General features: G+C 38.8%; 51 protein-coding genes and 3 pseudogenes (2 of these 54 cut by a window edge). 29 read left to right on the forward strand and 25 right to left on the reverse strand.

Annotated features, from left to right (window positions below):
• On the forward strand, positions 1-65 hold the 3' portion of the coding sequence (locus AB2N10_RS02825; RefSeq protein WP_369434277.1) for a response regulator. Its footprint begins 373 nt before the window's first position; the window shows 65 of its 438 coding nt (coding positions 374-438); the start codon falls outside the window, past its left edge; the stop codon is at positions 63-65.
• Positions 34-894: a diguanylate cyclase gene (locus AB2N10_RS02830; RefSeq protein WP_369434278.1), complete on the forward strand. Its 861-nt coding sequence runs from the start codon at positions 34-36 to the stop codon at positions 892-894. The genes AB2N10_RS02825 and AB2N10_RS02830 overlap by 32 nt, the downstream gene beginning before the upstream one ends.
• A 114-nt stretch (positions 895-1,008) precedes the next feature.
• Here AB2N10_RS02830 and AB2N10_RS02835 read toward each other — a convergent pair whose 3' ends face one another.
• The 6 genes and pseudogenes from AB2N10_RS02835 to AB2N10_RS02860 form a co-directional block, all read right to left on the reverse strand.
• A complete protein-coding gene (locus AB2N10_RS02835; RefSeq protein WP_354625040.1) occupies positions 1,009-1,833 on the reverse strand; it encodes a symmetrical bis(5'-nucleosyl)-tetraphosphatase in 825 nt (274 codons plus the stop codon).
• Positions 1,834-2,645, reverse strand: a pseudogene (rsmA, locus tag AB2N10_RS02840) (16S rRNA (adenine(1518)-N(6)/adenine(1519)-N(6))-dimethyltransferase RsmA). It lies immediately after the preceding gene.
• An 11-nt stretch (positions 2,646-2,656) separates the two neighbouring features.
• Positions 2,657-3,652 (reverse strand): 4-hydroxythreonine-4-phosphate dehydrogenase PdxA, encoded by a 996-nt coding sequence (gene pdxA / locus AB2N10_RS02845; RefSeq protein WP_354625042.1) that lies wholly within the window; start codon positions 3,650-3,652, stop codon positions 2,657-2,659.
• Positions 3,649-4,971: a peptidylprolyl isomerase SurA gene (gene surA / locus AB2N10_RS02850; RefSeq protein ID WP_369434279.1), complete on the reverse strand. Its 1,323-nt coding sequence runs from the start codon at positions 4,969-4,971 to the stop codon at positions 3,649-3,651. The genes pdxA and surA overlap by 4 nt, the downstream gene beginning before the upstream one ends.
• A gap of 10 nt (positions 4,972-4,981) precedes the next feature.
• The gene (gene lptD / locus AB2N10_RS02855; RefSeq protein ID WP_369434280.1) at positions 4,982-5,989 is read right to left on the reverse strand and encodes an LPS assembly protein LptD; all 1,008 of its coding nucleotides are present in this window, start codon (positions 5,987-5,989) and stop codon (positions 4,982-4,984) included.
• Entirely contained in the window at positions 5,968-7,131 is a 1,164-nt protein-coding gene (locus AB2N10_RS02860; protein WP_369434281.1) for an LPS-assembly protein LptD, read from the reverse strand. The genes lptD and AB2N10_RS02860 overlap by 22 nt, the downstream gene beginning before the upstream one ends.
• 397 nt (positions 7,132-7,528) lie before the next feature.
• Between AB2N10_RS02860 and djlA the strand changes: the two genes are divergently transcribed.
• From djlA to dapD, 3 genes and pseudogenes are all read left to right on the forward strand, one after another.
• Complete coding sequence (gene djlA, locus AB2N10_RS02865; protein WP_369434282.1) at positions 7,529-8,329, forward strand: co-chaperone DjlA; 801 nt, start codon at positions 7,529-7,531, stop codon at positions 8,327-8,329.
• A gap of 39 nt (positions 8,330-8,368) precedes the next feature.
• Positions 8,369-8,676: pseudogene (locus AB2N10_RS02870) on the forward strand (DUF2937 family protein).
• Positions 8,677-8,978: 302 nt separating this feature from the next.
• A complete protein-coding gene (gene dapD, locus AB2N10_RS02875) occupies positions 8,979-10,007 on the forward strand; it encodes a 2,3,4,5-tetrahydropyridine-2,6-dicarboxylate N-succinyltransferase (protein ID WP_369434283.1) in 1,029 nt (342 codons plus the stop codon).
• Positions 10,008-10,161: 154 nt separating this feature from the next.
• Here dapD and AB2N10_RS02880 read toward each other — a convergent pair whose 3' ends face one another.
• Positions 10,162-10,593: a DciA family protein gene (locus AB2N10_RS02880; protein ID WP_369434284.1), complete on the reverse strand. Its 432-nt coding sequence runs from the start codon at positions 10,591-10,593 to the stop codon at positions 10,162-10,164.
• Between the two features lie 101 nt (positions 10,594-10,694).
• Here AB2N10_RS02880 and AB2N10_RS02885 point away from each other — a divergent pair, with 101 nt between their 5' ends.
• The gene (locus AB2N10_RS02885) at positions 10,695-11,546 is read left to right on the forward strand and encodes a M23 family metallopeptidase (RefSeq protein ID WP_354625051.1); all 852 of its coding nucleotides are present in this window, start codon (positions 10,695-10,697) and stop codon (positions 11,544-11,546) included.
• Positions 11,547-11,605: 59 nt separating this feature from the next.
• Positions 11,606-14,332, forward strand: coding sequence for a preprotein translocase subunit SecA (gene secA / locus AB2N10_RS02890; protein ID WP_369434285.1), 2,727 nt, complete (start codon positions 11,606-11,608; stop codon positions 14,330-14,332).
• Between the two features lie 302 nt (positions 14,333-14,634).
• Here the strand turns inward: secA and AB2N10_RS02895 are convergent, their stop codons facing one another.
• Both AB2N10_RS02895 and suhB read right to left on the reverse strand, forming a co-directional pair.
• Entirely contained in the window at positions 14,635-18,651 is a 4,017-nt protein-coding gene (locus AB2N10_RS02895; RefSeq protein ID WP_354625052.1) for a PKD domain-containing protein, read from the reverse strand.
• A 531-nt stretch (positions 18,652-19,182) separates the two neighbouring features.
• Positions 19,183-19,971, reverse strand: coding sequence for an inositol-1-monophosphatase (suhB, locus tag AB2N10_RS02900; RefSeq protein WP_354625053.1), 789 nt, complete (start codon positions 19,969-19,971; stop codon positions 19,183-19,185).
• Between the two features lie 205 nt (positions 19,972-20,176).
• Here suhB and trmJ point away from each other — a divergent pair, with 205 nt between their 5' ends.
• The 12 genes from trmJ to AB2N10_RS02960 all read left to right on the forward strand — a co-directional run bounded on the left by trmJ (position 20,177) and on the right by AB2N10_RS02960 (position 30,464).
• Positions 20,177-20,917, forward strand: a complete 741-nt coding sequence (gene trmJ, locus AB2N10_RS02905; protein ID WP_369434286.1) for a tRNA (cytosine(32)/uridine(32)-2'-O)-methyltransferase TrmJ — start codon at positions 20,177-20,179, stop codon at positions 20,915-20,917.
• A gap of 129 nt (positions 20,918-21,046) precedes the next feature.
• Positions 21,047-21,523, forward strand: a complete 477-nt coding sequence (iscR, locus tag AB2N10_RS02910) for a Fe-S cluster assembly transcriptional regulator IscR (RefSeq protein WP_354625054.1) — start codon at positions 21,047-21,049, stop codon at positions 21,521-21,523.
• 26 nt (positions 21,524-21,549) lie between these two features.
• On the forward strand, positions 21,550-22,764 hold the full coding sequence (locus AB2N10_RS02915; RefSeq protein WP_354625055.1) for an IscS subfamily cysteine desulfurase: 1,215 nt from the start codon (positions 21,550-21,552) through the stop codon (positions 22,762-22,764).
• A gap of 39 nt (positions 22,765-22,803) precedes the next feature.
• Complete coding sequence (iscU, locus tag AB2N10_RS02920; protein WP_354625056.1) at positions 22,804-23,190, forward strand: Fe-S cluster assembly scaffold IscU; 387 nt, start codon at positions 22,804-22,806, stop codon at positions 23,188-23,190.
• Positions 23,191-23,279: 89 nt separating this feature from the next.
• Positions 23,280-23,603: an iron-sulfur cluster assembly protein IscA gene (gene iscA, locus AB2N10_RS02925; protein WP_354625057.1), complete on the forward strand. Its 324-nt coding sequence runs from the start codon at positions 23,280-23,282 to the stop codon at positions 23,601-23,603.
• Positions 23,604-23,691: 88 nt separating this feature from the next.
• Positions 23,692-24,201, forward strand: a complete 510-nt coding sequence (gene hscB / locus AB2N10_RS02930) for a co-chaperone HscB (protein ID WP_354625058.1) — start codon at positions 23,692-23,694, stop codon at positions 24,199-24,201.
• Between the two features lie 28 nt (positions 24,202-24,229).
• Entirely contained in the window at positions 24,230-26,083 is a 1,854-nt protein-coding gene (hscA, locus tag AB2N10_RS02935) for a Fe-S protein assembly chaperone HscA (protein ID WP_354625059.1), read from the forward strand.
• Between the two features lie 30 nt (positions 26,084-26,113).
• The gene (fdx, locus tag AB2N10_RS02940) at positions 26,114-26,452 is read left to right on the forward strand and encodes an ISC system 2Fe-2S type ferredoxin (protein ID WP_354625060.1); all 339 of its coding nucleotides are present in this window, start codon (positions 26,114-26,116) and stop codon (positions 26,450-26,452) included.
• 26 nt (positions 26,453-26,478) lie between these two features.
• Positions 26,479-26,676, forward strand: a complete 198-nt coding sequence (gene iscX / locus AB2N10_RS02945) for a Fe-S cluster assembly protein IscX (RefSeq protein ID WP_354625062.1) — start codon at positions 26,479-26,481, stop codon at positions 26,674-26,676.
• Positions 26,677-26,739: 63 nt separating this feature from the next.
• Positions 26,740-28,032, forward strand: a complete 1,293-nt coding sequence (pepB, locus tag AB2N10_RS02950; RefSeq protein ID WP_369434645.1) for an aminopeptidase PepB — start codon at positions 26,740-26,742, stop codon at positions 28,030-28,032.
• Between the two features lie 330 nt (positions 28,033-28,362).
• Positions 28,363-28,950: an AAA family ATPase gene (locus AB2N10_RS02955; RefSeq protein ID WP_354625064.1), complete on the forward strand. Its 588-nt coding sequence runs from the start codon at positions 28,363-28,365 to the stop codon at positions 28,948-28,950.
• Positions 28,951-29,198: 248 nt separating this feature from the next.
• The gene (locus tag AB2N10_RS02960; protein ID WP_369434287.1) at positions 29,199-30,464 is read left to right on the forward strand and encodes an MATE family efflux transporter; all 1,266 of its coding nucleotides are present in this window, start codon (positions 29,199-29,201) and stop codon (positions 30,462-30,464) included.
• A gap of 172 nt (positions 30,465-30,636) precedes the next feature.
• Here the strand turns inward: AB2N10_RS02960 and AB2N10_RS02965 are convergent, their stop codons facing one another.
• The 4 genes from AB2N10_RS02965 to AB2N10_RS02980 form a co-directional block, all read right to left on the reverse strand.
• Positions 30,637-31,557, reverse strand: a complete 921-nt coding sequence (locus tag AB2N10_RS02965) for an ABC transporter permease (protein ID WP_369434288.1) — start codon at positions 31,555-31,557, stop codon at positions 30,637-30,639.
• Between the two features lie 24 nt (positions 31,558-31,581).
• Positions 31,582-32,559 (reverse strand): ABC transporter permease, encoded by a 978-nt coding sequence (locus AB2N10_RS02970; protein WP_354625069.1) that lies wholly within the window; start codon positions 32,557-32,559, stop codon positions 31,582-31,584.
• Between the two features lie 130 nt (positions 32,560-32,689).
• Positions 32,690-34,093 (reverse strand): ABC transporter substrate-binding protein, encoded by a 1,404-nt coding sequence (locus AB2N10_RS02975; RefSeq protein ID WP_369434289.1) that lies wholly within the window; start codon positions 34,091-34,093, stop codon positions 32,690-32,692.
• 234 nt (positions 34,094-34,327) lie between these two features.
• Positions 34,328-36,043, reverse strand: coding sequence for a dipeptide ABC transporter ATP-binding protein (locus AB2N10_RS02980; RefSeq protein ID WP_369434290.1), 1,716 nt, complete (start codon positions 36,041-36,043; stop codon positions 34,328-34,330).
• 293 nt (positions 36,044-36,336) lie between these two features.
• Between AB2N10_RS02980 and AB2N10_RS02985 the strand changes: the two genes are divergently transcribed.
• Both AB2N10_RS02985 and AB2N10_RS02990 read left to right on the forward strand, forming a co-directional pair.
• Positions 36,337-36,522 carry a hypothetical protein gene (locus tag AB2N10_RS02985; RefSeq protein WP_369434291.1) on the forward strand — a complete coding sequence of 62 codons (186 nt, stop codon included), beginning with the start codon at positions 36,337-36,339 and terminating at the stop codon, positions 36,520-36,522.
• Positions 36,523-36,565: 43 nt separating this feature from the next.
• The gene (locus AB2N10_RS02990) at positions 36,566-36,964 is read left to right on the forward strand and encodes a PEP-CTERM sorting domain-containing protein (protein ID WP_369434292.1); all 399 of its coding nucleotides are present in this window, start codon (positions 36,566-36,568) and stop codon (positions 36,962-36,964) included.
• A 414-nt stretch (positions 36,965-37,378) separates the two neighbouring features.
• On the opposite strand, the gene AB2N10_RS02995 is transcribed toward AB2N10_RS02990, so the two are convergent.
• Positions 37,379-38,605, reverse strand: a complete 1,227-nt coding sequence (locus AB2N10_RS02995) for a MalM family protein (RefSeq protein ID WP_369434293.1) — start codon at positions 38,603-38,605, stop codon at positions 37,379-37,381.
• 250 nt (positions 38,606-38,855) lie between these two features.
• Between AB2N10_RS02995 and AB2N10_RS03000 the strand changes: the two genes are divergently transcribed.
• Together AB2N10_RS03000 and AB2N10_RS03005 are read left to right on the forward strand one after the other, a co-directional pair.
• On the forward strand, positions 38,856-39,623 hold the full coding sequence (locus AB2N10_RS03000; RefSeq protein WP_369434294.1) for a class II glutamine amidotransferase: 768 nt from the start codon (positions 38,856-38,858) through the stop codon (positions 39,621-39,623).
• A gap of 166 nt (positions 39,624-39,789) precedes the next feature.
• Positions 39,790-40,488, forward strand: a complete 699-nt coding sequence (locus tag AB2N10_RS03005; protein WP_369434295.1) for an OmpA family protein — start codon at positions 39,790-39,792, stop codon at positions 40,486-40,488.
• Positions 40,489-40,618: 130 nt separating this feature from the next.
• Here AB2N10_RS03005 and smrB read toward each other — a convergent pair whose 3' ends face one another.
• Positions 40,619-41,164 carry an endonuclease SmrB gene (gene smrB, locus AB2N10_RS03010; RefSeq protein WP_369434296.1) on the reverse strand — a complete coding sequence of 182 codons (546 nt, stop codon included), beginning with the start codon at positions 41,162-41,164 and terminating at the stop codon, positions 40,619-40,621.
• Between the two features lie 86 nt (positions 41,165-41,250).
• Here smrB and prmB point away from each other — a divergent pair, with 86 nt between their 5' ends.
• The 3 genes from prmB (at position 41,251) to AB2N10_RS03025 (ending at position 44,347) form a co-directional block, all read left to right on the forward strand.
• Complete coding sequence (prmB, locus tag AB2N10_RS03015; RefSeq protein ID WP_354625080.1) at positions 41,251-42,168, forward strand: 50S ribosomal protein L3 N(5)-glutamine methyltransferase; 918 nt, start codon at positions 41,251-41,253, stop codon at positions 42,166-42,168.
• Positions 42,169-42,204: 36 nt separating this feature from the next.
• Positions 42,205-43,293: a chorismate synthase gene (gene aroC / locus AB2N10_RS03020; protein ID WP_354625081.1), complete on the forward strand. Its 1,089-nt coding sequence runs from the start codon at positions 42,205-42,207 to the stop codon at positions 43,291-43,293.
• A 211-nt stretch (positions 43,294-43,504) separates the two neighbouring features.
• On the forward strand, positions 43,505-44,347 hold the full coding sequence (locus AB2N10_RS03025; RefSeq protein WP_369434297.1) for a Cfr10I/Bse634I family restriction endonuclease: 843 nt from the start codon (positions 43,505-43,507) through the stop codon (positions 44,345-44,347).
• Here AB2N10_RS03025 and AB2N10_RS03030 read toward each other — a convergent pair.
• From AB2N10_RS03030 to cynS, 8 genes are all read right to left on the reverse strand, one after another.
• A complete protein-coding gene (locus AB2N10_RS03030) occupies positions 44,337-45,461 on the reverse strand; it encodes a DNA cytosine methyltransferase (protein ID WP_354625083.1) in 1,125 nt (374 codons plus the stop codon). The two genes, AB2N10_RS03025 and AB2N10_RS03030, sit on opposite strands and share 11 nt — an antisense overlap.
• A 629-nt stretch (positions 45,462-46,090) precedes the next feature.
• Positions 46,091-46,384: a type II toxin-antitoxin system RelE/ParE family toxin gene (locus AB2N10_RS03035; RefSeq protein ID WP_354625084.1), complete on the reverse strand. Its 294-nt coding sequence runs from the start codon at positions 46,382-46,384 to the stop codon at positions 46,091-46,093.
• The gene (locus AB2N10_RS03040; RefSeq protein ID WP_354625085.1) at positions 46,384-46,623 is read right to left on the reverse strand and encodes a type II toxin-antitoxin system ParD family antitoxin; all 240 of its coding nucleotides are present in this window, start codon (positions 46,621-46,623) and stop codon (positions 46,384-46,386) included. Before AB2N10_RS03040 ends, AB2N10_RS03035 begins: the two co-directional genes overlap by 1 nt.
• Before the next feature lie 277 nt (positions 46,624-46,900).
• Positions 46,901-47,086: a DUF3545 family protein gene (locus tag AB2N10_RS03045; protein ID WP_354625086.1), complete on the reverse strand. Its 186-nt coding sequence runs from the start codon at positions 47,084-47,086 to the stop codon at positions 46,901-46,903.
• Positions 47,087-47,324: 238 nt separating this feature from the next.
• A complete protein-coding gene (locus AB2N10_RS03050) occupies positions 47,325-48,866 on the reverse strand; it encodes an AsmA-like C-terminal region-containing protein (RefSeq protein ID WP_369434298.1) in 1,542 nt (513 codons plus the stop codon).
• A 62-nt stretch (positions 48,867-48,928) separates the two neighbouring features.
• Entirely contained in the window at positions 48,929-49,246 is a 318-nt protein-coding gene (locus tag AB2N10_RS03055; RefSeq protein ID WP_369434299.1) for an AsmA family protein, read from the reverse strand.
• Positions 49,247-49,434: 188 nt separating this feature from the next.
• The gene (locus AB2N10_RS03060; protein ID WP_354625089.1) at positions 49,435-50,427 is read right to left on the reverse strand and encodes an ABC transporter substrate binding protein; all 993 of its coding nucleotides are present in this window, start codon (positions 50,425-50,427) and stop codon (positions 49,435-49,437) included.
• Between the two features lie 180 nt (positions 50,428-50,607).
• Entirely contained in the window at positions 50,608-51,042 is a 435-nt protein-coding gene (gene cynS, locus AB2N10_RS03065; protein ID WP_354625090.1) for a cyanase, read from the reverse strand.
• A 400-nt stretch (positions 51,043-51,442) separates the two neighbouring features.
• On the opposite strand from cynS, the gene AB2N10_RS03070 reads away from it, so the two are divergent.
• From AB2N10_RS03070 to recR, 3 genes are all read left to right on the forward strand, one after another.
• Entirely contained in the window at positions 51,443-52,255 is an 813-nt protein-coding gene (locus tag AB2N10_RS03070) for a formate/nitrite transporter family protein (protein WP_354625091.1), read from the forward strand.
• 139 nt (positions 52,256-52,394) lie between these two features.
• The gene (locus AB2N10_RS03075) at positions 52,395-54,104 is read left to right on the forward strand and encodes a bifunctional protein-serine/threonine kinase/phosphatase (RefSeq protein ID WP_354625092.1); all 1,710 of its coding nucleotides are present in this window, start codon (positions 52,395-52,397) and stop codon (positions 54,102-54,104) included.
• 100 nt (positions 54,105-54,204) lie between these two features.
• The gene (gene recR / locus AB2N10_RS03080; RefSeq protein ID WP_354625093.1) at positions 54,205-54,804 is read left to right on the forward strand and encodes a recombination mediator RecR; all 600 of its coding nucleotides are present in this window, start codon (positions 54,205-54,207) and stop codon (positions 54,802-54,804) included.
• On the opposite strand, the pseudogene AB2N10_RS03085 reads toward recR, so the two are convergent.
• Positions 54,794-57,059 (reverse strand): annotated as a pseudogene (locus AB2N10_RS03085) (YgiQ family radical SAM protein). The gene recR and the pseudogene AB2N10_RS03085 sit on opposite strands and share 11 nt — an antisense overlap.
• A 142-nt stretch (positions 57,060-57,201) precedes the next feature.
• Positions 57,202-57,671 carry the end of an exoribonuclease II gene (locus AB2N10_RS03090; protein ID WP_354625095.1) on the reverse strand. 1,501 nt of this gene lie beyond the right edge of the window, so 470 of the gene's 1,971 nt are visible here — the last part of the coding sequence; its start codon lies beyond the right edge, outside the window; it ends in the stop codon at positions 57,202-57,204.

A 57,671-nucleotide genomic window follows, 5' to 3' on the forward strand; every position in this document is an offset into this window, starting at 1 on the left:
TACGCAATCAAACTAAAACGATATTAATCGTTGATGACTCAAAGATCTGTTCGAGGCTATATTAAACATCTCCTATCTATTTATCAGTTTAATGTACTCGAAGCAGAGGATGGCGTTGAAGCGCTACACATATTGAAAGACAATCCTTCGATCAGCTTAGTGTTAACTGATTTCAATATGCCTAATATGGATGGCGTTGAGCTAACCAAACATATTCGCCAACTCTACAGTAGCCAAGATTTGGCAATTATAGGTATGTCAACATATGGTAATAACAAGCTTTCAGCCCATTTTTTAAAAATAGGTGGTAGTGACTTTATTAACAAACCTTTTTTAGAAGAAGAGTTCTTTTGTCGCATCAATCAAAATATGGAGCTACTTGAACATATTAGTGAATTACAGTACTTAGCTCGCTGTGATTATTTAACTGGATTATATAATCGTCGCTACTTTTTCGAGCAAAGTAAAGAGTATATCAAGCAGAAAAAAGATGGTAAAAGGGCTGCAGTTGCTATTTTAGATATCGATTTTTTTAAAAAAATAAATGATACCTACGGGCATGATGCTGGTGATCTAGTGCTAAAAAAATTAGGCGTGATACTCCGTAATGAATTTGCTGATGGTGATGTAGTTGCGCGTTATGGTGGTGAAGAGTTTTGCTTTTTATTGCCCGAACATTCTCCAGAGCAAGCATTGCAGCGTTTTGAAAATTTGCGTAAACAGATAGAAGATCAAGCGTTTATTTTATCTGATGGGCATTCATTGAAAGTGACTTCCAGTATAGGTGTTTATATTGGTAGGATAAATACGGTAGAAGATGCGCTAAATGTTGCCGATAAAGGACTCTATCGGGCTAAAGAAAATGGTCGTAATCAAGTTGTTTTAGGTCAGTAGTATTCCCATGCTACTTCTAGATGATAAAGTATTTGAGGTGACATGGGGATAGTTACAGCAATCAATGATCGCAATACTCAACTGCCCCATAAATAGGTTATCTAATTAAAGGTATTAGCTACTATAGACTGGGCAAGAGAGAGAAAATATTTTTTTATCTTGCCAGCGCAGCATGGTTAAACTATTCCCCCAAACACAGCCTGTATCTAAGCCATAAATTCCGGGTTTATTGGTTTTACCTAATAGCGCAGCCCAATGACCAAAAACGATTTCACAGCGTTTATCTAAAGTTTCTACCTCAAACCAAGGAACAAGTTGATTCTTATCCTCTATTTGTTGTGGGGCTAGTTTACAGCCAAAGTCTAAGGAGCCATCTGCAAAACAGTAGCGCATACGTGTAAATACATTAACTGCAAAACGTAAGCGGTCAATTCCCTGTAGATCCGGTGACCAGCTTTGTGGTTGATTACCATACATCTCTTTTAGAAATTGTGGGTAATGGTCACTACGTAATTGCTGCTCAACTTCCTGTGCCAGTTGTTCAGCTTCTGTGAGCGTCCATTGTGGTGAAATACCCGCGTGCACCATGATGAAGTTAAATTCAGGGTGACGAAGCAAGAGAGGCTGCATACGCAACCAATTTAGTAGTTCATTACGGTCATGCGCTTTTAATAATCCAGATAGTTTATCTTTCTTATTACTGCTATGAATGCCTTGATCAATTGCCAGTAAATGTAGGTCATGATTGCCTAATACCACCTTGGCACAAGGGCCAAGGTTTTTAATAAAACGTAATGTTTTTAATGACTTAGGTCCGCGAGCTATAATATCACCCGTTATCCAAAGCTCATCTTGTTTAGGTGAAAACTGAACCAGTTTAAGTAAAGACTTTAGTTCATCATAGCAACCTTGGATATCACCAATAATATAGGTGGCCATCTATTGCCCTGCTTTTAAATCATTAACATAATTAGCGATTTTTACATACTCTTCAACGCTAATATTTTCCGCACGTTTCGTTGCGTCAATACCTATCTCCTGCATCTGTTCACCGAGAGTATGTCGCGCAGGCAGTTGCGAATAGTTTTACGACGTTGATTAAAGGCCATAGAACAGACTTGATTGAGTGTTTTCATGCTATTAGCGATGAAAGGTGGTGTGTCGTAGGGCTCAAGACGCACTACTGCTGAATCAACTTTTGGGGCTGGTTTAAACGCTGTCGGTGGCACTTCAAGTACGGGAATAATACGGCAGTAATATTGAGCCATAACGGTTAGACGACCGTATGCCTTGCTATTTGGACCCGCACAAAGACGGTTAACCACTTCTTTTTGTAGCATAAAATGCATATCTTTTATTTTATTGGCATACTCAAAAAGATGAAACATTAATGGTGTTGATATGTTATAGGGTAGATTACCAAAGACGCGCAATTGTTTACCCTCTTGGGCAAGTTGGCCAAAATCGAATTGCATCGCATCTGCTTGGGTAATTTTTAATTTTTTGCTTAATATAGGGTGTTGTTCAAGTCTAATCGCCAGATCACGGTCGAGTTCGACCACATTTAAGCAGTTGACTTTAGCGGCAACAGGTTCGGTTAATGCGCCTAAACCGGGGCCAATTTCGACGATATTATCATCAGCCTGTGGGGCAATGGCTGCAACAATCGAATCAATAATATAATCATCATGTAAGAAGTTTTGCCCGAAACGTTTTCGCGCCGTATGCCCTAAATGGGTTTTGTCATTCATATTTATATGCCTTAACTTTTATCTTTTTGTTGACTGTGACTCATTGTGATTGCTTCATTGACCGCACACAAGAGGCTACCAGCATCAGCTTGGCCTGTTCCAGCAAGATCTAACGCTGTACCATGGTCGACAGATGTTCGAATAAACGGGAGTCCTAGGGTAATATTGACCGATTTGCCAAAGCCTTTATATTTTAAAACAGGTAAACCTTGATCATGATACATAGCCAAAACGGCATCAGCATCCTGCAGATATTTTTCTTGAAAAAGTGTATCTGCGGGTAAAGGTCCAACTAAATCTATATTTTTTCTGCGTAATTTATCCAATGTTGGAATGATGGTATCGATCTCTTCTCTACCCATGTGTCCACTTTCACCGGCGTGAGGATTTAATCCACAGACGTATATTCGTGGATTATCAATCCCATATTTTTGTTTTAATTCTGCATCTAAAATAGTAATTACTTCAGATAGACGTGTTTCGGTGATGGCATTAGGTACATCTTTCAATGGTAAGTGAGTGGTAACTAATGCGACTTTTAGCCCTGTAGTGGCAAGCATCATAACTACAAGATCCACATCAGCTTGCTCAGCAAAAAATTCGGTGTGGCCGCTAAAGGAGAAACCTGCATCATTGATGATTCCTTTATGAACAGGTGCAGTCACTACCGCGGAAAATTCACCTGATAAACAGCCTTGACTCGCAAATGTGAGTGTATCTAAAACAAATTGTCCATTTTCTACGTTAAGTTGACCGGGTAATGATCTTGCTGCTAAGCCTATATGGGCAACGGTCAATGTTCCTTGCTGTGATGCATATGCTGCTTGATTTGCGTCATAATCAATTAACTTAACATCTACATTAAGAGCCTTGGCACGGTCTATTAATAACGCTTTGTCAGTACAAATAACTAATTGTACTGGCCACGCTTGTTGAGCCAGTTGTAAAATTAAATCTGGGCCAATGCCGCTTGGCTCTCCTGCGGTAATGACGATACGATTAATCATTTTACAGCCTTAATCATATAATCTGGATCCATAATTTTTATATAAGCTTCTTCACGTAATTCATTGAGCCAAACGGCGGCTTCGGCAGGGAAGCGTTGTCTATATATAATTGAGTAGGCTTTTTGTTTGGTCGCTTGTTCTGTGGTGTCAGAATCTCGTCTATTCATTACTTCAAGAATATGCCAGCCATGCATTGTTTTAAAGGGTTGACTGATCTTGTCAATCGGTAGTGATAATGCTAAATCTCTAAACTCAGGAACATACATACTTGGATCAGACCAACCTAGATCTCCTCCTTTGATTGCTGACCCTGGATCCTGTGAATACTCTCTGGCTAATTGGGCAAAGCTTGCTTTACCATCAATAATTTCCTGACGGTATTGAGTTAACAGCTCCTTAGCTTTTTCATCACTGAGAATGATATTGGATTTAATTAAGATATGACGAGCATTAACCTCGGTGGTAATAACATTAGATGAACCTTTTTTATCGACAACTTCAATGATATGTAACCCCATATTACTGCGAATGGGGCCGATAATATTGCCTTTTTTGGTTTTAATATCATCAAAGGAATCAGCAAATAGAGTTGGAATTTCATTAATTGTTCGCCAGTCCCAATGTCCCCCTTCGAGCGCTCTCGGTCCCTGTGAATATTTCACCGCAAGGTTGGACATATCTTCGCCATTTTTAATGCGAGAGATCAACTCATTAGCTTGTTTGGTGAGCGTTTTTTCTTCCTCAACGGAAGCATTTGAGCTCATTCGTAGCATAATATGAACAAATTTAAATTGCGTATTTTTTTCTCCATGCTCGTTAAGTTTTTCAACCATTTGGTTTACTTCTTGATCTGAAATATTAATTCGACGGCGAACCTGCATTTGACGAACTTCATTGATCGTTAACTCTTGACGAACATCATCAACAAAAGCGCTATAACTTTCACCTTCCTTTTCGAGCTTTGCCTGTAATTGTGCGACTGTCAGCCCTTGTTCCTTTGTTATTTCTTGGATAGTTTGGTCAAGTTGAGCATCATTGATACGTAGGCCGATACGTTCGGCAATTTGCAGTTGCAAGCGATCATCAATCAGCTTATCTATAATTTGTTTTTGTAATTCTTGATCAGAGGGCATCGCGGCTTGTTCATTTTTATAATGCTTATGAACAGATAAGCGCATGCGTTTAACATCACTTTCTAAAATGACCTCTTGATTAACAATAGCTTCAATGCGATCGACTTGTACTTCCTTGGCTAAAACAGCAGGAATGGTTAATATTGAGCAAGATAATGCTAAAGCTAAATTTTTTATTATTTTCATTTTTTTTCCGTTATTGTAAGTAAAAAGGGCGACCATAATTGAACAGCCCATCACTAGTGTCGCTATCTCCTGCACCACCTAATCCCATTAACTCAAAAGTAAAACTAATCGTCTGTTCGGTTTCATAATCTTCACCAATAGTGTCTAAGCTCCCGTAGTAAGGTAGCATGTGGTTATCATAAGTTATTCCGAAAGCCCAACAACAAGATTGATATTTTATACCGACGATTTGTTCAAAAATATGATTATATTCAAAATCATAGTAATAGCTGGCAAAGGTACTCCATTGGCTGTTAATTGCCCAGTTTACCTTACTACCGAGTTGTTTAACGATACCTGCGACTTCATCAAAGCGGTCATCATTTTTAGGTTTGGCAATATAGCGGTAGTTTAGTTGTGCATAGGTATCGTACAGCCAACGTTTTTCAAACGTTGCATTGGCTTTATCAATGATATTGTCATCGGCATTCCAAACTACTCCGGAGTGGAAAAAATATTGGTCATCAAAGTTGATATCAAATTCACCAATAATAGATGAACGATTTGCAGTTTTTGATGATGATTTTTCTTCTGGCAATCTGGTCTTCGATGGATTGAAATAATAATTTTGCCCGATTGCAAAGCGCATTTTTTGCTCACCCTGTGGATTTAAAAAACTGCTCGACACCCCGACTGTGATTTGATTGGCATCAGCAATACGATCATAACCTGAATAGCGGTTATCGCGAAATAGTCCGTAATAATCGAGTTGCATTTTAGTTGAATCATAAATACCAATATTGTCTTGATTTTTATAAGGCACATATAAATATTGAATTTGTGGTACCAGTGTTTGTTTATATTGCCCACCAAAAGCACTAAAATAACGCTCAAAGTTGATTCCCGAGTTAACTTTAAAAGAGGGAATATAGCGATTGACATTATCATCTAGCTCATTATACCAAGTTTCTTTATTGCTCTGTGGTAAATCTTGGTTATAGAACGTAGCCATATACTTTAATTCTGTGTTGATAAACATTGAATTGTAATAAAGCGGTAAGGTGAGTGTCGGCTCGAGATGAACACGAGAGCCGGATAAACATCATCATCATTATGGTCAAATTTTGTCATTTCTGAATACCAATCAAATTGTAAATTTTGCCAATCGATCGGCTGATATGCGCTAAAAGCGAGTTTAGGCTCTACGATGTGCGGGGTGTCACCGTTTCCTAATATTTGAAATTTTCGCACCTCTAATTCGCTATTCCAGTTACTTTCGCGATAGCTTATTTTTCCTGTCTGTAATAATTGGTTATCACTCTGAGTCCCGTAATTGGTATTAATATCACTGAAGTAATAGTCGTCACTGACTTTGGTATAATCGGCGCTAAAATGCCAATTTTTAGCAAAATTACCAGCATGGTCAAAATGGTAAAGGTAGCGTGAATCATCACGGATCCTATCATTACTGAGGTTTTCTGCATGTAGTGTACCTGTACCAAAATCAAATAGGTAACGATATTCCGTCGCCAGTAGTGTACCGCGATCAGTCATATATGTCGGTGTAATTGTGGCATCCATGTTCGGTGCAATATTGATATATAAAGGTTGAGTAACAGTAAAGCCATTGGTTTCAGATATTTCATAATTGGGTAGCAATAATCCCGTTTTACGCTTATCTGATATGGGATAACTTATATAGGGAAAATAGAACACGGGAACATCTTTCACTCGTAGAACCGCATTATAGGCGGTGCCCATATCATTTTCATTATCAATATATAGAGTGCTTGTATCAAGTGCCCATGTATTGTCTTCTGGTGGGCAAGCACTGTAAGTTGAATTGTTAAATTCATAGAGATCTAACCCATTATCATAAATGCGCTCTGCTTTTCCTCGCCCTCCTTGACCGTGAAATTGATAATCAGCATTGTATAAAGTTGCTTGCTTCGTTTCTAATTGTGATTCAATCTTATCAGAGTAAAGTGTAACACCTCCATCGACATAGTTTACATCGCCCTCAGCAGTGATTGTATTTTCATTTTTTAGATAGGTTAATTTATCTGCGGCTAAAAACTTATCCCCCTGTGTTAGGGTCACTTCATCTTGGTATAAGTATTTATCGGAATAACCAAACGCTTGACGGGCGTTAATATTGACCGGTGTTTCTTGGCTAGACAAAGGGTTAGTATCTTTAATTATAGGGGAACCATGCGGTAACATTGAGCAAAGAAAACATTTTTGTCACGTGTACTCAAGTTTGTTTGGCTGATTGATTGATCGGTATTACTTGGCTGCTGGGCATATGCCAAAGATGCAGGTAGAAAAATAATCAGTAGAGGGAAAAGTTTTAACATTTACAACTCACAATAAGTAGCTTGGACGCTGAATACACAAAGCGAAAATATCTCAAAGATTGGGGGGCTATGATAGAGCAAACTTTATCTTGCTCCAATCTTTGTTCTCTATTAATAGGTTAAATTTCACTATTTTGCGTAAAAAATTAGCCAAATTGTTAATACTTAGTCAAAATAGCGATGATTTTTTTACTCTCTATCATTTATAAGGTTTTACCGTTATGCGTATTTGGGGAAAAATACTAGGTGGTTTTTTTGGTTTTATGTTCGGTGGTGTGGTTGGTATGCTACTGGGTATTTGGCTTGGCCATCGTTTTGATCGCGCTATGACCATGAATTTTAATATTCAAAATGGCTTATTTGCGAATATGGCTAGTAGCCAAGAGAGACAGAAAAATTTCTTTGACACGACTTTTTCCGTGATGGGGCATCTTGCAAAAGCGAAAGGTCAGGTCACTGAAACAGATATTCAAATTGCGACCGCGTACATGGATCAAATGCGGTTGCAGGGGGCGGCTCGTGCACAAGCTCAAAAGTCATTTGCAGCGGGTAAAGATTGTCATTTTCCGTTAAAAGAAAAATTAACTGAATTTGTGCAAATGGTTCGTGGTGATCGCAATGTTTTGCAGATGTTTTTGGGAATTCAAATACAGGCCGCTTATTCAGATGGTGAGTTTCACCACAAAGAGAAAGAAATTCTTTATATTATCGCCGAACATTTAGGTTTTTCTCATTTTGAACTAGACCGTTTATTACAGATGTTTGAAGGCCAACAGCATTTTCATAATACCCAGCAAAATCAAGGGGCGAGCGAAGAGGATTCCTATAAAGTGTTGGGGATTGAGAGTAGTGCAACAGATAAAGAGGTTAAGCGTGCTTATCGCAAGTTAATGAGTCAACATCACCCTGATAAGCTCGCATCGAAAGGTTTACCTGAAGAGATGATGACGATGGCAAAGGAGAAAACGCAAGATATTCAACGTGCCTATGAAACATTACGTAAAATTAGAGGATTTAAATAAGTGCTGATTCGCCTGATTAGATCCTATAGCCTGAAGCTAGTGTTTGTCTCTTCGCTGTTATTAGCGATACAACTACCTAATTTTCTTGCCCAGTATGAAACACGTTTAGATGCACACTTACTGGAAGCAGAAGGTCAATTAGTTAAATATCAAGCACTCGCAGATTTTTTTTTGCAGGTGATATCAATGCCTTAATTAAAAAGCATCAACAGAGTAGTGTTGCGTTATTTGAAGCAGAAGCTTCTATTGTTGAAGAATTGGTAGCGCGAGTCTCCTATTTAAAAAACCAACAAAACGCCTTACAAGGTTCGTTAGTTTCACGCTTGTTCACCTCCTTGGGGAAGTGAATCATCCGTTGTTTTTAGAAACAGAGGATAATTATCGCGCTGAAATTGCCTTAAATAAAGAGGCTATAACAGTAGGTATTGCCTTTGCACTATCTGTGACATTAACCATAGATTTGCTATTTATATTCCTTACTTCTCTAGTTAGGCGTAAAAGGTCTGTACACAAATTAAATTGATTTAATGAAATTTAACAATTAATTGTTTTGTTTTGCATTTATCCCTTTAAATCTGTGATCTGCTTCTTTATTATGGCAGTTATAACTATTTTGTCATATTTCGAATTTAAAAAATGGAGTTAATTCATGTCTACATTTGCACTTGCTTTTGGCAGCGCTACTAAAAATCGTGATCAGAAGATTATAGAAGCATTTTTTCCAAATCCTCTACTAAATCCAAGTGATGATCTTGTTGCCGTTATTGCTGCCCTAGTTGGCTATGATAATGGTAATAAAGAGTTTACTATAACGGCGCAATTAGCAGAGCAACTAGCGGCTGCTTTTAATGGTGTAAATGATACTAAAAATGCGGATTTTGCAATTGCGGCTGCAAAATCGGCACAGCCATTGATCTTGGTTATTCTTGAAACCGATCAAGCCCCCACTACCGTAGCTCAAGGTTATCTTAAATTACAATTGATTTCACATCGTCTGGTGAAACCTCATGGTATCGTTTTAGATGGCATTTTTGGCATATTGCACAATATTGCTTGGACAAACAAAGGTGCGATTGATCTACCTGAGTTAGCAGATCGTCAAATTGCTGCTCGTCTAAATGGAGAAGTTATTACCGTTGATTGTGTTGATAAATTCCCTAAAATGGTTGATTACATTGTACCGTCAGGTGTGCGTATTGCGGATACATCACGGGTTCGTTTAGGTGCACATGTTGGTGAGGGTACAACGGTAATGCATGAAGGTTTTATTAACTTTAATGCAGGTACAACCGGCGTAAGTATGGTTGAAGGGCGAATTTCGGCTGGCGTAATGGTTGGCGAAGGAAGTGATATTGGTGGTGGTGCTTCCATTATGGGTACGTTAAGTGGTGGTGGTAAAATGGTTATTTCGATTGGTGAAAATAGCCTGCTGGGTGCCAATGCCGGTTTAGGTATACCGCTTGGAAATCGCTGTACCATTGAATCTGGTTTATACGTGACAGCGGGCTCAAAAATTAAATTATTAGATAAAGAAGGGAAAGAAGCTGGATTTGCGAAAGCAAGAGAGCTCGCTAATAAGGATGACTTATTATTCCGTCGTAACTCAATGACTGGACAAATTGAATGTTTAGCTAATAAGAGTGCGGTAGAACTTAATAGTATGTTGCATTCAAATTAAATTGATTGAATGGTCGAAATATCTTTGTCAGGCGCTAGCGCTCTGTAGGGCAAGGAAAATAGCACCAATCAGCAATAATCTGCGTTGTTATAAAATCTCAATGTAAAATAAAAGGGGCTTTTTAGTCCCTTTTATTTATCTTGGCTATAGCTTGCTAGTGAGCGCAATGCAGCCTGTAGCTCAGGTTCGCATTATCAGCCATCGCTATAAATGATAGTGCCACATCGTGCGGCATTTTACTGGCGCGTTTAATGGGCCTGTGACGTTTTTTAGTGTTGTTTGTTACGCTCGTGGTCAGATTAGGGTTTACTTTTATTTTTATCTCAAGAAGACCGGGTATCTCCTGACGCATTACGCTAAGTAACTCACTGCGCATAAATTGTAAGCGAATTAACCACGTTGCGGTGGGGATTTCTATAAGCAAGCTCGCATTTTGTAAATAAGCTACTCGACAGCCTTCTATATTATGTTGTTTCAAATAGCTTTGTAGTAAACTATTGAGCTTCGTGATTAGGCTCGTGTCAGGCTTTAGGTTACTTTTTTGCAAAAGCAAAGAAATAGCTTTAGGTTGTCGGGTTCTATTCATTTAATTCATCAACAGTGATTTTAAGTATTATGAGTATAACGATTATCTATTCAAAGGAGGAAACAGATCACTCGTTTTCGTTTACAAAAAATAGAATTCTGGTGAGTTTTCTTCTTTTTGTCACCTTATTAATAGGATGTGCTTGGTTTATACAATCTTATTACCAAAGCCAATTAAATCAATTTAAATTAAGTGCAACAAATAATCGAGATGTTAGTAAAGATCAATATCTAGCGCTCATTGAAGCACAAAGTAATGAGAAGATTGGCGTATTAGCTGATAAAATAGCGAATGTAGAAGCACAAATTAATCGCTTAAATGCATTGGGGGAGCGTGTTATTGATAAATCGAATTTACCCAAAAAGGAATTTGATTTTGATACCTCTTTGCCTATTGGCGGCCCAAATATAGATCCAGTCGGGCAAAGTTCTCAGTTTGTTCCCCTGTTGGAATACATTGAAAATATTGAGCTACATCTCGAAAATCAACAAAAGCAGCTTGTACGTCTTGAAATCGCCTTAAACAATCTCAATCTCACTAAGCAACTGTATATTTCTGGCCGCCCAGTCAAAGGGAAAGGCTCATGGATATCTTCTCCCTTTGGTACTCGCAAAGATCCTTTTACCGGAAGAATGACTCGGCATAAAGGTGTTGATATTGCCGGGTATAGTGGTATGCCAATTATCGCCACCGCAGCGGGTGTTGTGACTGATTCTGGGAAAAAAAGTGGTTATGGGTTTATGGTTGAGATCCAGCACGGTAATGGCTTGGTAACACGTTATGCGCATGCTAAAAAGTTAAAGGTAAATATTGGGGATGTTGTTAAAAAAGGGGACATCATTGCGGTGATGGGGAGTACAGGACGTTCTACGGGGCCTCATGTGCATTATGAAGTATTAAGAAATGGGATGAGAATCAATCCAAATTATTATATACAAAGAACGACTGGTTGATATTTCTAACTTTGCAAAAATTTAATTTAAACTAATTTTTAAACTATGAGAAAAATAAAATGATCACACAGCTAATAACAAAAATAATAGGCAGTCGTAACGACCGTTATATCAAACAACTCCGTAAAATTGTTAATGAAATAAATAAAATTGAACCGGAAATACAATCATTATCGGATCAAGAACTAAAAGCTAAAACGGTTGAATTTCAAGAGCGTATTGCAGCCGGAGAGAGCATTGATGATGTCCTTGTGGAAGCTTTTGCTGTCGTTCGTAGCGCTTCTGAGCGTGTGTTTGGGATGCGTCATTTTGATGTGCAACTTATTGGCGGAATGGTCTTAAATGAAAATAAAATTGCAGAAATGCGTACTGGTGAAGGTAAAACGCTAACGGCAACCTTACCTGCTTATTTGAATGCGTTGACGGGTAAAGGGGTACATATTATTACCGTCAATGATTATTTGGCACAACGTGATGCTCAATGGAATGCAAAATTATTTGAATTTTTAGGTTTAACCGTTGGTATTAATATCGCGGGCCTGACGCCTGAACAAAAACGAGCAGCCTATGCAGCTGATATTACCTATGGTACTAACAATGAATTTGGCTTTGATTACCTTCGCGATAATATGGCCTTTGAGGTTCAGCAACGTGTTATGCGTCCATTGCATTATGCTATTATCGATGAAGTCGATTCTATTTTAATTGATGAAGCTCGGACACCATTAATCATTTCAGGCCCAACTGATGGCGACTCTTCGCTTTATACACAATTAAATACGGTTATTCCATTACTTAGTAAGCAAGATAAAGAAGATACTGAGGAATATATTGGAGAAGGGGATTACACCGTTGATGAAAAAAGCAAGCAAGTTTTATTAACAGAACGTGGTCAAGAAAAAGTAGAGAAAATTTTACAAGAGCGTGGTTTATTAGAAGAAAATCAATCATTGTATGCTGCTGCGAGTATTAGTTTATTGCACCATGTAAATGCTGCATTACGTGCTCATACACTCTTTGAAAAAGATGTCGAATATATTGTCAATGATCAAGGTGAAGTGGTCATCGTTGATGAACATACTGGGCGTACCATGCCTGGTCGTCGTTGGTCAGAAGGCTTACACCAAGCCGTTGAAGCGAAAGAAGGTGTAAAAATTCAAAATGAGAATCAAACATTAGCCTCTATTACTTTCCAAAATTTCTTCCGTTTATATAAAAAACTAGCCGGCATGACTGGTACTGCGGATACTGAAGCTTTTGAGTTTCAATCTATTTATGGTTTAGAAACCATTGTATTACCGACTAATAAACCGATGATCCGTAAAGATGGTGGTGATTTAGTTTATCTAACCGATGAAGAAAAGTATCAAGCAATTGTAGCTGATATTAAAACGCGTGTAGAGCGTCGTCAGCCTGTTTTGATCGGCACCGTCTCTATCGAAAACTCCGAACTTTTGTCAAACTTAATGGATAAAGCGAAGATAAAACATAGTGTTTTGAATGCCAAATTCCATGCAAAAGAAGCGGATATTATTGCCAATGCCGGTGCTTTAGGTGTTGTGACGATTGCAACTAATATGGCTGGTCGTGGTACTGACATCGTTTTAGGTGGTAATTTGCAGGCTCGCCTTGCAAAATTAGGTGAATTGACAACTGAGCAAATAGAAGCAGAGACTGAAAAGTGGAAAGCTGAGCACAAAATGGTGCTAGAAGCCGGTGGGCTTTACATTGTTGGTACTGAACGCCATGAGTCGCGCCGTATTGATAACCAGTTACGGGGGCGAGCAGGGCGTCAGGGTGATCCTGGGGAGAGCCGTTTTTATCTCTCGATGGAAGATTCTTTGATGCGAATTTTTGCTTCAGAAAAAGTCTCCAATATGATGAAAAAAATGGGCATGGAAAATGGCGAAGCCATTGAACATCCTTGGGTTACGCGTGCTATTGAAAATGCACAACGTAAAGTTGAAGGGCGTAACTTTGATATGCGTAAGTCATTATTAGATTACGATGACGTGGCTAACGATCAACGTAAAATAGTATATCAACAGCGTAATGGCGTGATGGATAGCGATGATATTGGTGAAACAATTGAGCAAATTTGGGGGGATGTATTTAATCGTATTATTGATGAATATGTGCCACAAAACTCGCTAACAGAACAGTGGGATCTTGAGGGGTTAGAGCTACGCCTTAAAAATGACTTTTTAATCAATCTTCCGGTTCAACAGTGGCTTGTCGATGATGCTAATTTACAAGAAGAGACTATTCGTGAAAATATTCTCACTTATGCCAAAGAGAGTTACGCTGCTAAAAAAGAGTTGGTTGGAGAGGAGATCATCGCCTCATTTGAAAAATCTGTTATGTTGCAAACGATCGATTCTCTGTGGAAGGAGCATTTAGCTGCGATGGATCATCTGCGTCAAGGTATCCATTTACGTGGCTATGCACAAAAAGATCCTAAACAAGAGTATAAACGAGAATCCTTTGAAATGTTCTTAGCTATGTTGGATAACTTAAAAACCGATGTGGTTATGATTTTATCTAAAGTGCAAGTGCAAAGCAGGGAAGAGGTTGATGCGATTGCAGAGCAACGCAGACAAGCAGAAGCTATGGCTAAAATTGAAATGCAACATGCACAAGCGAGCAATGGTGAACTAACACAAAGTGATGAACAGGCAGATAGTCATGAAACATTTGTTAGAGAACAGCCTAAAGTTGGCCGTAACGAACCTTGTCCATGTGGTTCAGGTAAAAAGTATAAACAGTGTCATGGTAAGCTAAGTTAATTAAGTAATATATTAAATAAAACTAAAAGGCGCTTAATGATAGCGCCTTTTTTATTTCTTAGATAATCTCAATATGTTTGAGGTTGGCTGATGATTGTATTTAGCGATTGAGCATTAAATTATACCAATCGGATAAATTGCTAGAGTAACTATGCTGGTTAAAATGATTCTTGTTTGGAGTCGCGCAAATGATTATCCACTTACGCTAGAACTAGAACTCATTCTTTATTTTACATAATATTCAATGTCAAATTTAATCCGATTGGTATTATTGTTGTAACATTGGTTATGAGCAAATTATTTTAGTCATTTGCAACTGCTGTTATGCTGTAATTTAATGTCGAATCATTTACACGAACCACATATCGTCCTGCTAGTGTAGTGTAAATATCTGCACCTGATTGCTCAATAATGCCATCTTGATTACTATCGCCATAATTGTTTGACCAATCACCATTTAGATCGAACTTGTAACGTTGTTCTGTTTGACCATTAAAATCTATAGTTATCTCCCAAGTATTGTCCGTAACTAATAGCATTGCGCTCGCTGCCCAGTTATTTGGGGTTCCTCGGAAATATAGCTGGTTAAAATTCTTAGCTGTTATTGGATTGTTATCACCAATTTTTACCATTTTGTAGGCTAGGGTCAAATCATTAACCTCAATGAGATAGGTACCAGATACAGATGTGTAAATGTCTGCACCAGACTGCTCTAAAGTGCCGTCATGGTTACTATCGCCATAATTATTTTGCCAATCACCATTAAGATCAAATTTGAAACGCTGATCCGTTTGGCCATCAAAGTTAACTGTTATTTGCCAAGTATTGTCTGCAACTAATGACATTGCACTGGTTGACCAGTTGTTTGCTGTGCCTCTAAAGTACAATTGTGCAAAGTTTTTAGCGTTATTACCATTATCAATAGTTAAAGTAACATCCGTTGATGCAATAGCTCCTTCATTATCTGTAATAGTAACCGTAAAGGTTGTAGTCATATCTAGAGTCACAGTAATTTCTGGCGTTGTTGCACCATTACTCCATAGATAACTCACTATAGAGCCATCTTGATCCGTTGAATTTGTAGCAGATAAAGTCACAGCTTCACCTTGTTCAACAGTTTGGCTAGAAGGCGATATCACAGCAATAGGTGGGATGTTTTCAGGTACAGTTAATGTAATTGAGGTAACACTCGTTGCCCCTTCATTGTCAGTGACTGTTAAGGTAATGGTTTGCGTCTCATTGATTGTAATTGGCAAGGTGACACCACTTGCTCCTGTGCTCCAACTATAATCAACAATTGAACCATCACTATCGCTTGATGTGGATGCATCAAGTGTTAGTGTTGTTCCTTTAGCTACAGTTTGACTGCCTTGACTAATTTTCGCGACAGGTCGCTGGTTGTTGCTTAACTCTTCAGGCGTGCCAGATTTAACGACTCCTGCATTAAACTGCCAGATGCCTTCACCTACCGAGTAATTTTGACCACCATTATTATCCCATGTGCCTGCACAGTTGTTAGTAACAAATTCAAGTTTATTATCGTCTTCAAGTGAAACACTATAGGTATACCAGTTTTCGCCTAAACTAAGCATTTCAACACCTGGTGCAACAGTCCATGTCACAGTGCCATCGACCGTATAATGGAAGCATACTTTGCCCCAGCTATTAGTATCTTTGTAATAAATAGTTGAGCTAACACTTTCACCTATTATTTTTAAAGTTACGGTAGCTAATCTTGATGCACCTTTGTCATCAGTAACAGTGACAGTGTAAGTGCTTTTTTCATTAACGGTTACATCGATACTAACTCCCGTTTCACCTGTACTCCAAATATAACTAACAATTTCTCCGTCGGGATCAGTTGAATCGGCCGCGCTTAATGTAACCACAGTGCCTGCTTCAACTTCTTTACTTGCTGGTGTTATAACTGCGATAGGGCTTTTATTTCCAGGAACAACATTGGCAGTAAAGAAAAGCGATTCACCAGCTATATCACCATTAATATCTTCAATAATTTGACCAGCTTCACTTTTAAAGCGACCAGTACCGACATAAACCTGTTGAATATCACTACGTGTAACATTTCCTTTGCTATCGGTTGCTTCTATATAATAATCCAATAATTGATCTTGGTATTTATTAAAGTAGCTGTAATACATATCACCGATTTTTTGAGCAGGAACAACACTAAACATTCGTTCACCAGAAGGCTGCCAAGAAACACCATTGATATCAGGTGATAAATCTCGAACTTTCATGGTAACCGTTTCCCAATCACCAACGCGTGATGGATTGACATTTGCGTCGGCACTATGAGCTTCTGGGTTATATAGTTTAAATGTTTTATCTTTTGCATCGGCACGTTTGTTAGTATGGACGCGGACTTTAACTTGTACGTTGGTTATGCCACTGACATCGTATGCGTAGGTATAAATTGCAAAGGTAGTGTCCGCATAGATTGTTGCCCAACCTTCTGCTTTACTACTATTTGCACTACCTGGATTATAAGGATAACGTTGTGGCCACCAAACAGAAGGGCCTGTTTTATCTTTTACTAACTTAGCGTCAACATATGGCATTGAGAAACTTAAGGATTGATTAAACGAGACTGTGGGTTTAACACCATCATCGACATTTTCATCGTAATAACCAAAACCAGAATCAATCGATGCTAATAAGAAATACCAACTTAACTCAGCAGGGTTTGCTCCGCCCGCATAATTATTGTTTTCATCCCCTTTAACAGGATAAGACATCATCCATGGGTTGAGTTGATTGCCTTCATAAGTGACCTGGTGATCTCGCTCTGTTGTTGGTTTCCAGTGATTAGGGTTTGCATCTAGCCATATTTGTTCTGCTGTTTTAGCATAATTCTCTGCAGCTTGTAGCAATGCAAAATTACGCTCTAAATAATGATACCCGAGTTCTAATGAAACCATGTGTGTGCGTGTTGCAGTAAAGTCGGTACCGTTTGCCATGTTGAAGGCACTCATTTGAGTATCCCAAACACCCATAGGAATATGCCAATGATACCAAGTTGGATCTGCGGATGAATCACGTGTATCTATCCATGAACCATCTTGAACATGAACAATATCATTAGCTGGGATTGGGTTGGCTTGTAAATATTCATCTACTCCCATGCCAGTTACACCGCCATCAGAGTATGTGATATTTCCAGATGATGCCCAAGTTCCACCATCGCCAGCGCGGCCTCCTGAGTTATCTCCATCATGTGCGATAACAAAATATTGTTTACGGCCAAGTGTCCCTGCTTCACCTTCAAATGGCTTCAATGCAGAGGCAGTCACACTACCTTGATAACCTTCTTCCCATGAGCTTGCTTGTTCTACGGGAATACCTGCAACAGTATGTTCTTCGCCAGTTGAGGGGTCAACGTATTGTACCCAATGAGGAATAGAGGCAAATGGAAACTTATTAAAAGTCGTTTGCTGTTCATTAAACATGTGTAACTCAACCCAGTCTCCTAGGTTACTTTCATTTTGTAAATCAGCTCGGTTAGGAGGGGAGATAAGCGTATCTTTACCTGGGTCATTCAGGTATGGGTAATCACGTAATGTACGAGAATAATGGACATTACCTAATACTGACCACTCGATCCCCAATTTTGTCAAAGCAGGGATAATACGTTCAGAAAAACCTAACTCTGTAGGAAAGAAGCCTTTTGAAGATTTAAATGAATCTCCTAAAAAGTAATCTTGTGCCAAGGTTACATTTTGATAAATAAGATCTTTTAAGAAATATTCATTTCCGACTAATGGTCCCATTGTGTGGTGTCCAGCGAAATGAATAGTATCGAGTGCATTATGACCGTTGGCGGTTTTGGTGCTATTCTGAGTATTTTTCCAGTAATTTCCCCAACCTAAATTATATCCATCCAAATTACCAAGCTCGGCAAAGCTTTGTACATTGTTTATGACAGAAGCTGACATTGTCACGTGGGTTTGGCTAAGAGGGTGATTATTTTTATTATTTAAAGCGGTATCCATAGGCCAGCTTAAATAGGCCCCTGTTTTAGCATGATGCGAGTAATATGCGACAAGGTCATCATGTGGCATAGGCGCACCGCTATCTGGAATAAAAAAGGTGTAATTAGCTGGTGGGTTAGTTTTCAAATTGATGACTTGACCATCATAGGTATAGCGTATTGGTGCTCCAACGGGTAGATCATCGTATTTAGTCACATCGTAATAAGGCCAAAAGTTTGGCATATGATTATGGTATATATGTGTAGCTGCTATTTCCGCTTGTACGTTAATAGCACCCATTACCAAACCTAAGGTAAATATCTTCTTCATTATCGAATCCTTTCAACACATTATTAATTTAAATCATAATGTGAAGGTTTTTATATTAAAACTTGCAGAAGTTATAATAGATATTTTTTGTTACATGTCCGTATAACCTATCAGTGGCTCCTGCCCAAAGATGCACCTGCATCGTAACTTCACCTTTATCACATAACGATTAATTTATCTCTTTGAAAGTTATAGTAATAAATAAGGTTGGAGGATAATACATGAAACAAATAAGGGGGCGATTAAATAACAAACATTTTGGTCGCAAAAAGAGCAAATAAAGTTTATTTAATGATCGCTTTTATGAGCAGGGTAGGATAAATGCCAATAATCTAATTTGCAGATCATCTATTTTTTCTGAGTAAAAGATATTCTATTAAGCTTAAAAAGCAGTAATTTGGTGTTATTTTATGAAAATATTCACCAATTTTAGCGCTATTTTGAACAGCTTTTTGTGATTATTTTGGGGAGATGAATGCAAGTGATAAGTATAAAGCGCAAAGAGGCTTTGCGCTTAAATAAAACAATTGATTATGCGTTATTTTTACGAATAACCGTTAACAACTCTTTTAATAGTTTTGGGTTAGATGCTACAACATTGCCAGTTTTCATATAGTCATTGCCACCATTAAAGTCTGTGACTATGCCGCCAGACTCTTTTATTAGTAGTTCACCTGCTGCGATGTCCCATGGTTTTAAACCAAATTCCCAGAAACCATCCATACGACCTGCTGCAACGTAAGCAAGATCAAGTGCAGCACTACCGCTACGACGCATATCTGAAACATCTAAAAAGAGCTCTTTAAAGATGTTTAAGTAAGTTTCAGTGTGATGTTTTTGTTTAAATGGAAATCCAGTTGCTATCAATGTTCCTGATAATTTAGGCACAGAATTGATACGTGTTCGGTAACCATTTAATTGTGCACTTTGGCCTTTAACAGCAGAGAAAAGTTCATTACGAATTGGATCGAAAACAATACCGACTTCGGTACGACCTTTAATTTTTAAGGCAATTGATACAGCAAAATGAGGAATGCCGTGGATAAAGTTAGTGGTTCCATCTAGGGGATCAATAATCCATTGGTAATCCTTGTCTTTACCTTCATCGATACCAGACTCTTCAGCAATAAAGCAGTGGTCTGGGTATGATTTACGTAATGTACCAATGATTGCAAGTTCAGCTTCTTTATCAACGCTGCTAACGTAATCATTTAATGATTTTTCTTCAACTTCAACTGACTCTAAATTTTCAAAGCCTTTAACAATTACTTTACCTGCATTTCGCGCAGCACGAATCGCAATATTTAACATTGGATGCATTGGATCACCATTAGATTTTAAAAGAACATTGAAGGGAGATTCCTTCGGCGCAAAATTATACAGAGATCACACAAATCTGCAAATTATTTAAACAATATATCGACAAAACAGATAAAAATCTTCGCCGCTCCCTTAGTTTGTTTGTCATGCAAATAATGGTAAACTCTGCCCATTTAAATTTTAGCTCAACGACCAAGGAATACACATGTTAGAAAATGTGCGCATTATACTGATTGGAACGTCTCATCCGGGAAATATTGGCAGCGCAGCAAGAGCGATGAAAACCATGGGGTTATCAAACTTAGTATTAGTTGCTCCTGAATGTGACATTGATGGTAAATCCGTTGCACTATCAGCGGGAGCCTCTGATTTGCTGAAAAATCATCAATTATTTGCAACCTTAGATGAAGCGATTGCAGATTGTGGTTTAGTTATTGGTGCGAGTGCGCGTCCTCGTACATTAGATTGGCCTATGTTAGATCCCCGTGAAATGGGTGAGAAAGCGGTTATTGAGGGTAAAAAACACCCAATAGCGTTAGTTTTTGGTCGTGAAAATAGTGGTTTGACTAACGATGAATTGCAAAAGTGCCATTTTCACGTTTTTATTCCTGCTAACCCTGAATATAGTTCACTTAATTTAGCAATGGCAGTGCAAACATTAAGTTATGAAGTTCGCATGGCCTTTTTAGCCGATAAAGCCTATCCAGAACAACAGGAAGAGTATCCGTTGGCGAATGAAATAGAGGGGATGTTTGAACATCTTGAGCAAACGCTAACGGATACCCGTTTTATTGTACCTCACCCCGGTTTAGTGATGACTAAATTACGTCGCTTTTTCAATCGAGCTCGCCCAGAGGTTAAAGAGTTACGCATGTGGCGTGGGATTTTTAGTAGCATCCAAAAATCGATATCCAGCGATAACAAAGCCGCCGAGCACGATAAATAGCTCAACAAATGTTTAGAAAAAACCTAGTAAAGCATGTGGTTTTTTACTTGACTGAAATTGTCAGGTATATATAATTACACTTATACAGTCATGGAAACTATTTATTTCCCACTACATAAGTGATGCATTATGAAATTAACTTCAAAGGGTCGTTATGCGGTAACGGCAATGTTAGATGTCGCGATTAAAGAGCATACCGGGCCGGTGCCCTTAGCTGATATATCTGAACGTCAAGGCATATCGCTTTCTTACTTAGAGCAGTTGTTCTCTAAATTACGTAAAAATAATTTAGTGAGTAGTGTCAGAGGTCCTGGTGGCGGTTATAAATTAGGACGTCCACGTAATGAAATATCCGTGGCGATGATTATTGATGCGGTGAATGAATCTATTAATATTCGTAAATGCTCTGGCAATGGTGGTTGCACCGATGATGGGGTGCAATGTTTAACACACTCATTATGGGCGCAGTTAAGCGACCGAATTAGTTCGTTTTTAGATGATATTACCCTTGAAGAGTTAATGTCTTCTGACCATGTGCAACATATATCTGAAATTCAAAATAATAAATACAATCAAACTGCGCAACTTAATGTGAAATCTCAATAACGATAATGTTAGCAGTGGAGAGAAAAATGAAATTACCGATTTACCTTGATTACGCAGCAACTAACCCCGTTGATCCACGTGTTGCTGAAAAAATGATGCAATTTTTAACGATGGATGGTGAGTTTGGTAATCCAGCCTCTCGTTCTCATCGTTTTGGCTGGCAAGCCGAAGAGGCTGTAGATATTGCTCGTGAACAAATTGCTGACCTTATTAATGCAGATCCCCGAGAAATTGTTTTTACATCGGGGGCTACCGAGTCCGATAATCTTGCGATTAAAGGTGCTGCGCATTTTTACGGTAAAAAAGGCAAGCATATTATCACTTCAAAAACTGAGCATAAGGCGGTTTTAGATTCATGTCGTCAATTAGAGCGTGAAGGTTACGAAGTCACTTATCTTGATCCACAGGCTGATGGCATAGTAACACCTCAACAACTGCAAGCAGCATTACGAGAAGATACCGTGTTAGTGAGTTTGATGCATGTTAATAATGAGATTGGCGTGATTCAAGATATTGCCGCATTTGCTGAATTATGCCGTGCCAATAAAACAATATTACACGTTGATGCAGCGCAAAGTGCCGGTAAAGTAGAGATTGATGTGCAAACAATGAAAGTTGACTTGATCTCTTTTTCTGCTCATAAGATATATGGTCCAAAAGGGATTGGCGCATTATATGTGTGCCGTAAACCGCGTGTTCGTTTAGAAGCGCAAATACACGGTGGTGGTCACGAACGAGGTATGCGTAGCGGGACACTGGCAACCCATCAAATTGTTGCAATGGGAGAAGCTTTCCGTATTGCTAAAGAGGAAATGGCGACCGAAAATGAGCGTATTCTGGCATTACGTAATCGCTTATTAGACGGTGTAAGTGATATGGAAGAGGTTTATGTCAACGGCTCAATGGAACATCGAGTCGCGGGTAATATCAATATTAGCTTTAACTATGTTGAAGGTGAGTCATTGGTTATGGCGCTGAAAGATTTGGCTGTCTCTTCGGGAAGTGCTTGTACTTCAGCGAGCCTTGAACCTTCCTATGTATTAAGAGCAATTGGTCGTGATGATGAATTAGCGCATAGTTCAATTCGTTTTAGTATTGGGCGCTTTACTACTGCCGAAGAAATTGATTACGCTATTAAAATCATTCGTGAAAATATCGGTCGTCTACGTGATATGTCACCACTTTGGGATATGTACAAAGAAGGCATTGATATCAATAGTATTGAATGGTCTCACCACTAATTCAGGCGCATTAAAATTAATTAGAAAAGGATAAATATCATGGCTTATAGTGAAAAAGTAATCGACCATTATGAAAACCCACGTAACGTTGGCTCATTTGATAAAAATGATGCAAGTGTAGCAACGGGCATGGTTGGTGCGCCAGCCTGTGGCGATGTAATGAAGCTACAACTAAAAATAGATGATAATGGCATTATTTCTGATGCGAAATTCAAAACTTATGGGTGCGGTAGTGCGATTGCTTCAAGTTCATTGGTAACTGAGTGGGTTAAAGGTAAAACGCTTGAACAAGCGAGTGAAATTACCAATACTGAAATCTCTGCTGAATTAGCTTTGCCCCCAGTGAAAATACATTGTTCTATTTTGGCAGAGGATGCAATTAAAGCTGCAATTGCAGATTATAAAAGTAAGCATCCAAATAAGTAGTTCATATTCTTAACTTGTATCAAATAATCGACAAGTTAGGTATTATTAATGTTTTTTAAGAAATTATTAGTGTGTAATTGGAGTGGATTTTGGCAATCACAATGACTGAACCTGCAGCTAAACATGTGGCTGCTTTTCTCGCAAATCGCGGTAAAGGAATTGGCTTACGTCTAGGCGTTAAAACATCTGGTTGTTCGGGCATGGCTTATGTCCTTGAATTTGTAGATGCACTCAATGATGACGATGTTGTCTTTATCGATAAAGGTGTGAAAGTTGTTGTTGATAAAAAGAGCTTGGTATATCTTGATGGCACACAATTGGACTTTGTTAAAGAAGGGCTTAATGAAGGCTTTGAATTTAATAACCCCAATACTAATGGCGAGTGTGGTTGTGGTGAAAGCTTTAGCGTTTAACCTATAACCGATAATAATAACGCCTTTTATCTTATAAATTGCTAAGATAGAGGCGTTTTTTTAAATCAACCTTCGCTAGGATATTGTTTTGAATTATTTTGAGTTATTTTCTCTTCCCGTCGCATTTCAAATTGATCAAGCCCGCTTATCTGAAATTTATCGAGAACTACAAAAACAGGCGCATCCAGATAAATTTGCGATGCATGATGATGCCCAACGTTTGCGCGCGATGCAACAAAGTACCGAAATTAACGATGCTTACCAAACGTTAAAAAACAGCTGTTTACGTGCACAATATATGCTCTCCCTTGTTGGGGTAGATATGGCGATGGAACAAAAAACATTGCAGGATACTACTTTTTTGATGCAACAGATGGAGTGGCGAGAGCGCATTGCTGACTTTACCGATCAAGACGAAGATGAGATAGACCTTTTTGCTATCCAGATTAAGCGTCAAGTTGCTAGCCTTGAGTCTTTGATTGCAGAGCAACTGCAAAATAAAAATTTTCAAGCAGCTGCAGATAGTGTTAGAAAACTTAAATTTATGTCCAAACTACAAACAGAACTTGAATTAGTTGAAGAAAAGCTTTTCGACTGAAAATAAGCGTAAAACAGGATAACAAACGATGGCATTACTTCAAATTGCAGAGCCTGGTTTATCGGCGGCTCCCCATCAGCATAAACTTGCTGTCGGTATTGATTTAGGCACAACAAACTCCTTAGTGGCCAGCGTACGAAGTGGCGTAGCGGCAACACTTGTTGACCATCAGCAACAGGATATGCTTCCTTCTGTGATCCATTATGGCGATGAGCAAATTACCGTCGGACGGACAGCGCAGGATTATCTTCTTAGCGATCCCGTTAATACCTTAGTGTCGGTAAAAAGATTTATCGGTAAGTCATTAACGGATATCGATACAACACACGTTCCCTATCACTTTAGTGAACATGAAAGTGGTTTGTTACAAATAGATACCCGTCAAGGCCCGATTAATGCGATACAAGCTTCTAGTGAAATTTTAAAAGCATTAAGCGCACGTGCTAATGAAGCCCTGCAAGGAGAGTTAGACGGTGTGGTGATCACTGTCCCTGCCTATTTCGATGATGCTCAGCGCCAAGGTACAAAAGATGCGGCGCGTTTGGCTGGATTACATGTTTTACGTCTATTGAATGAACCCACCGCAGCAGCGATTGCTTATGGTTTGGACTCTGCGCAAGAGGGGGTGATTGCAGTTTATGATTTAGGTGGCGGTACCTTTGATATCTCCATTTTACGCCTGCATAAAGGCGTTTTTGAAGTGCTAGCAACGGGCGGTGATTCAGCCCTAGGCGGCGATGATTTTGACCTTACCATCGTCGATTGGATCCGTACGCAAGCCAATATTTGTGGAACGGTCACCCCTCAATTACAGCAGGAATTATTACAGGTGGCACGCTCAGCCAAACAGGCTCTTAGCGCGCAGTCACAGGTGACTATCGAATTGCAGGATAAACAGATATCGCTGACCTTAACGCGCAGTGAATTTGAAACGCTCATTAATCAGCTGGTTAAAAAAACCATTCGAGCCTGTAAACGGGCGGTAAAAGATGCCTCAATATCATTGACCGATATCGTTGAAGTGGTCATGGTAGGTGGGTCAACTCGAATACCAATGGTTCGCGAACAAGTGAGTCACTACTTTGGGCGAGAGGTTTTAACATCCATAGATCCCGATAAAGTGGTTGCCATTGGTGCGGCTATTCAAGCGGATATCTTGGTTGGTAATAAACCTGATTCAGAAATGTTATTACTAGATGTATTACCGCTATCTCTCGGTTTAGAGACGATGGGCGGATTAGTTGAAAAAGTTATTCCGCGCAATACCACGATTCCCGTGGCGCGAGCACAGGAATTTACTACCTTTAAAGATGGTCAAACGGCGATGCTTATCCATGTCTTGCAGGGTGAACGTGAAATGGTTGATGATTGTCGTTCATTAGCGCGCTTTGTTTTAACCGATATACCACCAATGGCGGCTGGTGCCGCTCATATTCGTGTGACATTCCAAGTCGATGCAGATGGTTTACTAAGTGTCAGTGCGATGGAGAAATCCTCTGGAGTGCAAGCTCATATTGAGGTGAAACCTTCCTATGGTTTGAGTGATAACCAAGTGATGCAAATGTTGTCAGACTCAATGAGTCATGCGCAACAAGATATCCAGTTACGTATGTTGATTGAGCAGCAGGTCGAAGTTAAACGTGTTGTAGAAAATTTACAGGCGGCATTATTTAAAGATGGTAAACAGTTGTTATCAGAGCATGAGTATCAAGCAATTGTTGAAAATATTGCACAACTTGAAATAATTGCCCAGGGGAGTGATGTTGAGGCGATCAAACAAGCATTAACTGATATCGATAAATTAACGGATCACTATGCATCATTACGCATGGATGCCTCTATTAAACAAGCATTAACAGGTAAGTCTGTTAAGCAAATATAAATTTCTTTACTAGAATAAGGTGCTATTAAGATGGCCAAAGTAATATTTTTACCCCACCAAGAATTGTGCCCCGATGGTTTAGTGGTTGAGGCGCAGGAGGGGGAGACAATTTTAGATGTCGCATTAAAAAATCATATTGATATTGAGCATGCCTGTGAAAAATCCTGTGCCTGTACCACCTGTCATGTGATTGTTCGAGAAGGTTTTGATTCCCTTGATGAAAGCGATGAGCTAGAAGATGATATGCTAGATAAAGCATGGGGGTTGGAGCCTGAATCGCGCTTAGGTTGCCAAGCTTGTGTTCGCGATGAAGATTTAGTGGTTGAAATCCCTAAATACACCGTCAATATTGTTTCGGAAAATCATTAAGTAACGATTATAAATCGGAGGTGAATATGCCATTAAAGTGGATCGACTCGACTGAGTTAGCATTAGCATTACTGGAGAAATATCCAGATCAGGATCCAAGCAAGATTCGCTTTACCGATTTACGAGAATGGATCTTAACTTTAGATGATTTTTCAGATGATCCCAAACATTGTAATGAACGGATATTAGAAGCCGTGCAGCAATGTTGGATAGATGAGTTTTAGTTATTATTTTATACAAAACGTAAGCTTTGGCTTACGTTTTTGCTTACTAGGAAATAGAAAATGATGAGCAATGAATTACAAGTCTCTTTAAGCTTTGGTAAGGCGCCTGCTGCATGGGGCAAAGATGCGTTACTTAGTTTTAGCGAAGGCTCTGCGAAGATCCATTTAGATGATAATAAAGTGCTATTTACACAGGTACAAACAGCGGCTCGCACGTTAAATACAATGGCGATAGAAGCGATAAAATTAATTGGCACTGGCTGGGATAATGAACTCCGATGGGCTTTTTCTCAGGGATTTTATACGGCTAAAAAGGGGGCTCCAGTCGATTTCGGTGATATCAGTGAAAGTGATTTAGAGCAGCTTACTCAGCGTAAAAATATCATCGAATGGGTCAGAGAAACCGTCAATTTAGGTCCGCAAGCACTCTACCCTGAATTGTTGTGTGAAAAAGCGGTAGCACTGATTGAAAGTGTCTTACCCGCAGAGCAGACTATCACATACAATATTATCGCAGGAGAGGCATTATTAGAGGCTAATTACCAAGGAATCTATCAAGTAGGTAAGGGCAGCTCACGTGCCCCTTGTTTGCTTGAACTTGATTATAATCCAACGGCAGAGCAAGATGCCGTTGTTGATTATGCGTTGGTGGGTAAAGGGATCACCTTTGACTCTGGTGGTTATAGCTTGAAACCAAGTGATTCAATGGCCTATATGAAAAGTGATATGGGGGGAGCGGCAACGCTGACCGCTGCGCTTGCATTAGCAATCGCGAATGGTTTGCAAAAAAGAGTTAAATTATATCTTTGTTGTGCAGAAAATATGATCAGCAATAACGCATTAAAATTAGGGGATGTGATCACCTATAAAAATGGCATAACCGTTGAAGTATTAAACAGCGATGCTGAGGGACGTTTAGTGTTAGCCGATGGTCTGATTGCTGCGCAAGAGAGTAATGCGAAACGAATCATCGATGCTGCGACACTGACGGGGGCGGCTAAAATGGCAGTAGGTCGCGATTATAATTGTATTTTATCAATGGATGAAGGCCTAATCTCATCTGCTGTTAGATGTGCTAAAAGTGAAAATGAAAAGGTATGGCGTTTACCTTTAGAAGATTTCCACCTTAAACAAATTAGCTCCTCATTTGCCGATATTGCCAATATTCACAGCGGTGAAGGTATGGCGGGCGCATCGACAGCCGCCGCATTTTTAGCCAAATTCATTGACCAACCCGAGACAAATTGGATCCATTTCGACCTGTCAGGTAGTTATCAAGTCAGTGGTAATGGGTTGTGGGCTGTGGGCGGTAAAGGTCATGGCGTTCGTACAATAAGTAACATGCTTTTTTCTTGATTTTCATTTACAAAACCAGTTGTTAATTACTATTTTAAAGGTAGCCTGATGGTTACCTTTTTTATTTTTACGCCTTTCGTTTACTGGCTGAGTCGTCATGATTGAGCGTTGAAAATTTAATCTAAGACTTTTCCAATCCACTATATCGCAAAATTATTAGCGAACAATTTGATTCTAGTGCCATTAATAGATAATGTGATGATTCAATTAGATATATATAGCACGTTAATACAAAGTGAAATCCCCCTTTTGTTTACTTAATTTAGGTCAGAAATATTGTATTTAAGGGGCTGTATAATGGCATTTTAATATTTTAAATAAGGAATAATAATGAAACGCTTAATTCTTGTCACCTCCCCACCAGCAAGTGGCAAAACCTATATTTCCAAGCAATTAGCCAAAGCGCTTAAACATGTTGTCTATTTAGATAAAGATACACTTATTGTGCTATCTCACCAGATTTTTAAAGCCGCTAATGCAGAAGTGAACCGTAGTTCAGATTTTTTTGAAGAGCATATTCGTAATTACGAATATGATGCGATTTTAGCGCTGGCGATGGAAGCCTTGGAATATGAGGATATCGTACTCATTAATGCCCCTTTTACCCGTGAAATAAGAGATACCGCTTTTATTGATGCGTTGAAAGATAAGTTATTAGAAAAAAATGCCCGCCTAACCGTTGTTTGGGTAGCAACTGATATTGATGTTGTGAAACAGCGTATGATTGAACGAAATTCGCCGCGAGATACCTGGAAACTTGATAATTGGGATGAGTATATTAAAGGAGTTAATTTCGCGATTCCAAGCAGTATCGATGAAGCTCATATTCATGATGATTTATTGCTATTCCATAACTCTAATGAGGAGCAATACCAGCGCTCTATGCAGGATATTTTAGCCGTATTAGAGGCCAAGTAACTTTAGTGTTCATTACTCCTTAGTAATCAACTGCGATTGCTAAGGTGTGTTATTTGTCTATATTGTTGATAAGTTTATGTTTTTATTTCATATTCACCTAGCATAAATTCATGTTTCACTGCTACGGTATTGAACAGAAAATATATCTACTGTTTTTGATGACGGATTTGCACAGTTTTTCTCTTTTTTAACACATGTTATTTTACGCACTATCCTCCTATAGTTGCAGCACAAACTAAGGAGTTTCAATGACCATTACGAAAAATCAAAATGAAAACAATAAATCACATATAAACAGTGGATTATATAGGGTTATTAAGCTTGCTTTTCCTGTTGCGCTGCAAAGTGCTTTAGTTGCAATATTAGCCATAGCTGATGTGTTAATGGTTAGTGATTTCGGCCATGGTGCGACAGCGGCTGTTGGTATCGCATCAAAGTGGCAATTTGTTGCCATTATTATTATGGCTGGCATGGCATCGGCACATGGTGTTTTAGTCGCACAGTATTGGGGGAAAGGTGATGTCTCTGCGGCAAAAACTATTACCATATTAGTTATTAATTGTGGTACTAAATTACTGATTCCCATTACGCTAATGATCACATTACTTTCTGGTTACATTATGTTGTTGCAAACAACAGATAGTAACGTTATTGCATTAGGTTCAACTTACCTTTATTACAGCTTTCCTGTGTTGCTATTAACGCATTTAGTGATTGTTTCTGAATCAGCTTTACGCTCTTCAGGCGATACCGTTACGCCTTTATATCTAGGTATGATAACTATTATTGTTAATATTGCCTTAAACTTTTGGCTTATTAAAGGCGGATTAGGTGTACCCGCAATGGGGGTTGCTGGTGCTGCTTTAGCAACGACGATCTCACGTCTATTGCAAGTTATGCTTATGGTTGGATTATTGTACTGGCGTAAACATTGGTTATTCACAGTTATGCCATTAAAGGACTCTACATTTTTATGGAAATCGTATAAAAAACTTGCAGTTCCCTCTACTGCAAGTGCTTTAGTTTGGGCAATTGGTACGCTTGTTTATCAGATGGTTTTTGGCCATATGGGAACCACAGAACTGACGGTTTTCAGTATGATTGGCCCCTTTGAGTCTTTGTGTTATTCACTGTTTTTTGGTCTTTCAGTTGCTTGTTCTGTCTTATTGGGACAGTCATTGGGGAGAGATGATTTTGCCCAAGCATTAGATATGTCAAAATACTTTATCAAAATAGTATTGGTATTTGGCGGTATAATTGGGTTATTGCTCCTACTTGGCCAACACACCATTTTATCATGGTTAAACTTAGCCAGTGATGAACTTTACCCTCTTGCATCACCTGCATTAATGATATTTTGCTGTGCGATATGGTTACGTATGCTCAATATGATTATTATTAATGGGATGTTAAGAGCTGGAGGCGATAACCTGTTTTGTTTACGTATGGATTTTATCTCAACTTGGGTCGTTGGGGTTCCAGTACGGCATTTGCCGCTTTTGTTCTGCATTTAGATTTTAAATACGTCTATATGATGATGCTAAGTGAGGAGGTTGTAAAATTTATCCTCTGTTTTTCTCGTTACTTAAAACGTCATTGGATTAATAACTTGACAATGACGAGCGCATAAATAAAAAGGATTATTCCATAGGGAATAATCCTTTTAGCTATAAAAGATATGAGAAACTAACCTTTATAAATCTTTGGGTTAAAGGCATCTCTTAGCCAATCTCCCAATAAGTTAATGACCAAAACTAATGTCACTAACACGATCCCTGGGAAAACGGTAATCCACCAAGCGCCAGAGAATATGTATTTGAAGCCGATGCTTATTAAAGCGCCCAGTGAAGGCTGATCAACGGGTAAACCTAAGCCTAAAAAGGAGAGGGCGGCTTCCGACATAATCGCATTAGCGACCTGAACCGTTGAGATAACTAAAATAGGTGATAGACAGTTTGGTAGGATATGTCTAAACATAATACGCAGTGATTTTAAGCCCATTACTTGTGCAGCTTCAACATATTCCTTCTGTTTTTCTGCGAGTACGGTTGCGCGTATTGTCCGTGCGTATTGTGGCCATTCAGCAATGCCGATGATGACAATCAATAGGATCACCGCATATTGACTAAAAAATTCACTACCAAAGGTCGCTTTGAAGATAGCCGACACAATAATGGCGACCATCATGGTAGAAAAGGATAACTGAATATCGGCAAAGCGCATTAAAAAGCCATCAATACGGCCTCCAAAATAGCCTGCCGACAAGCCAATAACAATACCCAGTATTAATTGCACGGCAACGGCTAAAAAACCAATCGTTAGCGATAAACGAGAGCCATAAAGAATCGTTGATAAAACATCTCGGCCTTGGTCATCGGTACCTAGTATGAAGCGTGTATCGCCATCCTCTAACCAAGATGGGGGGAGCTCTGAATCCATTAAATCTATCGCATTTAAGTCATAGGGATTCGTTGGTGCAATCAATGGAGCGAACAGTGCAGCTAAGAAGAACGCTAAAAATAGTGCAAAGCTCAGCATGGCGACTTTATCTCTTAAAAAGTAGTAAATGAGATCCGAGTCTTTAAAGCTTCCAGCGAGAAGGAACATGTGAAGAGGTGATGTTATTCATAATTAAGCGCCTTTACCGGTAATGTTTACAGTTGGGTTAATGATCCCATATAACAAGTCGACAATGGTATTTGTGACTACAAAAATTAAACCTACAAAAATGACATAGGCGGTAATTAAGGGGGTATCAACGCGGTTTATCGCTTCTAAAAAGAGGAATCCAGTGCCAGGCCATTGGAATACCGTTTCCGTTAAAATGGTGTAAGCGACCATTGTGCCGATTTGTACGCCACCAACTGTAATAACGGGTAACATAGTGTTTTTAAGCGCATGTTGATAATATATTTTATTCATCGACAAGCCTTTCGCCGTGGCAAATTTCACATATTCTGAGCTCAACGCTTCGAGCATTTCAGAACGTACCAAGCGAATAAATAGTGGCATCATTATTGAAGATAATGAAATGCAGGGCAAAATAAGGTGTAACAGCCCATCTTTTGTTAAATAACCAGTTTCCCAACCTAAAATATTAACGGTTTCTCCCCGGCCATAGGAAGGTAACCAGTTAAGTTCTATTGAGAATAAGTACATAAGTAATATTGCTGTTAGGAATACAGGTACAGATATACCTAGGCTACTCACGGCCATGATGATTTTAGTCCATGTACTTTTAGGATTTATTGCTGAGTAGACACCGAGCGGAATGGAAATGAAAATAATCAGCAAGGTCGCGCCTAATACTAATTCAAGGGTTGCTTGTAACTTACTTAAAATAATTTCAACCGCTGGTTTTTTGAAGAAATAGGAGTTCCCTAAATCACCTTTTACGGCATTACTGATAAAGCGAGTATATTTGGTCAGATAAGGGTCATTGAGACCTAATTCATTACGTAATACTTGTCGTTGTTCTTCTGATACAGATTGCCCGACTAATTCACGTAATGGGTCTCCTAGATTATCCTGAATAGCGAAGGCTACCAGACTGATCACAAACATCACTATCAGAGCCTGAAATAGGCGCTGGACCAAAAACGTAAACATTGATATATCCCTTTTATAAAAATAATGTTTTATATGCCCGATGCTCAGACATAAGATTATTTGCAGATAAAAATATGGCCCTAAATGAATATTTAGGGCCAGTTATTATGGTTATAAACTCATAAAAATATTATTTAACGACTAGGTCACCAAAGTATGGGAAGTTCATAGCATTAACAATAGGTGCTACTTGTAAATTAGATTTTGCTCCCCAAGCTAGGTTTTGCCAGTGTAGAGGAACAAATGCAGCCTCATCATATAGAATTTTTTCAACACGTTGTAACATTTTAGCACGTAGTGCAGGATCTGTTTCCATGTTAGATTTATTAACTAGATCATCTACTTCTGAGTTTGAATAGTGACCACAGTTATAGGCTCCTTTACCTGTTTCTGCGTTACGAGTCATGGTTAAGAACTCTGAAAAGTTAGCAGAATCTTCAGTATCTGAATGCCAACCTATCATCATCATATCAGCAGAGCAAAGATCGAATTCAGGCCAGTATTGTGCCTTTGGCAGGGTTTTAAGATCAACTTTAATACCAATTTTAGAGAGCATAGCAGAAGCTGCTTGTGCAATCTGAGCATCATTAACATAACGATTATTTGGTGCCATCATGGTTAGTTTGAAGCCTTTTTCATAACCCGCTTCTTTCATTAATTGCTTCGCTTTTTTAAGGTCATAACGAGGAACAAGTGCTGCGTCATAACCAGCATAACCTGCAGGTCCTTGTTGTCCTGCTGTTGTTGCAAAGCCTTTCATGATTTTTTTAACGATACCATCGTTATTAATGGCGTGGACAATCGCTTGACGAACACGGACATCTTTAAGTGCAGGATTACTTTCTTGATTCATTTGGAAAGTAATAATACGAGTGCCTGGTACTGTAATTAAGTCAACACCTTTGGTTTTTTCTACACGGTTATGGTCATTAGGTGCAACAGGATTGATTAAATCAACATCACCAGAAAGTAATGCAGCAACACGGGTCGCATTTTCTTTAATTGGCACTAACGTTAATTTATCAACATTGCCAGGTGATTTAGTATCCCAGTAATCTTTGAAACGCTCAAATACAACTTTAATACCTTGCTCACGTGATGTTACCGTGAAAGGACCTGTACCTGAAACATTTGTAGAAGCAAATGAGCCACCATGTTTTACAATGGCTGCTTTGTCTTTGCCATCCATTTCACCAGAGTAAAATTTGCTATCCATTGGAAAAATATAAGTCGCAGTTTGTAAAACTAACGGGTAAGGCTCACTCGATTTGAGTTCCACGGTATAGTCGTCAACTTTAACCATCGCGTCGTATGGTGCAAAAACACCTTTAAAGTCTCCAGAAATCTTTAAACGATTGAATGTCCAGATAACATCATCAGCTGTTAGGCTATTTCCTGAATGGAATTTAACACCTTTGCGCAGTTGGAAGCGGAAAGTGTTTGCGTCAATACGTTCCCATTTTTCAGCTATACGAGGTTCAAACTCTAACTCTTTAGTAAAACGAACAAGTGGATCAAATAACATGTGTGACATTTGTAAAGTGCCACCAGAAAGCTGCTCGTGTGGATCAAGTGAAACCGGATCCGCATCATAGGCTACTGTTATGTCTGCTGCCGCTGCTGAAAAACTCAGTCCTGCTGCAAATAAAGCAATTGCAAGTTTTGTTTTTAAAAATTTCTTTAAATAGCTCCTTTAATGGGGACATTTCCCTTTGGTTTGGTGGTTATTAGAAAATATTTCAACCTTGGATAAGCCAGCTTATCTTTTCTATGCGTTTTCTAATTTGTTTCTAAGCCCTTTAAATTCAGGCATTAATGATACAAGATGTTTACTATATTGATGTTGCGGATTGACAAACAGCTGTTCTGTTTCTGCAACCTCTACAAGTTGCCCTTGCTTCATCACGCCAATGCGATCGCACACTTGACGAATAACTGGCAAATCATGACTAATGAATAACATAGTTAGGTTTAGCTCATCTTGCAGATCTTTCAATAAATTAAGAATTTGTGCTTGTACTGATACATCTAATGCCGATGTAGGTTCATCACAGATTAATAGGCGAGGGCGTGTTGCCAATGCTCTTGCTATTGAGATACGTTGACGTTGTCCGCCAGAAAATTCATGTGGATATTTTACGCCAGCCATTCGGCCAAGACCAACATGATCTAAGAGGTCATGCACTATTTGCCGTATTTCAGCTTCAGATTTAGCTAATTTATGAAAGCGAATGGGTTCGGAGATAATATCGAAAATTTTCATGCGAGGATTCATTGACGTATAAGGATTTTGGAAAACCATCTGCATTTGTCTACGTATAGGACGGCGTTGGCTTTCTGATTTCAATGCTGTTAAATCAACGCCTTCGAAGGTTATTTTACCAGCATCGGCGCCATATAAGCCTGCAATAACGCGGGCAATCGTTGATTTACCCGAGCCTGATTCGCCAACTAAACCAAATGTCTCTCCTTCATTGATATGAAAAGTGACATTTTTAGATGCCTGTACATACTCTCGATGACTAGCAAAAAAAGAGTCTTTAGTAATAAATCGCAAACTAACATTTTCCACATTGAGTAGCGGTCCTGTGTAGATTTTTTGATCTTCGCTTTGTCCTAGCCAATGATTTTTAATATCGAGTTGCTTCATTTCACTGGCTTCTTCGATATAACTGACAAGTGGGAATCGGTCTAGTTTGATATCCGAGCGGGGCACGGCTGATATCAAGCTGCGAGTATAGTCATGATCTGGATCGCCAAGTACTTTTGCCGTAGTGCCAAATTCAACTAAATCACCACGATACATAACCGCGACTTTATCGGTCACATTAGATACTACGCCCATATCATGAGTAACTAGCATACAGCCAACATTTTTTTCAACACAGAGTTGACGTATAAGGGTCAGTATTTGATCTTGAATAGAAACATCGAGGGCAGTGGTAGGTTCATCAGCAATAATTAAATCAGGTTCTCCAGAGAGGGCGATAGCGATAACAACACGTTGCCTCATCCCACCTGAAAATTGATGGGGATACTGTTTGATGCGAATATGTGGCTCAGGAATGCCCACTTGTTCCATTAAACTAAGCGCACGGGAAAAGGCATCTTCGGGTGATACATCTAGATTAGCCAGAATGGTTTCAGTTATTTGCTGTTCGACGGTAAAAAGAGGATTTAAGGAGGTCATGGGATCTTGAAAGATGAAACCAATTTTAGAGCCGCGAACAGTGCGCATTTGATTTGTAGACAAGCCCGAAATTTTTTCACCATCGAGATAAATATCTCCATTAGCAATAACACCTGGTGGGCTTAAAAGGTCAATTACAGCATTCCCTACAGTTGATTTTCCCGCCCCTGATTCACCTACGACACCTACAATTTCACCTCTTTCAATAGTTAAAGAAAGCGATTTAACGGCGGCGTGAACGCCATGCCGAGAAGGGTATTCAATGCGAAGGTTTTTTACTTCTAATAAAGACATTATTTGCTACCTGCAACTTAATAAACATTTACCAAGTTTTAAAAGTTATTCTATCCTATTGTCAGCCAAATTGCTGACACAAGTGGATAATATTAACAAGAAATTCAATTAGCTCAATACTCTTCACATAAAAATGACATAATCATTCCATTTGTTCCTATGTTAAATTTAAATGTCGAATAATTTTACGACTCTTAAATAGTCAAAATATGAAAACAATTAAATACAACGTGTTATGTATGTGGTATTAAATTTGCTTTAAGTTTACTTCAACTTATCAAATGGAATTACATATGAACAAATTTATAAAAAGTGCATTATCTATTTCCGTGCTTGGCTTTATCTCTTTGCAAGCTCAAGCTGGTGTTGTTTTTTCATTCACTGAGTCTGGTGGTAATGTGTTAATGAATTCATCTGGCGTACTTAATACGGCTGAATTGGATTTCCTCACCGTCAGGATGGGGCGGGGTTGGTGTTGAGACCAACGCTTCGCAACAATCCGACATAATGGGGGATACTACTATGGGCGGGCTAGATGTGGCATTTGGTTTTCACGATGGTACTGATTTCAGCCCTTGGATAGGGGATATGTTCACTACTTCGAATTTTGGTTGGTCAACGAGTGGGACGACTCAATTCGCCACCTATATTATGGATCCTCTTCGCACTCCTGGAATTGGCATATCTTCTGCTGATTTGATTGGTGATTTTTGGACGCCAGATGTTTCTTGGTCTAAGTCTGGAACTTTTGCAAATCTTGGTTTGACTGCTGGCGATTACACAATCACTGATGTTTTAACAGGGGAGTTTATATCAATTAAAATTGGAAATGTCACCTCAGCAGTCCCAGAGCCTACATCCTTCGCATTGGTGTTACTTGGCCTTGCTGGTTTAGTTTTTTCACGAAGAAAATCAATCTAAAAAATATATTCTTATTGATAAAAAGCATTGACGATGATCAATGCTTTTTTATTTTCAAAGTATATTCAACCTGCATAAGCTAGATATGTGATTTTAGCAGTATAACTAAAGCTCTCTTTTTTATTCGCTAAATAGCTCCTGCCAATATCATAAAGTCATTTAAGTCAATATTTCTAACTTCATGCTGTCGTTTTTTACTCTCAGGTCTATCTTGGTGATTAAAATAATAGATAGCAGCGTTTCTGCTGTTACTCTAGCATTTTTCCTCAACCAGCTACGACCAAAATATTATGCTGATTGGTATAAGTATAAATAGGTTGGTGCAGGTAAATATTAGATTTAAATTTTTACAAAAAAAAGCCAGTGAGGGAGCCCATCACTGGCTTTTTATCCTGTTCACTTTAAAGATGGGGGTTACTGTCCATCTCTTGCTTTAAGGGCGTCGACAAAGGTTTTTCTAGCTGTTGTCGATCCTTCTGATTCTGCTTTATTCACTAATTGCAGAGCTTTAGCTGTTTGTTTAGCGGCAACGGCATCTTTAATTTGTTGGTTGATATCTTTTTTTACCTCTACACGAGTTTGAGGTGTTTTATTGTTATCAAGCGCATCAAGGAACGTCTGTCTTGCGCTTGGCGAACCCGCAGCTTCCGCTTGATCAACCAATGCGAGCGCTTTCGCTATCTCATTGACAGAAATCGCATCAATAATTTCTTGGTTATATTCTTGTTCACTGAGTACTACTGTTTCGTTGCGTTTTTTAAGTGCATCGGTGAAGGTCGTGCGAGCCGTTGTGGAACCTATAGATTCAGCTTCATGTACCAGCGTTAGTGCACGAGAAATTTCATTATCTGCAATTGCAGCTAAGATTTCCGTGTTGTAGTGTGCATCTTGTTCCGATATAGACTCTGATTTAGGCTCGATTGATAAAAGGTTTGCCAATGGATTGTAGCCATTTTCACTATCCGTTGTTGTATTTTTACTCGCAACATTAAGCTCTATTAAACCAGTTGCAGAATGGGGGATAATCGGATCTGGGATCTCTGGTGGTACTGTACTGTGAGCAATAGCAAAAGCTTTCGCAGGGTGGATTATGGTTGTGCCTCCCTTCATGTTTTCTGGCGAAGTATGGAATAAAATATAAGTTTCATTCGCAGGATTATTCGCTTGTTGGCGATATATAGTTAATGAAGCGAATAGCCTGTCGCCTTTTAATACCTTAGCTTCTTTATAAATAAATTGTCTGGCTTTGATGGTACGAGTCACTTTAAAGTTGGCATCTAATAATGTTACTTCAGGCATTAACACTGAATCAAATATTAAACTATCCATCTCTAATCTTAATTCTTGGCTTTTACTTGTTATTTTATAGGCTTCAACAAAGCTTTTGCCGTTAGCAAAATTATAAGCTTGTGATTGATCTGTAATCGCGATGCTTAGCGGCCCATCACTCTTTATCTCTTTATATTTTAATTGTTGAAAAGTAGTACAACAAACGGTTTTGTTTGCTAATTCATTGCGGGCTTTTGCTATTGGTTGAAACGCATTTGTATTTGCTTCTTGAGTCGCTTCTAATGAATAATTTGAACAGCTTGCGAGGAGTAAGCTAGTAAGTAAAATAACAGAGGATTGTCTGATAACCATATTCCATATCCTGATTTGAAGAAAGACCATGACTATAACGACATTTATCGAAAAATCCAGTAGTAATAGTCGTAATGGTTTGAGACAAGGTAATATATGCGTCTGGTCTCAAAATTTATACTTACCCAAAGTCACTATGGATGCGGTTTTTATTAGTATGAGCAGATTTTTTACGATTAGGAATAGTTATCAATTCGGCTGTGCATGTTATCCTTATCAAATTGTATTTGAATCATTGAGGATTGCTTAAATGTGCGAACTATTAGGCATGAGTGCCAACGTACCGACTGATATTTGTTTTAGTTTTAGTGGATTAGTTAAACGTGGTGGTGATACTGGGCCACATAAGGATGGTTGGGGAATTACCTTTTACGAAGGAAAGGGGTGTCGTAGTTTTAAAGATCCTCGACCAAGTTGCGATTCACGTGTTGCGCAGTTGGTAAAAGAGTATCCCATTAAGAGCAAATCCGTTATTAGCCATATTCGCCAAGCCAATAGAGGGGGGGTGAGTTTGGAAAATACCCATCCATTTACACGCGAACTATGGGGAAAAAATTGGACCTATGCGCATAATGGTCAGCTAACAGGCTATGAAGCCCTGCCAATGGGGCGTGCATTGCCCGTTGGTGAAACGGATAGTGAGCGTGCATTTTGTTGGATTCTTGAACAAATATCTGAAGATTATTCCAATGAGCCTACAGATATGTTGCCAGTGTTTAAAAAAATCGCCAGTTATGCTGATACGCTCCGTAAAATGGGGGTGTTTAATATGCTTTTAAGCGATGGTGAATACGTTATGTGCTATTGCACGAATAACTTGCATTGGATAACGCGGCGCGCTCCCTTTGGTAAGGCACAGTTGATCGATGAGGATATGACCGTTGATTTTCAGCAGGAGACATCGGATAGCGATATTGTTACTGTTATTGCAACTAGACCATTAACGAAAGATGAACAGTGGGTAAAAATGTCCGAGGGTGAATTTTGCGTTTTTCATTTCGGTGAACGTATTTTATAAGGGGGGATAAATTATTTTTTCCTTTTAATCATCCTTTATGGGCTTAATTGAGTGGCGTAGATAGTTTGTTTTTCATTAAAATCAGCGTCTTTTAGTCTTTTTTTTTGCATAACTTTAACCATGTATTATACTCGTTTTACTTGCTGTTATTTAAATGAGGTTAGTTATGTTCAATTTTAAAAAAGCGTTACCTGCTGCATCTTTATTGCTAATTGTCTCTGGCTGTTCAACAGTCGATGTAGGGCCTGTTCAGAGTAAAATCGACGCCGCTAAATCAGGTCCTGATGGTGCTTGTATTGTTGCAACACATCAAGCTGCCATGGATATAGCTAATGCAGAAGCAATTCTTGATGGACGTGAGAAGGTAAGACAATCAACCTATGATAAAGCAATGGCTGCAGCCGACTCGGCAGTTGCAAACCGCGCTATTGTTGAGGATACCTGTTATGTTCGTTCAGAAGAATTAGCCGGAGTTTTTACTGCTCATCTTGAAGAGTATGCAATGTTTCGAGCAAAACTCCATCAAGTGGGGGATATTTTGCGTGGTGTTACTTTCCACGTAGGGTCTTCTGATTTGACGGACGAAGCTAAAACTGTGTTAAATATTTTAGCTAATAACTTAATGAGACAACCGAAGAAAGCCGTTGTCATTGGTTTCTCATCTAATACAGGTGATGCTAAATCGAACTTGATGTTATCGCAAAAACGAGCTGAAAGCGTTGTTGCTTATTTAGTTTCTAAGGGAGTTGATGGTAATTTGTTACTCGCGACAGGTTATGGTCAAGCTTACCCGATTGCGAGTAACGACACCGCTGAAGGTCGTACTGCCAATCAGCGTGTAGAAATTAAATATTTAAATCAATAAGATGTATTGTATCGTTTAATCGATAACTATTGATAATAAATGTTAAGCCCTCGATATTGAGGGCTTTTTTAATGGCTTCCCCAAACGCGATGAATAGTTATAAAGTATGCGTCAAATTGCGCTATACCTTTTATTTTTCATATTCACGCTTCATCTGCCAATCTTCAAGTTCAACTAAAACAAGTAGGGCTCCATGACCACCGAATTCAAGGGGGGCTTGATGAAAGGCTAAAATATCAGGATGTTGGGCCAACCATAATGGCACTTGTTTTTTTAACACATATTTACCGACACCGTGCATGACGCTACAGCAGTATAGTCCCTCTTTTTTGCAACATGCAATCAAAGCACCGAGCTCGCGCTTAGCTTCCTCTTGAGTTAATCCATGTAAATCTAAAATAATTTCGGGTGCAAAATCACCACGTCTTAACTGTTTTATTAAATATTTTTGAGCATCTTGTCGGATATAACGAACCGGTCCCTCTTCGGCAAGGTGTGGCTCAAAGCCATCGGAGAAATGTTCACTCTCAAAGGAAGCAATAATAGTTTTTTGAATTACCTGTTTTTTCTTATTGTTTTTAGGCGGTAGTTTTATGGTATCCTGTTTTAATTTTTTAATACCAGAAAACTCTGCACTGAATAGTGAAAAATCATCATTTTTAGTTTTATCGGTCATGGTCTTTCCAAAGCGCTATTTTGATGTCAGTAGTTTACCCCAATTACATTGAAAATGTGATTGCTATTACCTAATTGGAGTCTACATTGGATAGCATTTTAAAAGAAGAAGCGGTTAATGAGTTATTAACAATTCAAGACATGATCCGCTGGGCAACCACTGAATTTAACCGTGCAGGGCTTTTTTATGGGCATGGTGCTGATAATGCGTTAGATGATGCAATGCGCTTAATTTTGCCATCACTTAATTTACCTTTTTTTGCTAGTAGTGAGCTTATCAGCGGTCGTCTTACTCGTCGCGAACGGGAAATGTTAGTTGAGCTGATTGTTAAACGTATTGATCAACGTATCCCCGTCGCCTATTTAACCAATACGGCGTGGTTTTGTGGATTAGAGTTTTATGTTGATGAACGCACATTGGTGCCACGCTCTCCCTTTGCTGAATTAATTGAAGCGCGTTTCACTCCTTGGTTAAAGCAGTCACCGCAACGTATTTTGGATCTTTGTACAGGCAGTGGCTGTATCGCTATTGCCTGTGCCTATGCCTTCCCCGATGCAGAAGTTGATGCGGTGGATATTTCTGATGATGCCTTAGAAGTTGCTGATATTAATATTCAAGGGCATGGTTTAGAGCAGCAAGTTATTCCGATGTTATCGGATCTATTTTCCGGTGTAGAAAATGAAAAATATGACTTAATCGTATCAAATCCACCTTATGTTGATGCGCAAGATATGGCAAACTTACCTGAAGAATTTAAACATGAACCTGAATTAGGGTTAGCATGTGGTTACGATGGTTTAGACTTAGTTCGAAAAATGCTTTCTCAAGCGGCAGATAGACTCAACGACGGCGGTTTATTGTTTGTCGAGGTGGGTAATTCACAGGTTCATTTACAGAATAATTATCCAGAGATTCCATTTACTTGGATAGAGCTTGCTAACGGTGGGCATGGTATATTCGTGTTAACTAAAGAACAACTTGATGATATTTCAGTTAGTTTATAACCTTGGTTTAATTTATTTATAGTAGGAAAACAAATCATGGCAGGAAGCAGTATTGGCCAACTTTTTAAAGTGACCACTTTCGGCGAAAGTCACGGGGCCGCATTAGGATGTATCGTAGATGGTATACCACCTAACTTAGCTATTTGTGAAGCTGATTTACAGCACGATTTAGATAGACGTCGTCCTGGGCAGTCGCGTTATACTACAATGCGTCAAGAGGGCGATCAGGTTAAAATTTTATCTGGTGTGTTTGAAGGAAAAACAACGGGCTGTAGTATTGGTTTATTAATTGAGAATACCGATCAGCGCTCTAAAGATTATTCAGCAATTAAAGACTTATTTCGTCCTGGACATGCCGATTACACCTATCATCAAAAATATGGACACCGTGATTATCGTGGTGGTGGGCGTTCATCGGCACGTGAAACTGCAATGCGCGTAGCTGCAGGGGCTATTGCTAAGAAATATTTATTTGAGCAATTTGGCATTGTCATTCGCGGCTATTTAAGTCAACTTGGTGATATTACACCGGATCAATTGAATTGGGATGAAGTTGAAAATAATCCTTTTTTCTTTCCCGATGCAAGCAAAATATCCGCGCTTGAAGACTATATGAAAGCGCTGATTAAAGAAGGGAACTCTGTCGGAGCAAAGGTCTCCGTGGTTGCATCTGGCGTACCTGTCGGGTTAGGTGAGCCTGTATTTGACCGTTTAGATGCAGAATTGGCTCACTCATTGATGAGTATCAATGCCGTAAAAGGGGTTGAGATAGGAGATGGTTTTGCCGTTGCCAGTCAAAAAGGAACTGAACATCGTGATGAAATGACGCCAGAGGGTTTTTTATCGAATCATGCTGGTGGGATTTTAGGCGGTATTTCAACGGGGCAGGATATTATTGCTCACATTGCGTTAAAGCCAACATCGAGTTTAACGATTCCCGGACGTACCATTACCACTGATGGCGAAGCCACTGAGATGATAACTAAAGGTCGTCATGATCCCTGCGTTGGTATTCGGGCGGTACCGATTGCTGAAGCGCAAATGGCAATTACCTTATTAGACCATTTGTTACGCCATCGTGCACAAAATTTACATGTGCATACCAATACGCCTTTCCTTAAATAATATAATAAAATAGGGCGCTATTAGCGCCCTGTTTTATTATGCGCCAATTGAGCACACCTAAACATTTGATTGATGTAAATCAACAAAAAGGTTTGGGTGTCCGATTTCTTGAATAGCTTCGATTAATTGAATGGAAGAAACAGTTTCATGTTTTTCAATCGGAGGTTATTATAGTTAAAGTATTTTTAACTATTTGTAAAAAAGGGAAAATATGCCTCCGATAGTCGAATTCTCCGAAAAAGGAAAACCACAAATAAAGCGAGTGGATACATTTTGCTCTCTTCTTAATTATGAGCTTCCTTCAGAAGATTCAAGTTTTTCGGGTTTATTAGAACAATTCGATAAAATAATCAAAGATAAACATCCTCAAGTAACGTCCGGAGCATTAAGTAATTGTCATGGTGATTGGTATGAATGGATGTTAGCAGCAAATGCTTGGAATTATAGGATCAAAAACAATAAAAACTTAATTCTCCTTCTTTTACCAAATGTATCAAGTTTTGACGTGGCGGCACTATATAACGATGAGCTGTATGGTTATATTAATGATCTACTATTAAAGGTAAAGAAAACTGCTGATGTACAATTAATAACTTCCAACCCTGATTTTGTTATTATTGATACAACAAATATTAAACTTGATGGTGAATTCCAAAAAAGTATTTCAGGTTTTACCCCTGACTCAATAGATAAGTTAGAAAAAAGCTATCAGCATTTTATTGGTAAGTGTTCATTTGAAAATATATCAGGCTATCTTTCAGTCAAAACAACATTTCGACCTGATCGTAGGCTGCAATTGTCGCATGAAGGTTCTCTTATGAAGGCAACATATGTGCACCTTCAAACTAGAGATTGGGTTATTAATCCTAAGGGTTTAAAATACTACGGCGCTGCAACAAAAATATCTGACGCAGATCGGCGTGGATTACGAACAGTGGCGACACACTCTATTCTCGATGTTCAAGCCACCCCACAAGCTGCGGTTGATGAGGTGTTTACCATTAATAGCAATTCAAATTGCGATGACGCTTTTAAAATCATTCTCAATGAGTAAAAGAATCAAGATATTTCTTAACTGTACGAGCAAGTCCTAAGCTTGCTACGTACGGAACTCCATTCCCTATAGTTTTAAACATATTCGATAAAGTCATCGTATCAGGAAAAGAAAAGTCTTTTGGCAGTGACTGAATAGCTAAAGCTTCAGCTGCTGATAATCGTCTACTTTTATAAGGGTGTAAATGAACTTCATTGTTTCCATAAGCAGCCGTCGGTGAGTATCTCCATCTATGTAATCTTTTAAACGATTTTTTAGAATCATCTCCTTCGTCAATTACTTGAAACTTAGGTAATGCAGCTCTAGGCACAAAATGATGCTTAGAGTTAGGGTGGGCATTAACATTATTCTTATTGAACCAATATTCAACTGTTAATTCTTCATATTTTTTAATTTCAGTTGGAATTGTTTTTTCACCATTTTCTTTGTATATATCACGAGTAGGCCATTCTATTTTTTGAAATATTAGATTTCTATCGTACTTCAATTCAGATTGCCAATTAAAATCCATTTCTAATTGTTCATTATTTTTAGAGTTAGATTTGGACTTTTTTATTCCAAAAAGTAATATTCTATCTCTATCTTGAGGCGCGCCATACTCAATACAATTTGTCAATCGATTTGTTAGTATATAACCAGCTTCTTCTAACTCTAATTTTACTTTTTCAAAAAACTCTCTATGTCTCGCAGTGCGCCATAAGCCTTTAACGTTTTCAAATATAAAAAAGTCCGGGCTGAACTTAATTATTCCATTAACGTAAACTTGTGTTAATCGACCATTTTCACCATCTTTACCTTTATTCTTTCCTGCAACAGAGAAATCAGGGCATGGAGGCCCACCAATAAAACCTATTAACTCATTTTGTTTTTTTGCATTATTAACTGTTTCTAAAAAGGATTCTTTTAAATCTCCTTCTACTAATTCTTCAATACTCTCATTGCTATATCCAAATTGAGGTTCAGAAATCCCCATTGAAGAACGGCTATATTTATAAGCGTCGAGAAATGGTTTGTGAAATTCGTTGACATACTGGACATCGAAGCCCGATTTTTCAAATCCGAGGTCTAAAAAACCACTGCCGGAGAAGAAAGAGAACAATATTGGCTTAGACATTAAGCAACCTTTGGTATAATAAGAGAATTACAAATATTATTACGCACTGAGTGCGCAACGTCAAGAGATTAAGATGCTATTTTGTCATAAATTACAGAAGAAGAAAGAAGAATTAAAAGTAAGCCAAAAAGTACTTTGCTCTATATTATATGACGTTCCACAAAGAACGTTGCAGAGTTGGTTAAAAGGAGATAAAGAACCTCCTTTGTATCTTCAGGAGCTAGTTTTTTTCAAACTTAGTGATGTAATAACTGATCAGTGTGCAAAAAAAACATAAAAAACAAGAATAGGTGTCGCGCAGCCGACACCTTATTCGGGTGTTGAACAAGCCCGATCTGGAATAATACCGCCAATTGAGGACACCCAAACATTTGATTGATGCAAATCAATCAAATGTTTGGGTGTCCGATTTTGTTGTTTTGCCTACATTAACCCAAGGGTTAAGCCCTTAAACCGCAATAATCCAACCAAATTAGCCTCATAAACACGTTTACAATTCAATTTAATCAATCATTTATTGAAAAGTGAATAATCTATTTGAATCTCAAGTAAATGTGAATTAATGTTATTTTTATTTTAAATAATCAGGCTGAAAATGAGAAATTCTACAGCCTCGTTATGTTTCAGGCTCAGAGAGCGCGATTTACATCCATGCTTTTATGTAAAATACGCACAATAAGTATCTGATTTTCTTTATGCTCTTTGTAATAAATAACATGATTAGCCTGAGGGTACTTACTATAACCTTCTCTAATATAATCGCAGTTAATTCCGATTTCGGGGGCATCTGCTAATAATTGAAATGAGTTATCAAGTATTCTTAAATAACTATTTCGTTGCGCTTGACCCCATGTTAATTGGGTGTATTTTGCAATTTTTATTAAATCTGATTTTGCTTTACCTGATAATACGAATTTCTTCATTAGTGATTGTCTTTATCAAGTTCAGCTATTAATGAGTCATAGCTATACTCAACGGTGCCACTTTGTTCACCTTGAACTAGCATAGTACGTAAATTAAGTAGTTTGGTTTCTTCATCTTCTAATGCTCGCAAACCAGCTCTAAGCACTTCGCTTGCTGAACCGTAGCGACCTGAATGAAGTTGTTGGCTTATAAATTGATCAAAATGATCACCTAAAGTAACGCTTGTATTTTTAGCCATAGTTAAAACCTTTTTAGTTAATACCAATATGTATTGGATTATGGTATAAAAAACATAACAAGGCAATTAAATCGGGGGAAGATTACGCATAACGGCTGTAGGCACCAATAGGGGGACACCCAAACATTTGATTGATGCAAATCAATCAAATGTTTGGGTGTCCGATTTTTTCGATTTTTTTGCCGATTTTTTTGTTTTTTTTTAACCATCTAATTTGCTATATAAATGACATGGGTAAAAAAGCGCCGCTATTATTGTTAATCGCGGCGCTGTTTTATTATAAAAAATCGAGTGAAGAGAGTTGAAAGGTCGGATCTAAATCATAGAGTTCTTTGGTCAATGCTTGACGAGCTTTAAACGCTTCAATTTCTCGCCACTTTCTCACTTTAGGGGCTTTTTTTCTCGTGCTGAGATGTAATAAGTGAGTGCTATCTACCTCAAAATAGTGGTTGTCGTATTGCATATAATATCCTTATTTAGAATGATAAATACTCTTCGATGAAGCTGATAATAAGGGGGAATTGTTGCAAAAATATGACCATGCTTAGTTTTTGCCGTGATCATAAATTTTTATTTTGGAGTGGATGTGAACCGTAAACTTGTTAGCTATTATGGGCAAATTTTAATGCCTTTGAAATTTATAAAAAAGCCCTAAGTTGACGGTTAACAACTTAGGGCCATTTATCATCTTGTTTGCGTGGTTAGCCGAATAGCTTACCAAGTTCACCTTTAAGTTTGTCCTCTATTTTTTTACCTTCTTCTTTGAGTTCATCACTCGATTTGTCTTGCTGCTCTTTTAGTTTATCCTTTGCTTTATTCTCAAGTTCTTTGCCTTTCGCTTTCAGTTGTTCATTCAACGCGCCATCCATATCAAGGCTAAATTTTGGCTCAGAGAAAGAACCTTTGATCAACATTGGGATGGTAATGCCATTTAGGTCGTAGACTTCTGTTTTTTCATCGCTTTTAGATAGTGGGGTAATACTTAACTTATAGTCTAATGATTCTTTTAAAATATCAGCTAATCCCGCGCCATCTAAACGCATGACGGGTGATAGCATCAATAGCTTTTGGTTATCAACTTGTCCTTTTTGGATAGTAAAATTCCCTTTTAACGATGCAAAATCAGTCTTTTTAATGCTTTTTTCCGTTGGTAGTTCTTTACCTTTTATTTTCGCTTTCAGTATGCGTATTTCCTGTGGGACATTAACCCCATATATCTCGCCATCTAATAATGTAAAATCACCTTTACCCATTAAACCTGCTTTTATTTTACTACTGGTTAATCCTGTACCTGAGCCTGAAAAATTAAAGGCCGTTTTACCGCTTAGGAAATCTATCTTTGCAGCATCGGTTAATAACTGACGTATGACAACATCTTTAAGAGTGGTCGAAATGTTGTACTTATTCATTCCTTTGGCATCATCGACAAGGGCGTTAACCGTTAGTTGACCATCGTATAACAAGGCGGTTAGCGGTTTAATTTCGGCTTTACCTTTGTTCACTAAAACCTTCATATCAATTTTGCCTATTTTAATCTCATTGGCTTTTATGCCTGCAATTGTTAAAGCACCATTAACATCAAGCGTGTTTAAAAACGCTAAATTGGGCTCAATTTCCGCTGCTGGATCGGCGCTATTTTGATCTGCCCCTTCAACGTCAGCGGTTTCCGATTTTGCAGGAAGATAGGGCGTTAGATCCCATTCATTACCCTGCAAATCAAAACGAACCTTCGTTGTGTTTGTCGTTTGTACTGAAAGCTTGCCCTGTAATTGAATATCATCAACCGCGAGGGTTAAATCGGTAATATCAGCTTTTTTGCTGGGGATGGTATAAGTTATATTACTGCTGATTTTGCTTGATAACTTTTTATTAGGTAGTGAGTCGCCTGCAAATAAAGTCTCTAAATTCAACCCATTTAATTGGATGGTTGAGAGATCGGGCGAAACCATTAATTGTGCTTGTAACTCTGCTCGTCCGTAAATTTTATCAATGACGATATTGGTGATAATTAATAAATCAGTCGCTTTGCCAAGTTCAAATGAGCCCAATTTAATTTGCTCTATAGTAACTTCGGTTTTAGACCCGACGGTGAGATCTTGCACCTCTATGATTGCATCATTGATATTGATGCCTGCCAATTTAATGGTATCGAGGGTTACTGAATTATTGTTAGCACTATCACTGCTCTCTGTTTTGTTATTCTCTTTGGCCGTTGTATTACTGCTTGCTTGCTTAGGTACCATATTATCTAGATTTGATAAGCCATTTTTATTCGTAATTAAGTTGAAACGTAGGCCATTTAAGGTCAGTTCCCGATCTGGATTTCGCCTTTAAATAGTGGCATTAACGCTAAGCTTACCGCTGCATCGTTAATTTTTGCTAAATTTTTACGGTTGAATCCATTCGGGTTGAGTAGCTCAATTTCACCACTACTAAACCCTAACTGAGGGTAAAATGTCCACCCCAGATCGCCATTAATGAGTAAATCACGGTTGATCGCTTTTTTTACCTGAACCTGGATCTCTTCTTTATAATCATTCGGATCCACGAGTGTGAATAAAAGAATAGCGGCAAGGATAAATAGAGTTAGCACTCCAACAAATAATTTTATAAAGAGTTTCATTACAACGTCCTTTGTGATTGGTTTATAAAAAGTATAAACGCTTTTTATTATAGTTTATAAAAACATTACTTCGCTGCTAATTTTAGCATATATATCAATGATATTATAAAGCGAAGATAAAGCTAGTTAAGTAAAGAATCGATGCTACTGTGTCTCTCATGGAGGTGCTCGCCTTAGTGAGATGGCGATTAATCTATCAAGGTTGCTTTAGCTGCAATATCTTCCGGCAGTGTGATGCCATACTTTTGTAAGCCATGGCGGCTAAATATATATTGCCCTCTTTGGGCTGTTCTAGGTCTTAATAAAGACATTTTTTTGTCTGTAGTTAATACCTCTTTGGCCATTTCTGCTGCTATTTTTCCTTGCTCAAAGCCAACGAGGACTAATCCTCCAATTGCTTTATCTTCTCCTACGGAAAAATCCCAAAATGCAAAGGGAGGAATTGGCGTGTGGTTGACGCTCCAATTGATAATTGTATCTTCTGAAATATGTTCGCCTTTATCGTTAGTAAGGGTGTGATAGGTGCCAATAAATAGTGCGTCATAATTATTTTCATCTGCATTATTTATCTCCTCCTGCCAAATTTCCCAGTTACCGATAAGTTTTATTTCTACTTCTATCGATGATACTTTTATCTTAGTCGAGTTCGCAAAGACCTCATTTAAAATGACGTGAGAAGTGGTACTGTTATCAAATAGGAGTAAGACGCGATTTACTTTTTTAGCAAGTACCTGAGCAATGGTTGGAATAGCTCGTTTAATGAGTGGTCGTTCTAACACTCCACAAATATTATCACTGGGATAGATATTGTAATTGCGAGGATTGTTATTTATTCCCAAATAGATGACCGGAGTTTGTGTTTGATTTAAACGTTCACCGAGATGGAGTAGTGCAATATCATCACCTAATATAACTAAATCAGGTTGTTTCTCCTCAAAAAATTCCCATGCTAAATTGGCTTGCTGTTGATACTGATATTTAGCTATTCGTTTGCCATTTATTTGGAAATAGATAAGTTCAAAGTCATCATTAAGTACAGATTTTATGCCTTCAATATAGCTTTGGTCCCAGCTGTGTTGACTGTGGTAACTTTCTATTATTAATATTTTTTGTTTTGCAAATATGGGGAAAGAAAAAAATAACAGTATGATATATAAAGCAAAGCATAATACTTTTTTCATATTACCTTCATTATTTAGTGCTTGTTCGCCTAATGTCTATTTTTAATATTGGAGAGTCGTATTCATTAGTATAACTATATTTGGGTATAGTATTTGATCTGGTTTATTAAAATGAGATATAAAGCAACAATAGCCATTATGAATAATGGCTATTGTTACCTCTAGTTCATGGCATTACTGTTACCACTTTTTATAACCTAAAAATTTACCATTCATGGTGATCACGACCCGATCGCCAGCAGGGTTTTCTTCTTTATCGACGCTAAGAGTGAAATCTATTGCACTCATGATACCATCCCCAAATTTTTCTTGAATAACATCTTTAAGCGGGAGTCCGTAAACTTGCATAATTTCATAGAAGCGATAAATTAAGGGGTCAGTTGGTACGGTATCAATGAGCCCTTTAACTGGATATTGCGTAAGCGCTTTAGTCCATGATAAATCAATTTCTAGTATGGAAAGTAAAGCTTGCGCTTCTTCAATTGATGCACTGGCTTGGCCATAGATAAGTGAAGCGGTCCATACTTCACTTCTGCCTAGCGCATCCCCGAGATCCGTAAAGGATAAGCCTTTATTTGATTTTGCCTCTAACAGTAGATTTGTTAAATCAGACATCATTCACCTCATTTTTATTGATTATGCACTTACCTGTGCATGGGGCTCTTTTACATTAAAGAAATTTGTAATAAGCGAAAACTATGCCATTTGCTTAATTAGATGTATTGATCGCCACGATACATGGTGTGGCACTCCCTTTGGTTGATGCGGTGCACCTTTTTAAGTTAACCGCAGGTTAAATTTTTGTTAAAAACTTAACCCAATTTAGTGCGAAACTGCATTTTCAGCACTGTTATGGTGCTTGTAAAAATATCATTTACTTATCGAACAAAATATTGCCATTAAAAATCAATTGCTTATGTCATTTTAATTTATTGGTATGTATGTTGCTAATCTGTTAATAGCGTGATCTAGGGCATGCATAAATAATTTTAAACCAATATACAGAGGATGTATTATGTCATATATAGAACCGAGTGAATTTGTCACCAAAATGGTTGATTCTGGTGAACAAAAAGTATACATGTCGACGAAAGACACCCTTATACGTGCATTTATGGCGGGGGCCATTTTAGGTTTAGCCGCTGTGTTTGCGATAACCGTGGCAACAAAAACAGGGAGTCCTATTTTAGGTGCTTGTCTGTTTCCAGTCGGTTTTATTATGCTTTATTTGATGAAATTTGATCTGTTAACGGGAGTATTTACGCTGGCTCCATTAGCGTTATTTGATAAACGTCCAGGTGTTACCGCTGCTGGCGTGCTTCGTAACTGGGGGCTTGTTTTTATTGGTAACTTTGCTGGTGCTTTAACCACCGCCTTTTTCATCTCGTTTATTCTAACCTATGGTTACTCTACGGATGGCGGCGCTTTAGCTGCTAAAGTAAGTAGTATTGGTGAAGCTAGAACATTAGGCTATCAAGAACATGGTCTAGGTGGTTGGATAACGATTTTTATTCGCGGTATGTTATGTAACTGGATGGTCTCCATGGGGGTTGTTGGAGCAATGATTTCCACCAGTGCTGGGGCTAAAATGGCCGCCATGTGGATGCCTGTTATGCTGTTCTTCTTCATGGGGTTTGAGCATTCAATTGTTAATATGTTTTTATTCCCTTTCTCTATGATCATGGGGGGAGACTTTACAGTTTATGATTACTTATTATGGAATGAAATTCCTACCGTATTAGGTAACCTTGTCGGTGGCTTGTTACTGGTTGGTTTACCACTTTATTTCACCCATGTTAAAACATCACCTGTGCGTAAAATTGCTTAATCGCTGTTGTTAATCGGCAGCCTTATTTAGGCTCTAAAGTGATAAGACTTTAGAGCCTTTTTATTTAGGGCACACTATAAAACATGGGCAGATCCCACGGTGAAAATCTCATTCGGGTAATAAAGGTAGGAGATAATTGATGGAGCAAGCGTTAGCTGTCAGCATTGGTCAAGCAACCGATAAAGGTATTAAAAAAATCAATCAAGATGCAATGGGATATGTTATCCCTAACGAACCTTTATTAAGTAGCAAAGGTGTTGTGCTGGCTATGGCTGACGGGATCAGTTCAAGTCATGTTAGTCAAATAGCCAGCGATACCGCTGTGGCAAGTTTTTTAGCAGATTATTATTGTACCTCTGATTCTTGGTCTGTTAACACATCGGCTCAGAAAGTCATTAAATCAATCAATCATTGGTTATATGCACAAACAGCTAATAGCCCCTATCGTTATGAAAAAGATAAAGGCTACATTGCGACTTTTAGCACCCTCATCATTAAATCTAATACAGCCCATTTATTGCACTGCGGTGATACCCGTATTTTGCGTATTTCAGATAATCAATTAGTACAATTAACCCAGGATCATCGCCGCGTTGTTTCTTCAGAAGTGAGTTATTTAACGCGTGCTTTAGGGATAGATCCCGCTTTAGATATTGATTATCACAGTGAAATTATCGCAGAGGGGGATCTATTTATTCTCGCTACTGATGGTGTCTATGAGTTTGTTAGTGAAGCGTATATATTAGCGACTATTGCAGAATTTGATAATTTAACGCTTGCCGCAGAGAGGATCATAGAGCAAGCGATGTTGTCGGGTAGTGATGATAACTTAACTATTCAGATTGTTAAGATAGAAAAATTACCCAATTATCAACTCAGCGAAGTTCAGCAGCATGTCTCAATGCTACCTTTACCGCCGAGATTAACAGCGAGAATGGTATTTGATGGTTATACGATTCTTCGTGAAATATATATAAGCAGTCGTAGCCATGTATTTCTAGCATCTGATATAGAAAGTCAGCAACTTGTGGTTATTAAAACCCCCTCAACGGAACTGCGTAATGATAAACAATACCTAGAACGTTTTATGCTCGAAGAGTGGATCGCCAAACGTATTAATAATCCGCATGTGGTGAAAGCAATAGAGCCAACTCGTAAGCGCAATTTCTTATATTTGGTGAGTGAATATATTGAAGGTATTTCATTAAAACAGTGGATGATAGACAACCCGCAAGCAACCATTAATCAAGTAAGAGATATTATTGGACAAGTTGCAAAGGGGTTGCAAGCGTTTCATCGACAAGAGATGGTTCATCAAGACTTACGCCCCGATAATATTATGATTGACCATAACCAGACCGTTAAGATCATCGATTTTGGTTCGACCTTCATCGCGGGAGTAACGGATATTAAAAATGAAGAAGCAGTAAGAGGTACTATGCGTTACTCTGCTCCTGAATATTTTTTAGGTGAAGTTGGCACTGCCCGTTCCGATATTTATGCACTAGCGGTCATTACCTACCAAATGTTATCAGGCCGTTTTCCATACCATGCAAAAATAGCGCAGGTAAGAAGTCTTTCGGCACAACGACGTTTGAGTTATACAAGTTTAATTAATGATGATACCGAATTTCCTATCTGGATTGACGACACCTTGCGTAAGGCCTTAAACGTTGAACCTGCAAAGCGTTACGCAGAGTTATCGGAATTCATACATGATTTAAAGCAGCCAAATAAGAGGTTTATAAATCGCACGAGTCGGCCACTCATTGAACGTAATCCGGTTCTGTTTTGGCAAGGTATGAGTTTTATTTTGTTGCTAATTATTGTTGCTCAGTGGTTAATCTAGTGCCGTAACTATTGTATGATGATGGCTATAGCAAATTGGCAAGGCGTGTTAACATCGCACGCATCATTATCATTAATTTAATAGCATAAGAAGTGTGTATATGGGCTCTATCTCTTTACTTGAAGAACTAACTCAAGCGTTGCAATGCTTACCTAGTGTTGGCCCAAAGTCAGCGCAACGTATGGTGTATCACCTGTTAGATAAAAATCGTCAAGGCGGCTTAAGGCTGAGCCATGTGCTAGAGCGGGCAATTCATGAGATTGGTCATTGCCAGCAATGTCGCACCTTCACGGAAACCGAGTTATGTAACATCTGTAGTAATGAGAAGCGTAATAATAGTCCGTTAATTTGTGTTGTGGAAATGCCCGTGGATGTTCTTGCCATCGAACAAACTGCGCTTTTTTCTGGCACCTATTTTGTATTAATGGGGCACCTTTCTCCTCTTGATGGCATTGGTCCAGAGCAGTTGGGCTTGCCTTTATTGGAAAGCCAATTAGCTAAGGGAAAAATAGAGGAGATTATTCTAGCAACGAATCCAACGGTAGAAGGGGAGGCAACGGCTTATTATATTGCGACCTTAGCAAAAAAATACAATATCGCCGTAAGCCGTATTGCGCATGGTGTGCCAGTGGGTGGCGAACTTGAATTTGTCGATAGTACCACACTGTCACACTCATTTTCTGGACGTTCTATTTTTTAAAATTCCCCAATTTTACCGGCTTTTTACTGCCAGTTAATTTAGCAACTTTTTTGCCGCTCGCTTTGTTGCTTTTGCTCGTTGATGAGTTTGCCTTTTTAAATTGTGCAGAACCCGAATGACGTGTGACTGCGCTTTGAGCTGGTTTATTGGTTGCAAACTGCTGTTGTTGTAGCACCCCTTGTTGCTCGTTACGCGATTCAGGCGGCACTAAATGTTGTGGGCTTTTACCTATCAACTTTCTCGCTAAACCCAGTTTTTTCAATGTTTCACGAATTAATGGCCAGTTTTCTGGTACATGGTAACGTAGAATTGCTTTATGAATTTTACGTTGACGTCCCCCTTTTGCGGTGAATACTTGCTCACTATCTTTTGATACTTTATGTAGTGGATTTTTTTCCGTATGGTACATGGTCGTTGCATTCGCTAAGGGCGACGGATAAAAATTTTGCACTTGATCTAATTTAAAATTATTCTCTTTTAACCACAAAGCAAGGTTAACCATATCAAGGTCTGTAGTACCTGGATGTGCAGAAATAAAGTAGGGGATCAAGTACTGTTTTTTGCCCGCAGCTTTGGAGTATTTTTCAAACATATTTTTGAACGCTTCATAGCTGCTCATGGTAGGCTTCATCATTTTATCTAATGGGCCTTTTTCCGTATGCTCTGGTGCTATTTTCAAATAGCCGCCAACATGGTGTTCAACGAGCTCTTTCACATAGGCAGGATCTTCCACTGCGATGTCGTAACGATCCCGATGCGATTAAAATCTTTTTGATACCAGATAATTTCCGTGCGCGGCGATATAAGCCAATCGTATGTTCATGGTTGGTATTCATGTGATGACAAATATCAGGAAAGACACAGCTTAAACGTCGGCAAGTTTGCTCCGCTTTGGGGCTTTTACATTTCAGACGATACATATTTGCCGTTGGCCCACCAAGGTCAGATATGACGCCTGTAAAGCCGGGCACGCTATCTCGAATCGTTTCTATCTCTTTGATAATCGAATCTTCCGAACGACTTTGGATCACTCGTCCTTCATGTTCGGTTATGGAACAGAAGGTACAGCCGCCAAAGCAACCACGCATAATATTAATCGAAAATTTGATCATATCGTAAGCGGGGATCTTAGCATCTCCATAGGCAGGGTGAGGAATGCGTTGATAGGGCAGTCCAAATACGCTATCTATCTCTTCCATGGTTAATGGATAAGCGGGGGGATTGATCCACACTAAACGTTCGCCATGATATTGCGCTAATGCGCGTGCACAACCGGGGTTGGTTTCTTGGTGCATAACGCGTGAAGCATGTGCATAAAGCACCTTGTCTTGACTGACATGGTCATAACTGGGTAATTGAATATAGGTTTTTTCCCAAGGCTTCTGCTTTGCTGGTCGATGCTGCTCAGGTTGAATCGTGATCACCTGTGTTGGAGCGTCATTAAGAGAAGGATCTGCCAGTTTTTGCGTGGCACAGGCAACGTTTATATCGGCATAGGGATTGATAATGGGGTCTATCTTGCCGAGTTGATCGACCTTACGAGAATCGAGTCCCTGCCAATTATCTAAGGGTTGTTTAATTAACACCGCGGTACCGCGAATATCGACCATCTCTTTAATTTGTTCACCCTGAGAGAGTCGGTAAGCCACTTCTAATAGTGGTCGCTCAGCATTTCCATAGAGCAAAATATCCGCTTTAGCATCGAGAATAACAGATCGACGTACTTTATCTGACCAGTAATCATAATGGGCGATACGGCGTAAACTCGCTTCAATGCCGCCGATCACAACGGGGACTGATTTATAAGCCTCTTTACAACGTTGCGTATAGACTAATACAGCGCGATCTGGGCGTTTGCCACCTTCATTATTTGGCGTGTAGGCATCATCATGACGCAGACGACGCTCAGCCGTATAGCGATTGATCATGGAGTCCATATTACCCGCAGAGACGCCAAAAAAGAGATTGGGTTTGCCCAGCTGCATGAAGGCATCTTTACTGCTCCAATCGGGTTGTGCGATTATCCCGACACGATACCCCTGCGCTTCAAGCGTCCGGCCAATAACGGCCATACCAAAACTTGGGTGATCTACATAGGCATCACCAACCACTAAGATAATGTCACAACTGTCCCAACCGAGTTGCTGCATCTCTTTACGAGACATAGGCAAAAATGGCGCTGCTTTTTCAGTTCGCGATTTATATTTGGGATATGAAAAAAGTGGCCTATCAGCTTGTAATAAATCAACGCTCATTGTATTTGCCTAACTTAACTTATGTTGGAATATAGAGAAGGGGATTCTAGCATATCTATGGGGGATTCTTAACCGCGAAGTTTATGTGGGTTAGAGGCGGCTTGAAGTTAATCCAACATAGTGGATTAACTTCAGCTGATATCTATAGTGGCGCGCTAAGTGGATCCGCTAATTTGCCAATAAGTTGATTACTCTCAAGGTTGACATTATGGAGCATAACATCAATAACATCACCCAGTTGTAATTCAGTTTGCGCACCCATTTTAACTTGTCCAAGTTCACGGCTACATTCTATCGCTTTAGCATCATTACTATTTTTCACTAACAAGCTTGCAGGAATAAAGAAGGTTGCACCGTTCTCCTGTACGCGGACACGTAGTCCAGCTTTAACGATATCAAATATCTCCGCTTTATAACGCCACTGTGATTGCTCCTGACTTTTAAGATACTGACAATAAAGGAGGTTATTGACATCTCTTTCAGCTAGACGTTGTAATTTACGAGCTTCATTAAGTAACAGACCAATATCATCAGCGACTTCGCAGCTCTCTGTTTCTAATAGGATTGACTTAATTAATCGGTGATTAACTAAATCACCATATTTACGAATGG

This window comes from Psychromonas sp. MME1 (assembly GCF_041080865.1).
Classification (GTDB): Bacteria; Pseudomonadota; Gammaproteobacteria; order Enterobacterales; family Psychromonadaceae; genus Psychromonas.

Bases quoted from the DNA above. Each gene is read 5' to 3' on its own strand.
- smrB (WP_369434296.1), bottom strand. From the start codon at position 41,164: ATGACCGATAAAACTAAAAATGATGATTTTTCACTATTCAGTGCAGAG.
- AB2N10_RS02830 (WP_369434278.1), top strand. From the start codon at position 34: ATGACTCAAAGATCTGTTCGAGGCTATATTAAACATCTCCTATCTATT.
- hscA (WP_354625059.1), top strand. From the start codon at position 24,230: ATGGCATTACTTCAAATTGCAGAGCCTGGTTTATCGGCGGCTCCCCAT.
- AB2N10_RS03040 (WP_354625085.1), bottom strand. From the start codon at position 46,623: ATGGCTAAAAATACAAGCGTTACTTTAGGTGATCATTTTGATCAATTT.
- AB2N10_RS02985 (WP_369434291.1), top strand. From the start codon at position 36,337: ATGAACAAATTTATAAAAAGTGCATTATCTATTTCCGTGCTTGGCTTT.
- AB2N10_RS02915 (WP_354625055.1), top strand. From the start codon at position 21,550: ATGAAATTACCGATTTACCTTGATTACGCAGCAACTAACCCCGTTGAT.
- AB2N10_RS03000 (WP_369434294.1), top strand. From the start codon at position 38,856: ATGTGCGAACTATTAGGCATGAGTGCCAACGTACCGACTGATATTTGT.
- AB2N10_RS03060 (WP_354625089.1), bottom strand. From the start codon at position 50,427: ATGAAAAAAGTATTATGCTTTGCTTTATATATCATACTGTTATTTTTT.
- trmJ (WP_369434286.1), top strand. From the start codon at position 20,177: ATGTTAGAAAATGTGCGCATTATACTGATTGGAACGTCTCATCCGGGA.
- surA (WP_369434279.1), bottom strand. From the start codon at position 4,971: ATGAAAATAATAAAAAATTTAGCTTTAGCATTATCTTGCTCAATATTA.
- AB2N10_RS02975 (WP_369434289.1), bottom strand. From the start codon at position 34,093: ATGTCACACATGTTATTTGATCCACTTGTTCGTTTTACTAAAGAGTTA.
- fdx (WP_354625060.1), top strand. From the start codon at position 26,114: ATGGCCAAAGTAATATTTTTACCCCACCAAGAATTGTGCCCCGATGGT.
- djlA (WP_369434282.1), top strand. From the start codon at position 7,529: ATGCGTATTTGGGGAAAAATACTAGGTGGTTTTTTTGGTTTTATGTTC.
- secA (WP_369434285.1), top strand. From the start codon at position 11,606: ATGATCACACAGCTAATAACAAAAATAATAGGCAGTCGTAACGACCGT.
- iscU (WP_354625056.1), top strand. From the start codon at position 22,804: ATGGCTTATAGTGAAAAAGTAATCGACCATTATGAAAACCCACGTAAC.
- iscX (WP_354625062.1), top strand. From the start codon at position 26,479: ATGCCATTAAAGTGGATCGACTCGACTGAGTTAGCATTAGCATTACTG.
- dapD (WP_369434283.1), top strand. From the start codon at position 8,979: ATGTCTACATTTGCACTTGCTTTTGGCAGCGCTACTAAAAATCGTGAT.
- AB2N10_RS02980 (WP_369434290.1), bottom strand. From the start codon at position 36,043: ATGTCTTTATTAGAAGTAAAAAACCTTCGCATTGAATACCCTTCTCGG.
- AB2N10_RS03075 (WP_354625092.1), top strand. From the start codon at position 52,395: ATGGAGCAAGCGTTAGCTGTCAGCATTGGTCAAGCAACCGATAAAGGT.
- AB2N10_RS03025 (WP_369434297.1), top strand. From the start codon at position 43,505: ATGCCTCCGATAGTCGAATTCTCCGAAAAAGGAAAACCACAAATAAAG.
- AB2N10_RS02995 (WP_369434293.1), bottom strand. From the start codon at position 38,605: ATGGTTATCAGACAATCCTCTGTTATTTTACTTACTAGCTTACTCCTC.
- recR (WP_354625093.1), top strand. From the start codon at position 54,205: ATGGGCTCTATCTCTTTACTTGAAGAACTAACTCAAGCGTTGCAATGC.
- AB2N10_RS02990 (WP_369434292.1), top strand. From the start codon at position 36,566: ATGGGCGGGCTAGATGTGGCATTTGGTTTTCACGATGGTACTGATTTC.
- AB2N10_RS03050 (WP_369434298.1), bottom strand. From the start codon at position 48,866: ATGGTACCTAAGCAAGCAAGCAGTAATACAACGGCCAAAGAGAATAAC.
- AB2N10_RS03045 (WP_354625086.1), bottom strand. From the start codon at position 47,086: ATGCAATACGACAACCACTATTTTGAGGTAGATAGCACTCACTTATTA.
- AB2N10_RS02960 (WP_369434287.1), top strand. From the start codon at position 29,199: ATGACCATTACGAAAAATCAAAATGAAAACAATAAATCACATATAAAC.
- pdxA (WP_354625042.1), bottom strand. From the start codon at position 3,652: ATGATTAATCGTATCGTCATTACCGCAGGAGAGCCAAGCGGCATTGGC.
- AB2N10_RS02895 (WP_354625052.1), bottom strand. From the start codon at position 18,651: ATGAAGAAGATATTTACCTTAGGTTTGGTAATGGGTGCTATTAACGTA.
- lptD (WP_369434280.1), bottom strand. From the start codon at position 5,989: ATGTTTATCAACACAGAATTAAAGTATATGGCTACGTTCTATAACCAA.
- iscR (WP_354625054.1), top strand. From the start codon at position 21,047: ATGAAATTAACTTCAAAGGGTCGTTATGCGGTAACGGCAATGTTAGAT.
- AB2N10_RS02880 (WP_369434284.1), bottom strand. From the start codon at position 10,593: ATGAATAGAACCCGACAACCTAAAGCTATTTCTTTGCTTTTGCAAAAA.
- suhB (WP_354625053.1), bottom strand. From the start codon at position 19,971: ATGCATCCAATGTTAAATATTGCGATTCGTGCTGCGCGAAATGCAGGT.
- AB2N10_RS02970 (WP_354625069.1), bottom strand. From the start codon at position 32,559: ATGTTTACGTTTTTGGTCCAGCGCCTATTTCAGGCTCTGATAGTGATG.
- AB2N10_RS03070 (WP_354625091.1), top strand. From the start codon at position 51,443: ATGTCATATATAGAACCGAGTGAATTTGTCACCAAAATGGTTGATTCT.
- AB2N10_RS03005 (WP_369434295.1), top strand. From the start codon at position 39,790: ATGTTCAATTTTAAAAAAGCGTTACCTGCTGCATCTTTATTGCTAATT.
- AB2N10_RS03055 (WP_369434299.1), bottom strand. From the start codon at position 49,246: ATGAAACTCTTTATAAAATTATTTGTTGGAGTGCTAACTCTATTTATC.
- AB2N10_RS02835 (WP_354625040.1), bottom strand. From the start codon at position 1,833: ATGGCCACCTATATTATTGGTGATATCCAAGGTTGCTATGATGAACTA.
- pepB (WP_369434645.1), top strand. From the start codon at position 26,740: ATGAGCAATGAATTACAAGTCTCTTTAAGCTTTGGTAAGGCGCCTGCT.
- AB2N10_RS02955 (WP_354625064.1), top strand. From the start codon at position 28,363: ATGAAACGCTTAATTCTTGTCACCTCCCCACCAGCAAGTGGCAAAACC.
- AB2N10_RS03030 (WP_354625083.1), bottom strand. From the start codon at position 45,461: ATGTCTAAGCCAATATTGTTCTCTTTCTTCTCCGGCAGTGGTTTTTTA.
- cynS (WP_354625090.1), bottom strand. From the start codon at position 51,042: ATGTCTGATTTAACAAATCTACTGTTAGAGGCAAAATCAAATAAAGGC.
- AB2N10_RS03035 (WP_354625084.1), bottom strand. From the start codon at position 46,384: ATGAAGAAATTCGTATTATCAGGTAAAGCAAAATCAGATTTAATAAAA.
- AB2N10_RS02965 (WP_369434288.1), bottom strand. From the start codon at position 31,557: ATGTTCCTTCTCGCTGGAAGCTTTAAAGACTCGGATCTCATTTACTAC.
- aroC (WP_354625081.1), top strand. From the start codon at position 42,205: ATGGCAGGAAGCAGTATTGGCCAACTTTTTAAAGTGACCACTTTCGGC.